At 30.5% G+C, this 57671-nt stretch carries 63 protein-coding genes, 1 tRNA gene and 1 pseudogene (2 of these 65 only partly in view); 51 read left to right on the top strand and 14 right to left on the bottom strand.

Annotation, left to right across the window (positions count from 1 at the left end):
- The 5 genes from ASC41_RS10910 to ASC41_RS10890 form a co-directional block, all read left to right on the top strand.
- Positions 1-135, top strand: the final stretch of a protein-coding gene (locus tag ASC41_RS10910) for an AAA family ATPase (protein ID WP_055436698.1). Its footprint begins 408 nt before the window's first position; 135 of the gene's 543 nt are visible here — the last part of the coding sequence; its start codon lies off the left edge, out of view; the stop codon is at positions 133-135.
- A 6-nt stretch (positions 136-141) separates the two neighbouring features.
- Entirely contained in the window at positions 142-2046 is a 1905-nt protein-coding gene (locus ASC41_RS10905) for a RecQ family ATP-dependent DNA helicase (protein ID WP_055436673.1), read from the top strand.
- A gap of 33 nt (positions 2047-2079) precedes the next feature.
- Positions 2080-3036 carry a methionyl-tRNA formyltransferase gene (fmt, locus tag ASC41_RS10900; protein ID WP_055436672.1) on the top strand — a complete coding sequence of 319 codons (957 nt, stop codon included), beginning with the start codon at positions 2080-2082 and terminating at the stop codon, positions 3034-3036.
- A gap of 194 nt (positions 3037-3230) precedes the next feature.
- Positions 3231-3503 (top strand): HU family DNA-binding protein, encoded by a 273-nt coding sequence (locus tag ASC41_RS10895; protein ID WP_055436671.1) that lies wholly within the window; start codon positions 3231-3233, stop codon positions 3501-3503.
- A 179-nt stretch (positions 3504-3682) separates the two neighbouring features.
- Complete coding sequence (locus tag ASC41_RS10890) at positions 3683-4243, top strand: YqgE/AlgH family protein (protein ID WP_055436670.1); 561 nt, start codon at positions 3683-3685, stop codon at positions 4241-4243.
- A gap of 25 nt (positions 4244-4268) precedes the next feature.
- On the opposite strand, the gene ASC41_RS10885 is transcribed toward ASC41_RS10890, so the two are convergent.
- Together ASC41_RS10885 and ASC41_RS10880 are read right to left on the bottom strand one after the other, a co-directional pair.
- On the bottom strand, positions 4269-5111 hold the full coding sequence (locus tag ASC41_RS10885; protein WP_055436669.1) for an aminotransferase class IV: 843 nt from the start codon (positions 5109-5111) through the stop codon (positions 4269-4271).
- 53 nt (positions 5112-5164) lie between these two features.
- Positions 5165-5551: an START-like domain-containing protein gene (locus tag ASC41_RS10880; protein ID WP_055436668.1), complete on the bottom strand. Its 387-nt coding sequence runs from the start codon at positions 5549-5551 to the stop codon at positions 5165-5167.
- Positions 5552-5692: 141 nt separating this feature from the next.
- Between ASC41_RS10880 and ASC41_RS10875 the strand changes: the two genes are divergently transcribed.
- Positions 5693-5766, top strand: a tRNA-Met gene (locus tag ASC41_RS10875).
- A gap of 130 nt (positions 5767-5896) precedes the next feature.
- Here the strand turns inward: ASC41_RS10875 and ASC41_RS10870 are convergent.
- On the bottom strand, positions 5897-6874 hold the full coding sequence (locus ASC41_RS10870; RefSeq protein WP_055436667.1) for a D-cysteine desulfhydrase family protein: 978 nt from the start codon (positions 6872-6874) through the stop codon (positions 5897-5899).
- Between the two features lie 478 nt (positions 6875-7352).
- On the opposite strand from ASC41_RS10870, the gene ASC41_RS16925 reads away from it, so the two are divergent.
- The 6 genes from ASC41_RS16925 to ASC41_RS10840 all read left to right on the top strand — a co-directional run bounded on the left by ASC41_RS16925 (position 7353) and on the right by ASC41_RS10840 (position 11964).
- The gene (locus tag ASC41_RS16925) at positions 7353-7928 is read left to right on the top strand and encodes a helix-turn-helix domain-containing protein (RefSeq protein WP_160318804.1); all 576 of its coding nucleotides are present in this window, start codon (positions 7353-7355) and stop codon (positions 7926-7928) included.
- Positions 7929-8157: 229 nt separating this feature from the next.
- Positions 8158-8991, top strand: a complete 834-nt coding sequence (locus ASC41_RS10860) for an RteC domain-containing protein (protein ID WP_055436665.1) — start codon at positions 8158-8160, stop codon at positions 8989-8991.
- A gap of 276 nt (positions 8992-9267) precedes the next feature.
- On the top strand, positions 9268-9549 hold the full coding sequence (locus tag ASC41_RS10855) for a helix-turn-helix domain-containing protein (RefSeq protein WP_055436664.1): 282 nt from the start codon (positions 9268-9270) through the stop codon (positions 9547-9549).
- A gap of 90 nt (positions 9550-9639) precedes the next feature.
- A complete protein-coding gene (locus tag ASC41_RS10850; protein WP_338034476.1) occupies positions 9640-10206 on the top strand; it encodes a hypothetical protein in 567 nt (188 codons plus the stop codon).
- Positions 10190-10846, top strand: coding sequence for a P-loop NTPase family protein (locus ASC41_RS10845; protein ID WP_055436663.1), 657 nt, complete (start codon positions 10190-10192; stop codon positions 10844-10846). The genes ASC41_RS10850 and ASC41_RS10845 overlap by 17 nt, the downstream gene beginning before the upstream one ends.
- Positions 10847-10848: 2 nt before the next feature.
- A complete protein-coding gene (locus ASC41_RS10840) occupies positions 10849-11964 on the top strand; it encodes an exonuclease/endonuclease/phosphatase family protein (protein WP_055436662.1) in 1116 nt (371 codons plus the stop codon).
- On the opposite strand, the pseudogene ASC41_RS17160 reads toward ASC41_RS10840, so the two are convergent.
- The 4 genes and pseudogenes from ASC41_RS17160 to ASC41_RS10815 form a co-directional block, all read right to left on the bottom strand.
- Positions 11957-12688: pseudogene (locus ASC41_RS17160) on the bottom strand (AbiV family abortive infection protein). The gene ASC41_RS10840 and the pseudogene ASC41_RS17160 sit on opposite strands and share 8 nt — an antisense overlap.
- Before the next feature lie 38 nt (positions 12689-12726).
- Entirely contained in the window at positions 12727-13422 is a 696-nt protein-coding gene (locus tag ASC41_RS10825) for a hypothetical protein (RefSeq protein ID WP_055436659.1), read from the bottom strand.
- A complete protein-coding gene (locus ASC41_RS10820) occupies positions 13376-19834 on the bottom strand; it encodes an NACHT domain-containing protein (RefSeq protein ID WP_055436658.1) in 6459 nt (2152 codons plus the stop codon). The genes ASC41_RS10825 and ASC41_RS10820 overlap by 47 nt, the downstream gene beginning before the upstream one ends.
- Before the next feature lie 165 nt (positions 19835-19999).
- Positions 20000-20653 carry an N-acetylmuramoyl-L-alanine amidase family protein gene (locus ASC41_RS10815; RefSeq protein ID WP_055436657.1) on the bottom strand — a complete coding sequence of 218 codons (654 nt, stop codon included), beginning with the start codon at positions 20651-20653 and terminating at the stop codon, positions 20000-20002.
- Between the two features lie 175 nt (positions 20654-20828).
- Here ASC41_RS10815 and ASC41_RS10810 point away from each other — a divergent pair, with 175 nt between their 5' ends.
- Genes ASC41_RS10810 through ASC41_RS10770 form a run of 9 tightly spaced genes read left to right on the top strand, consistent with a single transcriptional unit; the run spans position 20829 to position 28054 of the window.
- Positions 20829-21116: a hypothetical protein gene (locus ASC41_RS10810; RefSeq protein ID WP_055436656.1), complete on the top strand. Its 288-nt coding sequence runs from the start codon at positions 20829-20831 to the stop codon at positions 21114-21116.
- Between the two features lie 35 nt (positions 21117-21151).
- Complete coding sequence (locus ASC41_RS10805) at positions 21152-21430, top strand: hypothetical protein (protein ID WP_055436655.1); 279 nt, start codon at positions 21152-21154, stop codon at positions 21428-21430.
- Positions 21423-23819, top strand: coding sequence for a TraG family conjugative transposon ATPase (locus tag ASC41_RS10800; RefSeq protein ID WP_055436654.1), 2397 nt, complete (start codon positions 21423-21425; stop codon positions 23817-23819). Before ASC41_RS10805 ends, ASC41_RS10800 begins: the two co-directional genes overlap by 8 nt.
- A 13-nt stretch (positions 23820-23832) precedes the next feature.
- Entirely contained in the window at positions 23833-24414 is a 582-nt protein-coding gene (locus ASC41_RS10795) for a TrbJ/VirB5 family protein (RefSeq protein ID WP_055436653.1), read from the top strand.
- A gap of 2 nt (positions 24415-24416) precedes the next feature.
- Positions 24417-25259: a hypothetical protein gene (locus ASC41_RS10790; RefSeq protein ID WP_055436652.1), complete on the top strand. Its 843-nt coding sequence runs from the start codon at positions 24417-24419 to the stop codon at positions 25257-25259.
- 15 nt (positions 25260-25274) lie between these two features.
- Positions 25275-25898, top strand: coding sequence for a hypothetical protein (locus ASC41_RS10785; RefSeq protein WP_055436651.1), 624 nt, complete (start codon positions 25275-25277; stop codon positions 25896-25898).
- Between the two features lie 23 nt (positions 25899-25921).
- On the top strand, positions 25922-26851 hold the full coding sequence (gene traM / locus ASC41_RS10780) for a conjugative transposon protein TraM (RefSeq protein WP_055436650.1): 930 nt from the start codon (positions 25922-25924) through the stop codon (positions 26849-26851).
- A complete protein-coding gene (locus ASC41_RS10775) occupies positions 26848-27678 on the top strand; it encodes a DUF4138 domain-containing protein (RefSeq protein WP_055436649.1) in 831 nt (276 codons plus the stop codon). Before traM ends, ASC41_RS10775 begins: the two co-directional genes overlap by 4 nt.
- A gap of 31 nt (positions 27679-27709) precedes the next feature.
- Positions 27710-28054, top strand: a complete 345-nt coding sequence (locus ASC41_RS10770) for a DUF4878 domain-containing protein (RefSeq protein ID WP_055436648.1) — start codon at positions 27710-27712, stop codon at positions 28052-28054.
- Between the two features lie 122 nt (positions 28055-28176).
- Here the strand turns inward: ASC41_RS10770 and ASC41_RS10765 are convergent, their stop codons facing one another.
- The 7 genes from ASC41_RS10765 to ASC41_RS10735 all read right to left on the bottom strand — a co-directional run bounded on the left by ASC41_RS10765 (position 28177) and on the right by ASC41_RS10735 (position 33877).
- Positions 28177-29631 (bottom strand): type IV secretory system conjugative DNA transfer family protein, encoded by a 1455-nt coding sequence (locus tag ASC41_RS10765; RefSeq protein ID WP_420835926.1) that lies wholly within the window; start codon positions 29629-29631, stop codon positions 28177-28179.
- A 142-nt stretch (positions 29632-29773) separates the two neighbouring features.
- On the bottom strand, positions 29774-30802 hold the full coding sequence (gene mobB, locus ASC41_RS10760; protein WP_055436646.1) for a MobB family relaxase: 1029 nt from the start codon (positions 30800-30802) through the stop codon (positions 29774-29776).
- Positions 30803-30813: 11 nt separating this feature from the next.
- Positions 30814-31212 carry a BfmA/BtgA family mobilization protein gene (locus ASC41_RS10755; protein ID WP_193786897.1) on the bottom strand — a complete coding sequence of 133 codons (399 nt, stop codon included), beginning with the start codon at positions 31210-31212 and terminating at the stop codon, positions 30814-30816.
- Between the two features lie 389 nt (positions 31213-31601).
- Positions 31602-31799, bottom strand: coding sequence for a hypothetical protein (locus ASC41_RS10750; protein WP_055436645.1), 198 nt, complete (start codon positions 31797-31799; stop codon positions 31602-31604).
- Positions 31800-31810: 11 nt separating this feature from the next.
- Positions 31811-32191 (bottom strand): DUF6876 family protein, encoded by a 381-nt coding sequence (locus tag ASC41_RS10745; RefSeq protein ID WP_055436644.1) that lies wholly within the window; start codon positions 32189-32191, stop codon positions 31811-31813.
- 78 nt (positions 32192-32269) lie between these two features.
- Positions 32270-32623 (bottom strand): single-stranded DNA-binding protein, encoded by a 354-nt coding sequence (locus tag ASC41_RS10740; RefSeq protein WP_055436643.1) that lies wholly within the window; start codon positions 32621-32623, stop codon positions 32270-32272.
- An 876-nt stretch (positions 32624-33499) separates the two neighbouring features.
- Positions 33500-33877, bottom strand: coding sequence for a hypothetical protein (locus tag ASC41_RS10735; RefSeq protein ID WP_055436642.1), 378 nt, complete (start codon positions 33875-33877; stop codon positions 33500-33502).
- Between the two features lie 93 nt (positions 33878-33970).
- Here ASC41_RS10735 and xerA point away from each other — a divergent pair, with 93 nt between their 5' ends.
- The 30 genes from xerA to ASC41_RS10585 form a co-directional block, all read left to right on the top strand.
- Positions 33971-35101 carry a site-specific tyrosine recombinase/integron integrase gene (xerA, locus tag ASC41_RS10730; RefSeq protein WP_055436641.1) on the top strand — a complete coding sequence of 377 codons (1131 nt, stop codon included), beginning with the start codon at positions 33971-33973 and terminating at the stop codon, positions 35099-35101.
- A 118-nt stretch (positions 35102-35219) separates the two neighbouring features.
- The gene (locus tag ASC41_RS10725; protein WP_055436640.1) at positions 35220-35573 is read left to right on the top strand and encodes a hypothetical protein; all 354 of its coding nucleotides are present in this window, start codon (positions 35220-35222) and stop codon (positions 35571-35573) included.
- Positions 35574-35578: 5 nt separating this feature from the next.
- A complete protein-coding gene (locus ASC41_RS10720; RefSeq protein WP_055436639.1) occupies positions 35579-35779 on the top strand; it encodes a hypothetical protein in 201 nt (66 codons plus the stop codon).
- 162 nt (positions 35780-35941) lie between these two features.
- On the top strand, positions 35942-36709 hold the full coding sequence (locus tag ASC41_RS10715) for a hypothetical protein (protein WP_055436638.1): 768 nt from the start codon (positions 35942-35944) through the stop codon (positions 36707-36709).
- Between the two features lie 164 nt (positions 36710-36873).
- A complete protein-coding gene (locus tag ASC41_RS10710; RefSeq protein WP_055436637.1) occupies positions 36874-37581 on the top strand; it encodes a hypothetical protein in 708 nt (235 codons plus the stop codon).
- 199 nt (positions 37582-37780) lie between these two features.
- Complete coding sequence (locus tag ASC41_RS10705; RefSeq protein WP_152971458.1) at positions 37781-38575, top strand: hypothetical protein; 795 nt, start codon at positions 37781-37783, stop codon at positions 38573-38575.
- Positions 38576-38724: 149 nt separating this feature from the next.
- Positions 38725-39300, top strand: coding sequence for a hypothetical protein (locus ASC41_RS10700; protein WP_055436635.1), 576 nt, complete (start codon positions 38725-38727; stop codon positions 39298-39300).
- Positions 39301-39441: 141 nt separating this feature from the next.
- Positions 39442-40299: a hypothetical protein gene (locus ASC41_RS10695; RefSeq protein WP_055436634.1), complete on the top strand. Its 858-nt coding sequence runs from the start codon at positions 39442-39444 to the stop codon at positions 40297-40299.
- A gap of 222 nt (positions 40300-40521) precedes the next feature.
- A complete protein-coding gene (locus tag ASC41_RS10690; protein WP_055436633.1) occupies positions 40522-41097 on the top strand; it encodes a hypothetical protein in 576 nt (191 codons plus the stop codon).
- 140 nt (positions 41098-41237) lie between these two features.
- Positions 41238-42035 (top strand): SH3 domain-containing protein, encoded by a 798-nt coding sequence (locus ASC41_RS10685; RefSeq protein ID WP_055436632.1) that lies wholly within the window; start codon positions 41238-41240, stop codon positions 42033-42035.
- A gap of 211 nt (positions 42036-42246) precedes the next feature.
- Positions 42247-42582, top strand: coding sequence for a hypothetical protein (locus tag ASC41_RS10680; protein ID WP_241489655.1), 336 nt, complete (start codon positions 42247-42249; stop codon positions 42580-42582).
- Positions 42582-43166, top strand: coding sequence for a hypothetical protein (locus ASC41_RS10675; protein WP_055436630.1), 585 nt, complete (start codon positions 42582-42584; stop codon positions 43164-43166). The genes ASC41_RS10680 and ASC41_RS10675 overlap by 1 nt, the downstream gene beginning before the upstream one ends.
- Before the next feature lie 225 nt (positions 43167-43391).
- Entirely contained in the window at positions 43392-43730 is a 339-nt protein-coding gene (locus ASC41_RS10670; RefSeq protein WP_055436629.1) for a helix-turn-helix domain-containing protein, read from the top strand.
- Between the two features lies 1 nt (position 43731).
- On the top strand, positions 43732-44769 hold the full coding sequence (locus ASC41_RS10665; RefSeq protein WP_055436628.1) for a DNA cytosine methyltransferase: 1038 nt from the start codon (positions 43732-43734) through the stop codon (positions 44767-44769).
- Positions 44766-46202, top strand: a complete 1437-nt coding sequence (locus tag ASC41_RS10660; RefSeq protein ID WP_055436627.1) for a protein NO VEIN domain-containing protein — start codon at positions 44766-44768, stop codon at positions 46200-46202. The genes ASC41_RS10665 and ASC41_RS10660 overlap by 4 nt, the downstream gene beginning before the upstream one ends.
- A complete protein-coding gene (locus ASC41_RS10655) occupies positions 46172-47230 on the top strand; it encodes a DNA cytosine methyltransferase (RefSeq protein WP_055436626.1) in 1059 nt (352 codons plus the stop codon). The genes ASC41_RS10660 and ASC41_RS10655 overlap by 31 nt, the downstream gene beginning before the upstream one ends.
- A 218-nt stretch (positions 47231-47448) precedes the next feature.
- A complete protein-coding gene (locus ASC41_RS10650; RefSeq protein ID WP_055436625.1) occupies positions 47449-48171 on the top strand; it encodes a hypothetical protein in 723 nt (240 codons plus the stop codon).
- Between the two features lie 141 nt (positions 48172-48312).
- Positions 48313-48711, top strand: a complete 399-nt coding sequence (locus tag ASC41_RS10645) for a hypothetical protein (RefSeq protein WP_055436624.1) — start codon at positions 48313-48315, stop codon at positions 48709-48711.
- Between the two features lie 172 nt (positions 48712-48883).
- A complete protein-coding gene (locus ASC41_RS10640) occupies positions 48884-49711 on the top strand; it encodes a tetratricopeptide repeat protein (protein ID WP_055436623.1) in 828 nt (275 codons plus the stop codon).
- A gap of 186 nt (positions 49712-49897) precedes the next feature.
- Entirely contained in the window at positions 49898-50254 is a 357-nt protein-coding gene (locus tag ASC41_RS10635) for a transposase (protein ID WP_083477103.1), read from the top strand.
- 49 nt (positions 50255-50303) lie between these two features.
- Positions 50304-51119 (top strand): IS3 family transposase, encoded by an 816-nt coding sequence (locus ASC41_RS10630; protein WP_160318803.1) that lies wholly within the window; start codon positions 50304-50306, stop codon positions 51117-51119.
- 43 nt (positions 51120-51162) lie between these two features.
- Entirely contained in the window at positions 51163-51741 is a 579-nt protein-coding gene (locus ASC41_RS10625) for a hypothetical protein (RefSeq protein WP_055436622.1), read from the top strand.
- Between the two features lie 189 nt (positions 51742-51930).
- Positions 51931-52479, top strand: coding sequence for a hypothetical protein (locus ASC41_RS10620; protein WP_055436621.1), 549 nt, complete (start codon positions 51931-51933; stop codon positions 52477-52479).
- A gap of 154 nt (positions 52480-52633) precedes the next feature.
- A complete protein-coding gene (locus ASC41_RS10615; RefSeq protein ID WP_055436620.1) occupies positions 52634-53206 on the top strand; it encodes a Crp/Fnr family transcriptional regulator in 573 nt (190 codons plus the stop codon).
- 90 nt (positions 53207-53296) lie between these two features.
- Positions 53297-54445 (top strand): hypothetical protein, encoded by a 1149-nt coding sequence (locus ASC41_RS10610; RefSeq protein ID WP_055436619.1) that lies wholly within the window; start codon positions 53297-53299, stop codon positions 54443-54445.
- 473 nt (positions 54446-54918) lie between these two features.
- Positions 54919-55194 (top strand): hypothetical protein, encoded by a 276-nt coding sequence (locus tag ASC41_RS10605; RefSeq protein WP_055436618.1) that lies wholly within the window; start codon positions 54919-54921, stop codon positions 55192-55194.
- A gap of 51 nt (positions 55195-55245) precedes the next feature.
- Positions 55246-55860 (top strand): hypothetical protein, encoded by a 615-nt coding sequence (locus tag ASC41_RS10600; protein ID WP_055436617.1) that lies wholly within the window; start codon positions 55246-55248, stop codon positions 55858-55860.
- Between the two features lie 260 nt (positions 55861-56120).
- Positions 56121-56600, top strand: a complete 480-nt coding sequence (locus tag ASC41_RS10595; protein WP_055436616.1) for an RDD family protein — start codon at positions 56121-56123, stop codon at positions 56598-56600.
- 159 nt (positions 56601-56759) lie between these two features.
- Entirely contained in the window at positions 56760-57116 is a 357-nt protein-coding gene (locus ASC41_RS10590) for a transposase (protein WP_083477103.1), read from the top strand.
- A gap of 49 nt (positions 57117-57165) precedes the next feature.
- Positions 57166-57671: the 5' portion of an IS3 family transposase gene (locus ASC41_RS10585; RefSeq protein ID WP_160318803.1), read on the top strand. 310 nt of this gene lie beyond the right edge of the window; the window shows 506 of its 816 coding nt (coding positions 1-506); its start codon is at positions 57166-57168; its stop codon lies beyond the right edge, outside the window.

Here is a 57671-nt window from a genome sequence, read left to right as displayed (position 1 = left end):
TTCGATCAAGCATTAGAAATACACGAAAAACTTTTAGATACCTATACAGAAAGCGGTTACGATTTAAGAGACGTACCATTTGGCTCTATTGAAGCCAGAGCAGATTATATTATAGACGTTGTTAAAGCATTATAGCATCATTTGAATCATCCTATTAACATATTAGAACGTTATTGGAAATTCACCTCATTTAGACCGTTACAAGAAGAAATTATTAACTCGGTTTTAGAAGGTGAGGACACCTTTGCCTTATTACCAACAGGCGGAGGAAAATCGGTTTGCTTTCAAGTACCTGCTTTAGTAAAAGAAGGTATTTGTATTGTAGTGTCTCCACTAGTTGCCTTGATGAAAGATCAAGTACAATCCCTACAAAATAAAGGTATTAAGGCCATGGCTTTAACTAGCGGAATATCTTATAAAGAGTTAGACACAAAATTAGATAATTGTATTTATGGCAATTACAAATTTCTATACCTTTCGCCAGAGCGTTTACAACAAGATATTGTACAAGATCGCATAAGGTTAATGAATGTAAACCTTATTGCAGTAGACGAAGCACATTGCATTAGCCAATGGGGAAACGACTTTAGACCAAGCTATAAAAACATTGTTAAATTAAGAGAGTTACAACCTACCGTAAATGTAATTGCTTTAACAGCAAGTGCAACTCCAGAAGTAGTAGAAGACACTATAAAAGAGCTCGATTTTATTAGCCCAAAAGTATTTAGGCAATCGTTTTCAAGGTCTAATTTGGCTTATATGACGTTTACCGAAGAAGATAAACTCTACAGACTTAAAACCATACTAACAAAAAACAGAGCATCATCCATAGTTTATGTGCGTAATAGAAAAGCGACTCAAGATATTTCAAGTTTTCTAGAAAGCAATGGGTTTTCTGCTACGTTCTATCATGGCGGATTAACAAATATAGAAAAAGATAAGGCTTTGGAAAGCTGGATGAATAACAAAAAACTAGTTATGGTTGCCACCAATGCTTTTGGAATGGGAATAGACAAACCAGATGTTAAATCGGTTATTCACTTAAATTTACCAGAAAGTTTAGAAAGTTATTTTCAAGAAGCTGGCCGTGCTGGTAGAGATGGAAACAAAGCTTTTGCTGTTATTTTAAAAAATAAGAGTGACGAATTACTAGTAAGGAATCAGTTTTTAAAAGTATTACCACAAGTCGATTTTATAAAAAAAGTATACAGAAAATTAAGTAGTTATTTTCAAGTCCCTTATGGAGAAGGACAAGACGAAACTTTCGATTTTAATTTTAATAGGTTTTGTAAAACCTACGGGTTTAACACACTTCTAGCCTACAATGCAATACTTATATTAGACAGAACAAGTATCATTACCTTAACTAAACTGTTTAAAAACAGTACACAAGTACTTTTTAAAGTTAGTAATAATGCTCTCTTTAGTTATTTAGAAACTCATCCTCAAATAAGTATTATAGCAAAATCTATATTACGAACTTACGGAGGCGCTTTTGAACAGGAAACTAAAATTAACACTGCGTTAATGGCAGAAAAGACCTCTACAAGTGAGGACAAAATAATAGAAGCTTTAATGCTACTTGAAAAAGCTGAAATTATTACTTTAAAACATTCTAAAACCGATGCTCAAATCACTTATTTAGTGCCACGAGAAGATGAGAAAACCATCAATAGAATTGCTAAAGTTATTAAACAACAAAATGCCTTAAAAGAAAAGCAGGTACTATCTGTTTTAAATTATTCTAATAATGATGACATTTGTAAAAGTGTACAACTCCTCTCCTATTTTGAAGAAACCCAAGTTAAAGACTGCGGAATTTGTTCAGTTTGTATTACTAGAAAGTCATTAAAAAAAGCAGTTCCTACAGATATAAAAAAAGAAATCATTAAGGCATTAGAGCATGGTGAACTCTCTTCGAGAGCTTTGTTCGAGAGTCTTAGTTTTTCTGAAGAAAACATTAACAAGCAATTGAAAGAATTGTTAGAGTACAATATTATTAGCATTACAAAAACAAATACCTATACCCTTTCTCATTTAAATTAATAAGAAAGAGTATTACAAACTAGCACATATATAATGAGTAAAAAAAGAGATTTAAGAATAGTATTTATGGGAACACCAGGATTTGCGGTGACCATTTTAGATACCTTATTAGAAAACGATATTAATGTAGTAGGTGTTATTACTGCACCAGACAAGCCTGCTGGACGTGGTAGAAAATTAAATAAAAGTGCCGTAAAAGAATATGCAGAAACCAAAGGTTTAAATATTTTACAGCCTACAAATTTAAAAAGTGAAGACTTTCTAGAAGAGTTAAAAAGCTTAAACGCTAATTTACAAATTGTAGTTGCCTTTAGAATGCTACCAAAAGCAGTTTGGCAAATGCCAGAATTTGGAACGTTTAACCTTCATGCTTCTCTATTACCAAATTACCGTGGAGCTGCACCTATTAATTGGGCTATTATAAATGGAGAAACAAAAACTGGTGTTTCTACCTTTTTTATAGACGAAAAGATAGATACCGGCGAAATGATTTTACAAGAAACAATAAACATAGATGCAAACGAGAATGCAGGAAGCCTTCACGACAAACTAATGCATATTGGAAGCGATCTTGTTTTAAAAACGGTAGAACATATTGCTGTTGGTGATGTAAAAACTACTCCACAACCTGAAGATGCTATCTCTAGAACGGCTTACAAATTAAATAAAGACAATTGCAAAATAGATTGGACACAGAGTATAGACACTATACATAATAAAATTCGTGGGTTAAGTCCATATCCTGCTGCTAGGTGTCAACTTATTAATGATGAAGAGACTCTAGATATAAAAATATATACTGTAGAAAAAGAAATTATAGAGCACGACTACAAAGCAGGATCTATTATTTCTAGCAAGAAAGAATTAAAAGTTGCAGTAAAAGAAGGTTTTATTAACATACTAGATATTAAACTTCCTGGAAAGCGTACATTAGATATTAAATCTCTTTTAAACGGTTATACTTTTAAAACAGACGCAAAAATGCTCTAAGCCCTTATGGTTGCTATAAAAGTTGAAAACATCAAAAAAACAGTCATCTTTATTAACAAATGTTTGAAGTTATTAACAAAATGGAGTATTTCCCTTGCTATTACTTGCGTAGTAGCATAATCCGTATAAATTTGTAGGAGGATAACAAAAAAATATTGTTTACCAACTATTTATTAATAATTAAAATTTACATTATGAACAAAACAGATTTAATCGATGCTATGGCAGAACACGCAGGAATTACTAAAGCAGCTTCAAAGAAAGCTTTAGAATGTGCGTTAATTGAAATTGAAGGAGCCTTACAAAAAGGTGACAGAGTTTCATTAGTAGGATTTGGATCTTGGTCAGTTTCTAAAAGAGCTGCAAGAGATGGAAGAAATCCTCAAACTGGAAAAACTATCAAAATCAAAGCTAAAAACGTTGTTAAGTTTAAAGCTGGATCTGATTTAGCTGGTGCAGTAAACTAAGTTTTGCTACATTATAACTTTCAAAAAGCCTTCCACATGGAAGGCTTTTTTTTTGTTTAAAACACTGACGCACAGTTTTATTTTATATAAACTTTAACAAAAAATAACATAAACCTTAAAAAATATTGCTTATTAAATAAATATAGTTTACATTTATTTTATAAATTTCTCTTTTAATTATGATATTAACCAAACCAACGAAAGGAGATTTGTTAGTCGCAGAACCATCTATAATAGGTGATTTATCTTTTAATCGCTCTATTGTATTATTAACAGATCATTCTACAGAAGGCTCTATAGGTTTTATACTTAATAAACCTTTAGAATTCACTATTAGCGACTTAATACCTGAAATCGAAATACCTTTTAAGGTATACAATGGAGGTCCTGTAGAACAAGACAACCTATATTTTATACATAAAGTACCAGACTTAATACCAAATAGTATAGAAATATCTTTAGGTATTTTTTGGGGAGGTGATTTTAGTGAGGTTTCAAAACTAATTATCGATGGCAAAATAAGTGAAAAAGATATTAAATTCTTTTTAGGCTATTCTGGATGGGAAATCAATCAATTAGAACAAGAATTAAAATCTAATGCTTGGGTGATTACTAAAAACGTCCATAAAAAGGCTATTATAGAAAAAGACTACGAGTTTTTCTGGAAAGAAAAAATGGTAGAACTTGGTGGAGAATACAGTATATGGTCTAATGCACCTGAAAACCCAAGTTACAACTAACACCTATTTAATCTATTATATAAACTTAGCCCAATCTAATTTTTACATTTATTTTTTGAAGTAACATTTTACTCACTTCATTTATAAACACCTTTTTCCTATATTTTGTAATTGGCTGTATACCTTTTATAACGTTTGTTACAAACAACTCGTCTGCTTTTTGAAGTTCGAAAGGAGAAATAGATTCTTCTACTAAAGTGTAATCTGGTAATAATTCTAATACATTTATAATTTGCTGCCTCATTACTCCTTTTAAACAACCATCTGCTAAAGGCGGTGTTTTAATAGTGTTTCCTTTTACAAGAAATAAATTTCCATTTAAAGCCTCCACTACACTCTTATTGGTATTTAATAACAAGCAGTTATCTAAATCATTCTCCTTAGCATAAATGCTTCCTACAACGTTTATAGCTTTGTTATTTGTCTTTAAAGTAGATAGCAATCCAGGAGCAACATAAAAATCTTTAAATAAATCAACTTCATAAGCTTCTTCATTTAATAAGTAGAAGTCTGCATCTAACGCTTTCGCGGAAATAATAAACGTTATTTCTTTATTAGTAGGAAGATATAATCCTCCAGCATTTCTATGCACCTGAATCTTCACTCTCGCTGATGAGCTCAATAATTCGTTTTTTTCTATGGTCTTTAAAATTTCGGCTTCCATAAACTCCATTGTAAAAGTCATAGGTATTTCCATACGCATAATACGCATAGAAGCCATTAACCTAAAATAATGATCCTCAAGAAACAGTATTTTACTATTAGAAACCTTTATAGTTTCAAATAGTGCATCACCGTAACTATAGCCACGATTTTCTGGTGTTAATATTTGGTTGTTATCGCTAAAATTTCCGTTAATGTTTATCATAAAAAAAGTGCCGAATTTCTTCGGCACAAATATAAGTTTAAAATATGTATTTCTTAAGCCGAGCCTAATACTTGTTTTAAATCTGAAATCTGATTTTCCCAAAGCATTTTTCCTTCTTCTACTTCATCTTCTTCGGCAAAATCTGTAATCATTATAGATACATCCTTAGTAATTTCGTCTACTTGTATTCTAATCTCAAAGAAATAAGACTCTCCTTCATCTTCTAACCAGCGAAATTTAATACGTTCTCCACTTTTTTTAGTTAGCAGTTTAGCTTGCTCCTCTGCTCCATCCCAAATGAATTTAAAGATCTCTCCTCTAGAATTTACGTTATCGGCATACCATTCAGACAAACCAGAAGGCGTCGATATGTACTGATAAAGTAATGCAGGTGAGGCATGTATAGGGAATTCTAATTCGTATTTAACTTTTTCGTCCATGTAATAATTATATAAAAATATTATGTCTCCAATATATACATTAATTAGTCAGTTATTAAAAAAAAATTAAAAAATTATTTTATTTTGCTTTTATGTTTGTCAGCTTTAAATTTGTTTATATATTTGCACTCTCAAAATAATGGCGAGGTAGCTCAGCTGGTTAGAGCGTCGGATTCATAACTCGGAGGTCATGGGATCGTGCCCCATTCTCGCTACAAGTATATTGAGGAAAGTCAGAACTTAGGTTCTGACTTTTTTATTTAGGTACAACATAGGTACAACAAATGGGTGTTTTTTGATTAGCCATAATTAATCAATGCAAATGACATCAAATGCTATCGACTACTACATTATGTCTTTAGAATAATAAAAATTAGCAGGCAATCCACCTGTATGCCAAAACAAAACATTACTATTCTTTTCTATTTTATTATGCTTTAAATGGTCTAACATTCCATAAAATGCTCTTCCGGAGTAGACAGGATCTAATAATATACCTTCAGTTTTCGCTAATTCTTTTATGGCTATTCTCTCATTTTCGGTAATTACTCCGTAACCAGAGCTATTATAACCTGTTAGAAGTTTAGCATCTTCAATATCATAATCCTTTTCAATCCTAAGAGTTTTTTTCCCTTCAAATAAAAGCTCCAAAACGACTTCATCTAAAGTCTTACCTTCTATTCCTAATTTATCAATACTTATTGGCATTAATTTTATGTCAAGTCCATAATAGTCGATTCCAAGCTTAAGCCCTGCTTGAGTACCACCAGAACTCGACGCAAAAAAAATATAATCAATTTTCAAACTCATTTCGTTTAATTGTTCCTTTAATTCTCTAACCGCATCAACAAATCCATAAGCTCCTAATAAGTTAGAACCTCCATAAGGGATTGCATAAACATTTTTTCCATTTGATTCTAGCTCTTCTTTTATAGATTCTAAATCCTCTCCTTTTCTATGGCCTCCTGTAAAGTGAATATTAGCTCCAAATAAATGAGAAAGCAACAAATTACCATTATATACATCTGGCTTATTTCCGCCCAGTAATAAATGACATTCTAATCCCGCTTTTGCACAAGCTGCTGCTGTTTGCCTACAATGGTTTGATTGCTGTGCTCCGGCTGTAATGATGGTATCAAAGCCTTTGTCCAACGCTTCATAAACAAAATATTGCAATTTCCGTACTTTATTTCCACCAGAAGCTAATCCTGAATTATCATCTCTTTTAATAAATAAATTATAATCAGGATATTTTTTTGACAAATTATCCATCGCTTCAAGCGGTGTTGGAAAGAATCCTAGATTTGTTTTTTTTTTGAGCATTTCTATATTATTTTATAATAACACTAATATATAGTATCTTTAACTATAATGAAATACAATCACAACATTTTGTTATTCAGATAATTACACACTAATCCTAATGCAAAAATATCATTATACTCCGAATTATGAATATTCTTCTTCAATGCATTGGATTGTTCTGTTTATGTGTATTGTTATAAGTTTAATAATCATTTTTCAATTAAATAGAATATTCTTTAGCAAGCAGAAAACCAACAAAGCCTCATATCAATATCTGATTTTAGCAATAATATTCTTACTATACAACGTATTTAATGGACTACTGCCAAATCATTCGTTACCAGGACCATTATTTCTTCAATACGTTATAACCTACGTCATTTCCATAATGATGTGTATCTACTTAGTGTGGTATTTATACAAACAATTCAATATTATAACACCTAATCGTTTATTTAAAATAAAAAACTTGATAGTAATTCTATCAATATGCTTAGTGCTATTTTTTATAATTCCATATTATTATTCAGAATCTATAGATTTTGCTAGAAGTCTTTTTCTTATTTTTCCAACAATTTTATCCATCATATTTTTAGTCTATTTCTTCTCAATAATAAAGCAGGAAGTAAAAAGACAACGTTACTTTAAAATTCAGACTTATTTAGGCTTAAGCTCTATCTTATCAATAATTATTTTACCACTACTTACCTATTTTGGAGATTTCCAACCTATAACTCAACCTTTGGTAACGATGGCATTTTTTCTAGTAACATCAATGGAAATAAACAGCTATTTATATCGTCTAAAGAATACTTATGTCCTTAAAAGAAACATTGGGAAAGAATACCATTTCACAAATAGGGAAAACGAAATAGCACTTCAAATTATAAGAGGTGATGACTATAAAAGCATAGCTGAGAATATGTTCATTTCTTACGGAACAGTAAGGAAACATGCCTCTAATATTTTTATTAAATCTAATACTAACAATAAAGAAGATTTCGTTACTAAATTTAGTAAGCAAATAAGTGTTAGTAAAAGCTATTCCGTTGATTCCAATATTTGTGAATAAAATTCACAATCCAAATACGCAAAAACTACACACCTTTTTTTTTGATTATATACTAATATTATACATATTAGAAAGAAAAGAAATAGGAAGTGAAAATTTTAGATTTATAGCAACCCAATAGACTATCTAAATCTTAAGCTGATTGTTAAATTTGACAACTCTAACCATATCATCCTTCTAAAATAAACACACTTCATTGTAAACACTATTTCTGCAACCTTTATTAGATATGGATTTTGAATTACAAAACAAGAAGCTTCTAGATGATTTATATTCTATAAAACATAATACCAAGACTATTATAGAGCGTAGTAATCAAACTATTCTTTCTTGTCGAAATCTTCTCCATTCATTTAAAAAAGAAATTGTGAAAAATGGTTTCAAATCGGTAAACGACGAAATAATATTTTTCAAAGTTGTAAAGCAAATTCCGTTAATTCATCTCATATATTTCTCTGAAGTTCGTTCCTTCGAAATTCAATTCCCAAAAGGAGATACTCAATTACAACAGAAACATATTAAAAAGAAGCTTGGTAAACTCAATCGTTTTTTCTTGTACAATATAGATTTTGGGCAATATATTCAATCTAACCAAATACATTTAGATCAACAATACTTCACAAGAGACTACTTTGATAATCTTCCAATAACATCTTCAAAATTTTATTTTCAAGACCCAGATTTCTGCACACCTTATGACATGCTATTGGGAAAACTAAAGGCCAACTACCAATTAATAGATTATTTACAAAATAGACTAGTAACCACAAAACAGATCAATGGTAATTCAATTAATACAACAGATCAAGTTGAATTACAATGGACATCATCTAAAACAGCGCTAACAGAATTGATATACGCTTTATATCACGGTAGAGCTATTAATAATGGTAAAACAGATATTAAAGTCATTGCCTCTACTCTAGAAAAAGTCTTACATTTTGATGTTGGAGATTTCTATAAAACATTTTCAGATATAAAATCGCGAAAAATCAGTCGTACAAAATTTTTGGATGACCTTTCTACTGGACTCCTTTCCCACATGAATAACTCTGAAGAATAACATTTCTAAAAAAGACGTTACTCGGTCTACCTACGGTTATTGCAATTCAACATCATAAATTGAGTGATTTTTATCTAAAAACAATCTTTCACCTCTTCAAAATCGAACAAATTCTAACATTTATCAAGATGTTAAATTTTAACCATACTCGGTTTAACTTGTGAATAAAACCCATCAATACTACTCAAATTTGTAGAACAAAAGTCAAATCAAGTCAGACACTCTCATTCTAAAATTAAAGTAGAATGCTCGTTTCTTTCTACAAACAATTCTACTATGCCAACAAGTATTATTACAACAGACGATCTTCGAGATTTCAAACTAGACTTACTCGATGACATAAAAAAACTATTAAGCAAACAAGCACAAGGAAAGTTAAAGAAGTATCTAAAATCTTCTGAAGTTATGGATTTACTACAAATTAGTCCAGGCACACTACAAAACCTTCGAGTAAATGGAACACTTCCGTACACAAAAGTTGGTGGTATCATTTTTTACGATTCCGAAGAGATTCAAAAAGTAATGGATGATAATCGAGTGCATCATAAAATCGATTAATGATGTATGAATTATATAAAACATCTCAATGCTGTCTTTCAGAAATTCTTGACAGACTCCAGTTTAAATCCGCCCCATATAAGCCTTTATATGGCACTATTTCAACTTTGGAATTTAAATCGATTTCCAGAAGTGTTATACATAAACCGTCAAGAAATAATGAGGCTCTCAAAAATAGGCTCAAAAGCGACATACCATCGTTGCTTAAGGCAATTAAACGACTTAGAATACATCATTTATTTACCGTCACATAACCCATACAAAGGCAGTCAAGTTAAGATGCTCAAATTTGATACAAGTTATAATACAACTACTAGTACAAGTAATGAACAAGTTGTGAGACAAGCCTTAGTACCTAATATAAACAGTAATAAACAAATAGAAAACATAAATAAAACTAAGCTACCAAAAAATAAAAATAGTGTTATTGATTTTTTTAAAATGAATAAATGGCCAAATAACGAAGCTTTAAAATTCTACAATCATTATCAAGGAATTGGCTGGAAAATTGGTGGGAAAATAAAAATTGAAGATTGGCATGCCACAGCAGATAATTGGATGCTTAAAGCAAACGAATTTGAACCTGTAAACACAGTGTCTCAAATCAAGGACAACTTACGAACTAGTAAAAATAAAGATTATGATCAACCCTTGTAAAATAACCGAAGGTGGTAATATCTATTCATTAGGGGAATTTGATGGTAAAAACGTTGAATATAGTTTTCCTAAAATTCTAATCTATCTCAATGTTAAAGGAAAATTACTCTTTGGTAATCATTTTAAAATTTATGAAGAAGATCACGAAATCCTTTTAAAGTTATGCAATTATATTATTAGGGATGAAGCGAGTTGTAAGCATGATGGTATAGACATAAACAAAGGCATTCTGCTTTCTGGTCCTGTTGGTTGTGGTAAAACAAGCATCATGCGCTTATTAAAATTCATTGTTCCATTTCAACGACCATATATTTTAACACCCTCTAGAAATATTGTTTTTGGCTTTAATCACATTGGCTATAAAACCATCGAAGATTATGGTTGTAGACAGTTTTTCTGCTTCGATGATCTAGGCATAGAGCCAAAAGGAAGACACTACGGAAAGGACTGTAATGTAATGGGAGAAATACTCCTCTCTCGCTACGAACTATTCTTGAAACACAAAATAAAAACGCACGCTACAACCAACCTTAATGCTCAAGAACTAGAAGATGTATATGGCAATAGAGTAAGAAGTCGTATGCGTCAATTGTTTAACCTCATTGCTTTCGATAAAAATGCAACTGATAAACGTAAATAATTATGAAAATCGCAACATTTAATATTCAAAACCTCTTCCATAGAGATAAAAGCTTAATAGATAAGCCTTTTGGTAAAATGCTTTCAGACTGGATTAAAGAACTCGACACACTTATGCGAAAATCTAACAATTCTATTTTAGAGCAAGACCGCATTAGAGAATTATCGTTTCTTATTGGGTTCGAAAAATCGAGTCCAAAACCATACGCAGTACTCCGCAGAAAATCAGGATTTCTCTATATGAAAGGCTTACACCACTCCACAGAAACCAAAGCAAGTAATTTAACAGACTGGAATGGTTGGATAGAATTGCAAACACTGCCTATAAAACCAAGTGCGACAGATAATAAGGCAAAAGTTATTGCTGATGTAAATTCAGACATCTTGCTATTACATGAAGTGGAGGACAGAGCTTCGTTAGAAGAATTTAATCAAGAAATACTGCCAAAGTTTAATTGTAAACCATATGCTCAAAGTTTCGTTATACAAAGCAATGACATTAAAGGCTTAGAAACCGCTATTCTACTTCGTGAAGGCTACACCCTTAAAACTATAAAAACACATCTTATTGGTGGTTATAGTGACCAATTTCAACATCTTTTGGAATATGAAATCACCACACCTACATCTAAAAACTTATGGGTATTAGCAATATATTTAACCAACCATAATACGGATGAAAAAACCAACGTTGTAATACGTAAAAGCCAAATGATTAATATTGCTAAAATATATGAAGTACTTATTGCTGAAGGCAAAACCAATGTTATAATTACAGGAACATTTAATGCGCCATCGTATTGCGATTCGCTATCTCCATTAATTCAAGGAACCAATACAAAAGACATTACAAAACATCTTTCTTTTGAAGTCGATATTGATAAAGGAAACGATGCTAACTATTTCAGATTAGGAGCCTACAGAATGGGAGTAAATATCAAGCAGAAAGATTATATGTTGTTATCTCCAGCTCTATTTGATAAAATGAAAGATAGTGGCTTAAATCGTAAAGCGATGTGGCCAGAAAAACGTCCACAATGGACAACTTATAAATCTGTTACTAATAAAAATGTTGCTGCTAGTGAGCATCCTTTGGTTTGGGGAAATTTATTTACTTGATTTTATTTATCTCTTTAAAAGAAAAGTCTTTTAATGTATCATTTATAAAAACATGCAAACCATTTTTTATTTCCTCAATCTTATCATTTGACAAATGCTTTGCAATTGAGGGATGAAATAAAATTCTTAATTGTTTATAAAAAATAATCAGTCGATTGGAAGTTTCCAAAATAGAGTTGTAGCTTTCTTTTACCACAATTTTTTGAGGAATTAATATTTCATTCTTGTAATCTACATAAAACCCTGCATTTTTTAAATCATTAAATTTTTTAATGCCTTCAATCCTATTCATTGCATTACTAACATTTGATAACACAAATGCTGCATCAGATAAAAATTGTAATGTATTATTAAGCCATTTCTTTTTGGTGTTCGGAATTTGCTTTTTGATTTTTCTATTTTCCCACTTATCAATTGTTTCAAATAGAGACATCCCTGTTTCAATAAGCATTTAAAGTGAATGCCTTATTTCGTGGTTTTTAAAAAAGCCTTTAGCATCTTTAAGCAAATAAACTCTATATCCAATAGTATGTAATAATACCAGTATAGCTTTAATTATTTCTTCTGAACTCAAAATAAGTAATGAACTTGCGCTACTATATGATTTATTTATATCTGCTAATATTGAAGAATCAAACTTTAACTGTTTTGCATTTTCAAAAATATTAAGATGCAAACCTTTTGATTTTTCTTTGGATAAATTAATGAAGGTAATCTCTTGCATCGATTCAATTTATGTTTTATTTAAAAGGCTATATTCTATTATCCTTTCTTTTTTAAATTATTAAATACTTGCATTTTTAATCTCAACAATTCTTCTTTTTGTTCATCTAGTTGTTCCTCTAACTCATTAAACAACTTTTTTATTTTCTCTTTTTCCGTAACCTCTACTTCTTGACCGTCGTGAAAAGAAATTGTAATTTCCCTTATTGAATCTAAATATTCTACTACGCTTTTTTCGTCATCAGATAAAAAATCGCCATTTTCTTTAATCCAATCTTTATCTTTTTCTAAAAGCTCTTCACTTATCATTGCAATCAATGATTTACGATATATTCTTTCAGAATTGTTTTTTACTATTTCCAAAAAGCTAAGCCAACTTGAATTACTGTTCTTTAATCCTTTTTTTTTATCAAAAAACCTATGACGAATAAATGGGTGTTCATTTTTTTTGAGTAATGAAATAACATCGATTATTGGTTTTAACTTCTCAGTTGGTTTTTCAATTGGTAGCCCTTCTCTTTTTTTCCATATTTCTAATATTATATCGCAACATTCTTTCTGTAGTTTGCTTTTCTCTTCTTTGGACTCACACTTATCAATAGTATTGATTAATTCAGCTAGATAATGAGTCATCCATCTTGATAGCGTATTTACGGTATAAACTAATTCTAATTCTTTAATTAGTTTTTTACCTAACTTTAAAATTTGTTCCTCTGAGTGTTTTGACTGTTCCATTCGCTTTTAATAAATAAATTTTAGTATGCTCCCAAGGCTGTTTCCTATTGTCGCTCCTATATTGACTTTCCTTAAGTTGTTTGGTTATTTGACACTTTATAATCATATTCAAATTTATCTTTTTTAAAATTTTTAATATGAAATCAATATCAACTTTAAATATTTCTCCAGAACTTTCAATGTTTTTAATATCTCGATATCTACTATCACTTGTTTCATCCCAAAAATCTAATGAAGATACTTTATTATCATCTAGCTGAGCCATCTTTAAATCATCACTAAATTCAATTTGGAAAGCCTCTTGAATGTTTGTTCCAAAAGTAATAATACTTTTACCTGTTCTTTTCGCTAGAGAATCATGTTTGTCTAAACCATCATATATTGTGTCATTGACTTTCAACCAGCTTTTAAAGATGAAATCGTTATTCTTAACCTCAAAGCGCTCTCCATCGTTTTCTATCGGAAACGCATAATCATGTTGGTCTTCTGCACTCTGAAAAGCTCTTAATAATGCTTCAGAACCTTTGACTGAAACTAGAGCTGAACGAACATAGACCGTTTCACTATTATCTCCAATATGACGTGTAAAACCAGCGTGAGGAATAACAAACCGTTCATTATAAAATTCTGAAAAGCCTATTTCTTTATCGAATTTATCTTCGTGTATTGTATCTCTCCATTCTTTGTCAAATTTATCATATTCATTTTTCCAAAACTTATCTATTAATGGTAATGCGTCTCGTAAATCTGATGCCCAAAAATCATTCCAAGTGATAGTTTTAGATTTAAGCCAATAGTCCCAAGAATCATAATCATCATCGTCATCATAATATTTCACTAATTGAGGTTCTTTTTCCAACAACTCGTGCGCAGCACAAAACATAGCATGGTATTCAAAATAAGTATCTAAACTTTCAACTTGTGGATTGCTTCCATGTCTTTTATCCCTTAATCCCCAATCATAATTTCGTGTGTAATCATCTTTATTTATATCTCCAGTATATCCCCATTTTTCTACTATATACTTATCGGCTATATCTGCAACATCATATTCAGATAAATTAAAAATATCCCCAAGATTACTATACCAGTATGGTAAGACATCCATACCATCAAAATTAAATCTCCAACTTTTATCTGAAGTTGAGTTATATCTTCTTTGTTTTCTTGAATATGATTCTTCCTTTACTTTTTCAAATTTACTTACTAAAGCATTTTCAATTATTTCTTGTTCATCCTTATTGTAAATCTTATCATTATATTTTAATAAGTTCTGACAGGCTCTTTTAATAAAGAAGTTAATTAACACATGTGGTAATTCATCATTTTGAAGTTCTTTTATAAATTCCTTTTTTAAGTCAACAAGTTTTTCAGGTGCTTCTGCACTTATTCTGTCTATTGCAATCCAAAGATATAATTTGGCAGAAATCCAATAAAAAATGTATTCCTCATTCTGAAATGGACTACAATTGGTTTCATTTTGAGCTTTAATTAGATGTTTAAGAATACTTTTATTTCCAAGATTAACTAGATTCCTTATACTATGAATTGCTTCCCATCTTAGTTCTTTATCTGGCAAACCTAAATACAATCTTAAGACATTTGCAATAGCTTCATCTGTATTTGAAGGTGGTAGCAACTTATCATTCCATAAGCCATCTCTAAAATCAAACTTTATGTTTTTATTCCATCTGGCTAAAGCCCAACTAAAAATTTTGGTGTTATCATATTTAGTGAGTCTATGTTTAATTAAGAAAAATACGCTGTAAATAGACTCATCAGTTAATGCTTCTATTTTTTCTGGTAAAATTTTAAGAATGATTTCTCCTAACTGAATTTCATCAAAATCAAACATTTTAGCAAACTCTAACAATTTACCGATGCTAAGAGAATTTCCATAATCAAAATTCTCAAACCAGGTTAGAATAACATATCTAAACTTCTCTTTTTTCCATTGCTTTAAAGAGGAATAATAACTCCATTCTTCTAGTCGTTCTCTAATAGCATCTTCAAATGAATAGAAGCTCAAAAGCTCTGAGTCTATGTCCACAATTGCATCTAATTGTTTGATATAATCCTTAGGTTGGCAATTACTTTTTATATCTGATATAAAATTATCTATTTTCCATCTGTTAGAATAACTGTCGTTATTTTCGATTATAGTGCTAATAGCTTTTTCTAAATCTCTTGTAGAACTTACATCAATATCACTAAGGTCTATTTCATGAACAAATTTTTCTTTATCGAAATCATTTGAATATGTACTCTCTTTTTCATTTTCAATTGTTTTTCTAAAATTTAAGTATAATTCTATTTTTTGCACTATCTGCTTTTCAACAAATGCTCCTGACTTTATCGCATTGTAGATATGGTTTAATGTGCTTTTGTTTTTATGCAACAAGCAATCTCTATAAACGATTTCAACGAATTTAGTTTTACCAATTAAATCTCTTGATTCATCATATTTGGTTAAGATCATATCATAGAGTTCTATCGATTCCTCAGTATAATATTTATACTGATACATTGGAATTAATGAACCTGCAACAATATGATCAATCTTACCTTTCTTTAAAGAAAATTTTAAAATAGCTACAATATACTTAGACAAATTAATTACACCTCTATGATGCCATCTAGATGCTACTGTAAACATTGAATTAAAATTGATATCTGCAATTCCAAATAAGGCATTCTTGTAAGGAAAATGCTTTTTATCATAACCATCAAGCATGTAATCGCTGTATTCTGTAAACCTGGCATATTCATGGGCAAGATTAGGATCTGTTTTTTCAAAACCTATTTTTGCTAAATCTGACAAACAACTGATTTTTGAGAATGCTTCAAAATCAATTTCTTCTGTTGCTTGTATTGCTTCATTGAAGTAATACTTACCAGAATTAAAGTCTATTTTTCGGCTTAATAAAGCACATTTTATATAACTTTCTATTCTTTGTGATGAAGGGTTTGAACCAGTTTTAATCAATTCATCAATTTCACTTAGTATTTTGAGATTTCTATTTAGGAAAGCTTTTACGTGAATTGTTTCTTCAACAATCCAAAATCTCATTGCAATTTTGCTAGCGTTTCCATCGAAGGATGTAACAAGAAAATCTATTAAATCATTATTGCTAATTTTTACCGCAAAGTTGGATAGAAGACTAGCAAAATAATTTACTTTCTCTTTATAACTATGTCCGTTTTCGTACCTAAAATTATAATCTCCAGAAAAAGACTCGCAAATATTCCTAAACGTATTAGTCGCCTTTTCAACTGTAATTTTTTTAGATACAAAATCTATATTCAATTTAAAGATGGGTAGAATATGATTATAGAAGCTAATTAACTCTTTTTTCTGTCTTTCTAACGAGTTTTTCTTTTCATAATCCTCAATCTTATCTAGGTCATTAAATTTATCTGGAAGTAAACTATCGACCGATAATAACTCATCATCAAGAAAGGCATTTAAAGTTTTGATTTTTAAAAATAGATTTATTTTGTCTGCATCATCATCACTACCGTGTCTTCGATAAAAGCTAGGAATGTATTTTGGCAACTCATATTTAATATGTTTTAGAATACTACTTACCAATGATTTATCAATTTCATTAGATATTAATATCTCACAGAAATCAACTAATATTTGTCTAAATTTAATATTAAACTTAATTGTTTTTCGTGATAGAACTTTTTCAATTTCACTAGCTATAATATTTAGTTCAAAATGTTGATACATCCCATATTTATAGGACTTAGTAATAACAAATATCTTGGCATCAATCCTTAATGGTTCTATTTTAAACCATTTATTAATTTCTGTTTTATTACTGAAGAAAAATATGCTCTCAATTAAATAATTCCCTCCAGATAATCTAACCTCTCTAGGTGTCCAACTATTAATTGAGCTCAATGCTTCGTCAACACCTACTAATCTCAAAACTGCTTCTGTGTAATAAGCTATATCCTTACTAGAAATAGGATATTTATGTAATTCATTTTTTTTAACAGAATTACTTCTCCAGTTAAGCCATTCTTTAGCTGTTTTTAAATGTTTCAAAGCAACATTATGATTCTTTATCTCTCTTGAATACACACCTGCTAATTTCATGTGAAATGAGCCAGCCCATGATTTTTCATCTGAATTAAGTTTCAGTTTATTAAGCGAAGTATCATCTCCAAATTCAGACACCAAATCAGGATAATCAATTAATAATGCAGTTAAGGCTTTCTCCTTTTTAGCTTCTTCGGCAGCTATAAATATGAGTTTAAAATAAGTTAAATTATCATCAACACCATTAGCCACTTTCATTGCCAATCTCGTTCTACTTATATAAGTTGCTCTATTTTTTATTGGGTCCTCTGGAAGTAATAAAAACTTTCTTTCTAGAACTATATCCTTTAATAATTGATTTTGTTTTGACTGAAATAGTAAGTTGCCCAAATTAACGGAAGCATAACTATCATTATCTGCCTTTTCAAGAAAAATTTCAGTTATTTGAGTTAACCTTTGTTGACTTAATGAATAATTATCTCGAATATAATTTTCAAAATCTTCATCTCGGAATTCAAAACTATTATTTTCATATATAAGACCAGTCCAGACTTCAGATGATATATCTAATAGAAAACTTTGACTAACATTTAATATGTCTGACAAATAGTTAATTGGAACAGGTCTTGGCAATCCAATCAAAAGACTAAAAAAATCATCAATAATTATTTTCTCTTTATTGGACACCTTTTTTTTGGCTTCTTTTATTTTATCAAGAATGAGTAACTCTACTGTTTTTCCGTTTGGCTTTAAAAAATTTATTACTTCTTTTATACCTTTCTTCTTCAAATCGATTGAATAAAATTGAGCTCTTGGTATGCCATAAGTGTATTTATGAAATTCTATAATTTCTTTGTCTGAAATATCTTGGAAGTATATTTTTATAAATTGAGTTGTTTCTTCTAGACTAAATGGCTCTAACTCAATATCGATATAATCTTCAGGTAAGTTAAGTGACTCTTTTCGATGTGTCCTGGTAGTCACAATTAAATTACACCCAGAAGGTATATCCATATTTAGAATATCTTGCACAAAGCTTTTTTCTCCATTATTGCTAGCTGCCGTTATACTATTATCTGCTGCATCGATAATAATAGTAAGTGTAGCATTAACATCTCTTTGCTTTAGAATTTCTACAGCGTGTACAATTCTTTTTTTGAATTCTTTTACATAAACATCACTCTGTAAGGGGAAATGTGCTATCAAAAAATCTGTTCCTATTCTTTTTGCAATATCGTTTGATATATGAGTTAAGGCATTCTTGTGTAAATGTCTATTATCTTCAGCATTTTGATATGAACCAGAACCATAGCAATCAAAGGTTATACATTCATTTTTATCTGATAGGTTTTTTTGTATTTGTTGAATTATAGTGGATTTTCCAATCCCAGCACCACCATGAATGCAGATTGGAAGAAAATTCGTATTTGCAGCTATCTTAGAATATATTGATTCTAATTGCTCTCTCAAAATACTATTCTTATTATTCTCCAAACTTTGGGAAACAGGAAATAAATTTTCGATACTACCATCGTTAAATCCTAAATTTGCGATAACATCAATTAGCGTAATTTTTCTCCTACTTCTAGCTTCTGGCATCATTTTATCAAAAACTAAATCTCGCAATTGATTGTATTGGATTTTCGAATTATATCTTGTTCTAGGAATATCTTTATATAGTTGAATTTTCAGATTAAGTCTTGAATCTACACCACAATCATCTAAATCAAGCACCCTTACAAAATCAGTAAACTCTGTTGCTTTTAATCTGGAAGCTAAAAATAATTTTTTTAATGAATCACTATTTTCGGGATTATCCTTAAGTACCGCATTAAAGCTTACTTTACCCTTCTTTTTAAGAAGATAAGTTTTAATAGTATTAATCGATTTAAGGTGATTAGGGTTAAATTTTCTATTAGAGACTAACTTTATATGTACTTTTTTCAAAACTGACTCTCTGCCGAATTCATCAAAATAAATCTTGAATATATCGGCTAACCTATGAATTAATGAACTTTCAGTAGATTTACTTTTCTTGCCTATATATAATTCGCCAATTGTGTAATTCTTATTTCTTCTAAGTGTACTATATTTTAGTTGTGAGATAACAACCTTTTCTGCTTCAATATAATTATCTGCACCATAATATTCACTTAAATCAACTCCTAGTAAATTTTTACCAGTTGGATCCAACTGTACTGATTCAGACAATTCAACTCCTTCAATGTTGATTGCTTTTATTCCTAAATCGTCAAAATTTAATAATTCTAAAGATTTCTTTATTGTCCAAAGAATATGAAAATCATCTCCAGCACTTGATAAATCTGCATCTGGCACCTGTTTAATATGTCCTTTACCCATTTAATCTTTTAAATAATTGATTAAAATAAGATATTTTAATAGTATTCTAAGGTTAAATCTAATTAAAATAAGATATTTTTTAAATCTTACATTTCTGAAATATTTCACTAAATAAAAATTTAATTATTTCCTTCAGACTTTTCACTATAGCAATCATTAACTCACTCATAACCCTAAATATTTGAAAGTAGATTGCAATATCACAAGCGCAATAGCCTCATGAGATTTCTCCTTAGACAAGTATATAGCTTCATCTGTTTGAGACAAAAACCCAAGTTCTAACAAAACCGTTGCACTTCCTTTACGACTATCACGTAACACCTGAAAATCAACATATTTCAAACCGCGATTTTTAATACCCAATAGGTCTGCTAATCCTTTTTGAATGGTAAACCCTAAATAAGCAGACTCTTCTGCTTGCACTTCACTTTTAGGGTGAATATAGACTTCTGTTCCTGCTGCATTTCGGTTAATTGCTTGGTTGCAATGTATGGAGATAAACACATCTGCTTTTAGTTTCTTAGCGAGTTTTGTTCTATCTCCTAGAGAAACCAAAGTATCTGTATATCGCGTAAGATATAACTCCAACGGGTTCTTTAAAACTGTATTATTGAGTACTAGTATTTTTGAGGCAATACTTAGAACAATGTCTTTTTCTTTTGTGTTATTTATTGAAACTGCTCCAGAATCTATTCCTCCATGACCTGGATCAATAATTACAATTCTGTTTTTGCTTTCATTTAAGCCTTTTTGAGCAATAGAAGTGTTCAAAAATGTAATGCTTATAAATAGCGTTAAAATGTGGTGTACTGTTTTCATAATTAAAATTTTAGTTTACACAAAATGCAACGATTTCATTCTTTCCATAAGAATCTTCCAAAATTTAACACTGCACTACGTTAAATTTTAAAGTATGTCAATCATAAACATCCAATCATAATAGATTTCGTAAAGTTTTAATAACAAATGCCTTAACAGGCTAAATCGAATCCTTATGAAAAAATCAATTCTTATGCTCATCGCATTACTATTTGTAACCGCTTCTAGCTTTGCTCAAATTGGAGGTATTGAAGACTCCGTAGATGATGTTTCTGACACCATTAGAGCCATCTTCCCAATTATATTGGGTGTTATCTTCTTAATTGGGTTTCTATTTAATGCTGGACACTTCTTTGGAGAAAACGCAGATCTTAAAAAAGGAATTACTCGTGTTTTAGTCTTTGTGCTTATTGCTGGTGCAGTAGTCGGAATCTTTACTTACTTAATCTCAATCGTAGTATAATGAACCCTTAAGGAAGGTCTTATTAAAAGCACATTATGAAGAAGTTCGAAATTTATAAAAACATACGAAAACGGGCAATGATTTTTGGATTGCCTGTTTCGTTATTTGCCTTAATGATGATTGCTGTTATAGCATCCCTTTTGGTTATTATTTTCTCGTTTGGCTTCATTACTATCATTGGCATATTTGTTTTTAATGCAGTGTTATATGTTGGCTTATCAAAGTTTACTCATAACCCGCAACTACTTCAGTTTTCAAAAGTATTCCCAAAAATAATTAGTAACAAAAAAACATCTGCACTCCATTATGAATAAGATAAATCTAGCGTCCTATCATCCTATTGTGGACATTCAAGACAATGTTATATTTGCTAATAATGGCAATGTAGTGCTATGTTATAAAGGTGTGTTACCAGAAATCTATTCATTATCTGAAAAGGATTTTGAAGACATGCACGCTGCTTGGTTTCAAGCTATAAAATCCTTACCTACTGGTTGCGTTGTACATAAACAAGACATCTACCTCAAGCAGAATTATTCGTCAAATGATTTACCAAATACTACCTTTTTAGAAAAGGCAACACACGAACATTTTAAAGGTCGTGAGTTTATAGAGCATCGAAGTTACCTCTTCTTCATTTTAACTAAAAACAATGCGCTTAATAATAGTAAGTTTACTAACCCATTTCGGAAAATATCAAAAAGTATTTTACGAGAAATGGATGAGACTGTAAATAGTTTTATTGGTTCGGTAAGTGATTCGGTTTCTTTTATAAATAACAGTCGTAAAATAGAATTTATTCCGCTTGAAGCGAAAGAAATACAACAGCTTACTAATAACTATTTTAATGGTTTTAATGAAGGCTTTGATACTGATATTGTATTAGATAAATCGAACGCTAATATAGGTGAGCATTATTTTGATGCTTTAGCAGTAAATAGTGAATTGTGTTTTGGAGAAAGTGTACAAACCAGTAAAACCAATGAACGTTTTACGTCAGACGATTTTGTGTTTCATCAAGGATTTATTGATGGCATTGGCTTAACACTCAACAAGAATCATATCGTTAATCAAATCATTTACCTAGATGATAAACAGAAGTGGCGCAAACAACTAGATAAAAAGGTAGAAGAACTTAATAAGAGTTCAAATTTTGGTTCACAAAATAAAGTAGTATTAAAAAAGATTGAGCATATTCTAGCTAAGATTAATGCTGATGACCATGCTCGTGTCATTCGTGGACACCTCAACATTATCTTTTGGGATAAAAAAGCTAAAAATCTAGAACGCATTGCTTCTAAAATTAAAACAGAATTTAAAGAGATTGATATTATTCCCTACTATCCAAGAGGTGAAGAACGCAAAAATTATATCTTAAATAGTTATTGCTGCTTTGCTTCCAATTTTTCTAATGAAGATTTGTATGTAACTGATTTAAAACATGCCTTATGTCTGTTAATAAATAACAGTAATTACAAATCTGATGCTACTGGAATTATATTTAATGATCGTGAACATAACATTCCTGTTCTCAAAGATGTTTGGGATGATAAAAAGAAACGTATTAAGGCACGAAACTTTGCCATTTTCGCACCTACAGGTGAAGGTAAATCCTTTTTAGCTAATAATATTTTACGTCAGTATTTTGAAAGTGGTGTTCGTTTGGTCATTATCGATTTGGGAGGTTCTTACACTAAATTTGCTAAACTCTATCCAGAACAATATACCGTTTTACGGTATGAAAGTGGAAAGAATTTAGGCATCAATCCTTTTTATATTAGTGATGTAAATGATTTAACTCCTGAACGACTTGAAGATTTATCGGTTTTCTTGTTCGAATTATTCACTTCAGATATTAAAGTCACTAAAGCTGAATCCGTTTCTGTAAAAAAAATTCTACATTATTACTATACTGAAGTTTCATCAAACCATTCACTAAACAGTTTTTACGCGTTTATTGAATTTAAACAAGACACACTTTTAAAAGAATTAAAGATTCATCCAGACTATTTTAATATTACAAATTTTCTACACATTATGTCTGAATATGTTGGTAGCGGCTTATATAGTTTTTTATTCGAAGTCAGCGAAGACCAAACCTACAAAATAGAAGACAAACGATTAATCGTTTTTGAACTTGATGAAGTAAAGGATAATAAGGAGATATTGTCTGTAATGCTTAAACTTATTAAGTCTGCAATTCAAAGAACTATTTGGAAAAATCGTGCTGAAAAAGGCATCATTCTATTTGACGAGTTTGCAAAGCAATTAAAGTTTGATAATGTACTAGAAAGCGTAGAATTCTATTACCAAGCCATCAGAAAACAAAATGGTGCCATTGGTATTATTCTACAGTCGATTAATCAGTTGCCTGACAATTCTACCTCAGCAAGTATCCTAGAAAACACACAGGTTATTTATAGCTTAAACAACGAAAAAGGTTATGATGAGCTGCAGAAACGTTTAAACCTCTCTAGTCACGATTTAAATCAGTTAAAATCTATCAAAAACAATCTAACAGGACCTAAAAAATACACCGAAATGTTTATAAAAATTGGTAAAGAGAGTAACATCTTTCGTTTGGAAGTTCCGAAGAAAGTATTTGCAGCTTACCTAACCGATGGTACTGAAAACGAAGAAATAATGAAGCTTTACGAGAAGTATCAAAATATGGAAAAAGCAATCACTGAATATTCATCTTAAAACAAAAAATATTATGAAACGCAAAATCAAAATTCTAGTAATGGCAATTGCCTTAGTATTAATGATACCTAGTCAAGCAAAAGCACAAGGCATGCCTGTTTATGACAACACTAACTTTGTTAGTCTTGTGAAATCACTTATTGAGTCTGCAAAGCAGACATCCCAACTTGTAAAATCTGTTAAGTTTTTAAAAGAAGCCAAGGAAAGTATTGAGAAAGTAAATAATGTAATACAGCAGTTAAAAGCTGTGGAACATATAGGACAAAATCACGCCGAACTTTTTAGTGTGATGCAATCGGACTTAAACAATATTCTCAGTTCTCCTTACATCAAAGTTGAAGAGGTAGATCAGATTACAAACTCGTTTAATGCAATTGTCGAAAACTCTTTGGATACAGTTGACTTTATAAGTGAAATACTATCTAGCGACAATCTTAAAATGACAGATGGAGAACGCGCAAAAGTGCTAAAAGACAAAGAACAAGAATCTGCTCAAATGGTCTCAGATATTAATAGAAAAACAAAGCGTTATCGTGGTATTATTTCTTTCAGAAAAATGCAAGACAAAATTAATAATCGCGAAACAGACTATTAAAAATGACCACAACTTTCCTTTTAGGTTTTGGGCTAGAATATATTGATGCTGTTTTTCAGACAATACAAGCTAGCGACTTCTCGCAATACACCATTGCAGGAATGAAAACACTTGCGGTACTGTTTTTTCTTATTAATATTCTTAAAAAATATAATGAAGGTATTGCGGACAAAGATGGTTATACTTGGGGATTGAGTCCGGGAGAACTCGCAAAGAATTTCGCTATCGTTCTCCTGGTTATCTTCTCAACACAAATACTCAGTTTTTTTGATGGTATTCTACTTGCAATTGAAAGTCAATATCGTAATACTGCTCCTGCCCTATTACCATTACAAATGCAAGACATACCAATAGATGAGGATATTGGTTTTTTAGAGGCTGCACAAGCTGCTATGGCTTTATTATATGAAGCATTAATAACACCTTTGTATGGATGGAATATTCTTGCTTTTATAGTGAGTCTATTTCTATGGATTTTAGACTTGTTTATTTATCCTTTATTTCTAGCAGAACGCTATTTCTTATTAGGAATAATGCAAGCATTTTTCCCTTTGGTTTTGAGCCTTGCAGTATTTGAGAAGTTTAGGTCTATGGCTTATAATTTCTTCAAACTCTATGCTGCTGTTTATATGTTAGTACCTGCATTCTTTTTAGTGAATGTATTTGTCAATGCCATTTACACCGAAATAAACACCAGCTTTTGGGTAGACCTATTTGGTACAGATGTAGGTAGTGACTTTTTTGCTCCTGTGGTGCAATTAGGTTCTGTGATATTTATAGTCTTTCTAAAGTTCAAACTCTATAAACGAGCAACCACATTTACTTTCAAACTATTCACAGGCTAAGCCAAATTTCATGTTATGAAAACATCTTACAAAAACATATATACCGTTTTAAAAATCAATCGATTCATTGTACTCGCAGTTGTTATCTGCTCATTAGGCACAAGCGCCTTTAGTGGTTGGATTGTTTACGACACACATAAAAAAGCACTAAACAGCTCCTTTGCAATAAATACTGATGGTACTGTAATTCCCCTAAAGTGGGTAGTTCAAAAAGAGAATTTTAAAATTGAAGCTTTAGCTCATTTAGAGCTGTTTCATTCCCATTTCTATAACATAGATGCAAGTAACTACGAAAAGAACTTAGAGAAATCATTATGGCTTGGTAACAGCTCTGTAGATAACTTGTATCGTCAGAAAAAGGCAGATGGTGTGTATAACAGATTACTTCAATACTCTCTTGTTCAGAAAGTACTTAGCATAGAATCAGAATTAAATATTCAAGGCGAAAACTATGCCTTTAAAACAATAACCGTTTTTGAAATTAATCGTGGTACTATAGTCGATACTTATGAACTTGTTTCATCAGGAAACCTAATTGTTGTAGACCGCAACTATCCTAAAAACACACACGGACTTTTAATTACAAACTATTTTGAAAATACCTTAAAGAAAATCAATTATGAAAATCAAAACCCATAATGGACATTTAAAAAATCATTCTTATGAAAATTAAAAAAAACAAACTCGTATTTGCTACTGTACTTGGTGTAGTGGTCATTTTCATTATCTCATACAGTATACTCATACTAGGCGGAGACGATACCGAAGCCGATAACCTAAAGCAGACATTAGTGCCAGAACTACAACAGGAACAAGAGGATTATTCCTCGAAGCTCGATGCTATTAATGACTTAAAAGAAGTACGCGAAACCAATGCACCTAGTATCTATGATGAGAAACTATTGGACTCTCTAGGCTTCTATGATATTGACAACCTTACAAAAGAGAAAAAACGCATTGTAGATAGCATCTATAAAAACGGCAAAATTGATTACTCACAAAACACCTATCGTAATCCTAAATCATTTGTAAAAAAGAAGTCCTTAAAACCTAAGATTGACTCACTACTACCCGTACAAAGTTCAGAAATCACTGCAAAAGAAATGGGTTTAGAGCATCAATTGTTTTTTGCTGCAAACCCGAAAATCAATCCTAATAATGAGTCCTTAAAAACAGATGCAATAATTCAAGTTGCTGTAGATGGAAATCAAACAGTCAAAGCAAATTATCGTTTACGAATGCGTTTAACAAAAGATGCACTTATAAATAATCGAGTCATTGCTAAGAATACTTTGGTTTTCGGTTTTATAAGTTTTCAAGCCAATAGAGCCACTATTGATATTGAGAACATTATGCATCAAACTATAAGTCTAAAAGCTTATGATCTGCAGGATGGTAGCGAAGGTATCTACATAGAAAACAGCTTTAGAGCAGAAGCCAAACGTGAGGTTGTTGAAGACCTTGTAGATGACGTAAATATTACAGGAGTTCCACAAGTAGGTGGGATTCAAAAAATATTTCAACGTAGTAATCGTAGCGTAAAAGTGACAGTAGTAAACAATTATAAATTAATTTTAAAACCAGAGTTATGAAATCTTATCTATTAATTACAATGTTAGTCTTTGTTTCCGTTTTCTCTGAAGCTCAAGAAAAAGAAATCTTAGATACCATATATGCTAATGATCAAAAGAATGTAGCTTTATTTTTTTCAAACCCAATTCGTCAAGGCGTTACTGGTGCAGACCACTTTATATTCACGTATAATAGAGAGAAAGAACAATACTTTGGATTACTACAAGCGCAACCTGGAAAAGAAAGTAATTTACTGATAATCAACAATAATGGTTCGGTTTTTTCGTATATTGTAAGATATAAGGAAGCGCTTTCTAAGCTAAATTATTTTATTCCTTTGTCTAACGCTATTGGTAACGAAAAACCAATTAAAGATAAACTAACTACAACCAAAACAGAAGAATGGAGCTTTAACGCATCTCTCTATTATGAGCGATTCTGTTCGTATCTCGTTAAGAGAAAACAAAATATAGGAAGACTCAAAAATAGAAACGATGGTATTGTATTAACTGTTGAGAATATTGTTTTTGATAAAGAGGAACTGTACTTCGTTATTCAAATAGAAAACAGATCTTCCTTAGACTATGATGTAAACTTTTTGAACCTCTCTATTGATACACGTAAAAAAGGAAAAAAGAAGTCGTTACAAAGTTTGTATCAAGAACCGGTTTATAAACACATGCTTCCAACAAAAATTAGTAAGAAGCAAACAGTGCGATTAGTTTACGTAGTACCAAAATTCTCAATAAGCAATGAACGCTCAGTAGTACTAGAACTGAATGAAAATAATGGAGAACGAAACGTGAAGTTAAAAATCTCTAACGATTATATAAATAATCCAAATTAGTAATACTATGAAAAATACAATCCTAATTTTAATGCTGCTAGCCTTAGTCGCCTGCAGTCAGACCCAATTATCCCACACAGATACTGCTAAAGTTGTTGTGGAAAGTTTTTATAGTAAAGATGATGCTAAGTTAAAAAAGCACACTACCACAGACAGCTATGCTTCCTTTATGTCTATTCAAAATATTGTTACATCTATTGAACCAGAAACTAAAATATCAAAATTCAAAGTTTTGAATGAAACGATAGATGGCGATATTGCTTGGGTAAAATTCACAACTACGTATCAAAAGAAACCAGAAACATTTAAATTGACAAAGTCAGATGGAGCTTGGAAAGTGATGCGGAAAGAGGTTCGAGAGAAAGCACCTTTTTAGTTTACAGTTTATCTTCATAAAAAAGAGATAATATAAATTTTTAATAATTTAATTGAATCTGAAATGAGAAAACTCACTTTCACTTAACTTTTCATTCTCATAAAACTGTGGGAGAAATAAAATTAATCTTCAAACATCTGACTAATCTCCCGATAAATCCGCTCAAAATTGGCTTCCAAATCTGCCTCAGTAAAAGACTGCTTTCTATTCGGCAATCGCCTCTCAATATTAGGCAATTTAAACTGTACTTTCTTATCCTCACCATCTGCAAACGTGACAAACTCACCTTGCTTTAATCTAAAAAAAACATCGGCTCTAATTTTGGCAACCTCACGTTCTCCAGTAGTAATTCGTGTATCAAAATTCAGATTATAACCTCTATTCACACTTGTAGTTTCATTCTTGACAATTTCAAAAAAACGTTCATAATATTTCGCAGTATCTGGGTCATTCACTTTACCAAAAAATTGATAGGATAGGTTACTTAATATTGCTTTACTTGCTTTATCTCCATACATCATATCATTCTGTATTTTGTCTTGCATAACATAAATAGTTGCAATATCATAACTCCTCAGTGTAGCAGGAATACGATGCATATTTAGCAAGCGTATAGTAGGTGCTTCTTCCATTAATAAAAAAGAATGCTGTGTATTTCGCACGCTCATTTGTTTTGTAATTGTATGAATTATTGTTGCTATAATTGGAGAATAAGCAGTCTCATATTTAGGATTATTGACTACTGAAATTATAGACGGTTGCTCCTGGCTATTAATATCTAAAGAGACATCGTCTGCCGAGAGTACCATAAAAATACGTTGTGTACTTATTTTTTTTAACGCATTTGCCAGCGTACTCTTCACTCCTGCTGTTTGCCTATCTGAATCTTTACCACTAATAAAAGCATCTGCCATAGCTCTGCTAGTTGTATTTGTACTTAAAAAAGTAATAAGACTGTCTGTGTCCAGAAACTGATAAATAGCGATAAGATGTGGTAATGTGCAGTACTTAGGATAATCAGAACGCAGTTTCCAAATTAATGCACCTATTAAACCTTCAGCCGCATCATTAAAAAACTTGCTTGCTCCTGTAGTTCCAGATTCCTTTTGCTCTAAAAGATTTTCAATTAATACTCTTGCAACTTCATTTACACTTTCTTCATTTTGCATATATCTTGGTGCAATTGGATTCACACGATCATAAATATCATCAAAGGAAATTACTCTAAAATCGATAGCATTCTTTTCGAATAAAGGGTATGCCATTTCGGTAATTTCAAAACGTTTATAATCGTGTATAACTCCACAGAATTGATACTTACTAAAATGCGACAAGAAATTAAAAACCACACTCTCCGTTTTTCCACTTCCTGCAGAACCAATTACAGATGCACCGCGTTTAATATTATCGACTTTAAAGCGTCCTCGTTGCACTTTAAAATGCACTTGATATCTATTGTTAGTATCTAGCGTTTCGTTCTCCTTGTGTAGAAAAACATACAGTATCGTATTGATTAAAAGTAATGGGCAGCCTATGTATAATATCTGTTCAACCCATTGCTTTAAATATGTATTCATTTTTAGAAGTGTGACTAAACAAATGCTAATTAAGATAAAATTTATAGCAAAAGCATATCGAGTCATTTTGAATAGACTTGAAAACACCAAGCCCATTCCAAATAATAATCCTATTACAAAAGTAATTTCTTGTAGCTCCATTTTATATTCCTATTGAACCTGATTTAATGGCTATATCAACACCACGTTTTAAATAGCGTATGGTCTTTAATGCGAGTTGTACTTGACTGGTTGGTATGCTCATCATAGGCACTCCCGCTTTTCCTAAAATTTTAAAAGCGATTGCTTTCTCACTCGCAGGTAAACCAAGCAAGACAGAGAAATACAGTTTTGGATTTTTGATAAAATCCTTTTTCGATTTATAAGATTCTGCATAGTTGCGTTTGTATTTAAAAGTGGAATCAAAAGTCTTTTCCGCTTTCGCGAAAAACGAATCTCTATCGAACCCACGCTTTACCAATTTTCCATTCATCATTACCTCTGAAGCTTTGTACTTACTTCCTGGAGAAAGACTCACAGAATTAGACATATCCTTTCTGCTTACGATGATATGTATGTGACTTTGATTGCCTGCTTTTTGCATGCCTTGCACAATACGTTTTCCATTTTGTTGGTGTGGCGCTTGTGCTTCTAGTTTTGAAATTCTAGCCTTTAGTTGTTTTATGTTTCCTTCGAGATTTCCTTGTTCCACTTTTCGGACTTCATTTTTTAATTCAAGGATCTTGGTCGCAAAAGGTTGATTTTCTCTCACCTGCTTATCTGTTCCCTTATAGGTTCTTTGGTGTTCTATTTTAGCATAGTATTTAATATCATCTACAGTTATAGGTTTACCATTAATTTCTCGGTTAAAAGAAGCTGCATAATCCTTCATTATTGCTCTAGTATATTGCTTTAATTCTTGTCTGTTATTTTGTAATTGTCTCAATTCGTATTTGCTAGGACTCACAGTTATGGAATAAAATTTTGGTTCTCCTTTTTTAAGCTTTGCTGTATTTTCGTCAATTTCTATTACAACTTCTGTCGCATTAATCTCATCACCATATTGATTAAAAAAGTGTTCTATTTCTCCTTGTTCTAAACTTTCATTTTCTTTCTCTAGATAATCTACAAAATCTCCTGAGCTTTGCGAATAATTACTTCCTAGTTTTTGCGCTGTAATGGTGATATACATTTCTATAATTTTTATAATTCGTTATCTGTTTCTCGCTTTTCTCGAAAACGTACTGGATTCTTTTGCTCTGGTGTTTTCTTCTCTAAAATCAATTTCTTTATTGGTGGTTCAATCTCCTTAAAAAGAGATTGCATCATGGCTACAGTCGGTTTAGTTTGGTTCTTTTCTATGTCTTTCATTATGGCAATAACACCATTGATTCGTTTCTTAATTAAAGCCTCTAGCGTCTGCATTTTTGGACCTATGGATTCGTGTGGTGAAATTCCATTTTCTTCAAAAAAAGCAATCATAACTAATAACGTCATAGATTTCGACAGTGACATTTTTCTACAAAATCCATTGAATTTTTTAGCTACCGAAGTTTTAATACTTAAGCTATCAAATCGTTCTTTTTCATATCCTTTATCCATTTTTCCTTGAAAAATTTATTGTTTTTATTGGGCTGACAGCATTTTTCCGTGAAAAACGATGCTTAAATTTCAAAAACCAAAACAATAAATCGCTGTTAAGCATTAATTTTACTAGTGTTTTTGATAAAATAAAAACTGAAACATCGCGTCAGCGTGTTACCCTCTTGCTATTCCTTTTCGTCCAGCGCGCTGGACAAAAAAAATACCATTCCATCCAAAAATGTAATGGCTTTTTTACCGTTAATAATTGTAATTCGATTTTTTAAGAGTTTAATTATAGAAGTTTAAAAGTATCTTTAAAGAATAACTCATTTTGTTGCAGAATATAAAATGAGAGTGTAAAAAAAGACCTCTAAAAAATTAAAGGTCCTGAGGTTAATAAGTGTTGTTTAAATACTAAATACAAAGTCGTAAGAATATAGATTTCTTATTGCTTCTTCTTCCAAAAGAGTATCATATTCTAAATGATGTTCTTCTGCATATCGCTTCAAATCATTTCCAAATTTATGTTCAACATCTTTTTTGGAAACCGAAACCAAACGTTGTTGTGTTTCGTTATCGAGGTTTGTGTAATTGAGATATACCATAACCAAAAAAGTTAATATTCACTCGGAAGCATTAGCGTATTATTCACAAAAAATAAACGCAATTCATCCAATGGAAAATCGGTTACATTATAACGATGTGTTTCAAAAATTTTATCGTTTCCATCGCTATATTTAATGATGGCTTCACATTGCTTTTCAAACTGTTCTTTTTCAGAAAGTCGCTTAAAATCTACCGTTATAAATTCACTTCTATTCAATAGACTTTTTGCAATTACAGATGCATCTGTAATTAACCAAAAGCATTGTGCTTCGTTTGCTAAATATTTTAATCCGTCTGTAAACCGAGTTCCAATTAATGGAATTTTAAAGAACATTTCTGTACCGCAAAAATGTTGTAAATCGGCTTTAATTTTATTACCTTTATCATTCATTGTTTTTCTATTTAATACGATTAATAATGAAAAAAGAGAGCGCACTTTTCGACAGGAACGCTCTCTTTTAATTTTTAGTTATTCTGTAGCGTTATCGCCTTTAATTCCTAAAAGCAAGATTTCATCTACGACTACTTCTGTAACGTATCTTTTTTCTCCCTCTTTGGTTTCATACGAGCGTGAGGTCAATTTTCCCTCTAACGCAACTTCTTTTCCTTTGCCTACATATTTTTCAACGATTTCGGCAATCTTTCCCCAAGCCACAATATTGTGCCATTGGGTGTTTGTCACTTTTTCGCCATTAGAATCTTTGTAAGACTCATTGGTAGCGATTGAAAATTTCGCAACTTTCTTTCCACTTTCAAGGTTTGTGATTTCTGGCTCGTTTCCTACGTTGCCAATTAACTGTACTTTGTTTCTTAGAGTACTCATAATTAAAAAATTTAAAGATTAATATTTACCTATTTGAACTATTCAAAAAGGCTTTGAAATTGATTTACTTATTATATCCCGAGCGTTTTCCTTATTTTGTTTTTTTAACTTTTGTTCCGCTTCCTTTTTATTGATTTTGTAAGATTTCATAAGATTCATTTTAGATTTACTTCCCATAGAGCCACCGCTGTTACCTTTTTTTGTTGCTTAGTGCTTTCGATATTCAGCTTTGTTTAGACATATAAAAAGTGCGAGGTACGAGCCTGGTTATGTTGTCGTTCAAAGCTGAATGTTGTTGTTTTGCCGTCAAAAAAAGGGTATATCAGTTGTGGCTTAGGATGTGAACCTAAATTCTTTGTGAAATACAGAATCATAGGAAGTGGAACAAAACGCAAATAAATTTTTATTCCTATTAAGCGGACTTGATTCACGCTTTTTACTTGGAATAGAGTGTTCCTTTCCAGAGCAGCGGAAAGGGTTAACGAAATGGAAAGTCAAAAGGTTGGATAATGTCCAAGACCTTTGCTAAAGAAGCTCTTTTTCTGGAATGTAGTTTTTACGAAATGGAAGGAAATGTGCTGATTGGCTTTATTGTCAACTTTATAATAATCCAGCAATAATCTTATATGAATTATGAATAGTGGCTATTTATAGTGTAGACATACTTTCTTTCTGTTGGTTAAACCTTTTATCTACTAAAACTTTTTGTTCTTTCCCAAAATCCAGAATGGAAATAGTGAAATTAACACAATAAATTATCAAGTAAATTTCGTTAATAAAGATACCGAAGATTCTTTACCCAAGGGTTTTAAATTTTAATAGAACTATACGAATTATTTAAATTAACAATTAGCTTTAATATAAAACTCAGTAATTTTAAGACATATAATCTTGCCAAATGACTAACAGGTATTTCTCTTTATTATTTTCGTTTAATTTAAAAAAGCCGAATTCGTAAACAAATAAATAAACCTCACCTCTTTTATTTTTCCAATAGTGAGTGAAAAAATTAGGATTAAATCCTCTTTTATTTAAAACTTCAGTTCGCACTGTTACCTTGCCACCTTTATTATATTCTTTGAGAATTTTACGGTTAAGTTTTAATTGGTTGTCCACTTTATTATAAAAACGTTCAGGCTCCTTTTTTGCTCGTTGATATTGATAGGCGCTTTTACATTGTGAATCACAAAATTTTTTATCAGTCCTACCTGTTAATTCACTATCACATTGTAAGCAAGTTTTATTAAATCTCATATCCCTGATGTTAAACGCATATTATACGTATCCTATTCGTATAAGATACACTTAAATCATTTACATCCATTACTTTGCATGAAATAGCAATTTATGGAAAAAGGTAGAAACGTGACTTTAAAGCATCTTTTAATTAGAAACGAGCGGTATATCGGTCTTCAATTCAATACCGATAAAGTTATTCATGCTCTTGTTAAACAATTACCTGATGTAAAATGGAGCAATGAATTTAATATGGCTTACATTTTAAATTCTAAAGAAAACCTTGATACAGTTTTCAAAACCCTTAGTGGTGTAGTTTGGGTAAATTGCAATTATTTTTTTGATAAAAAACCGATAAATAAAAATAGTGAACCAATTGATATCACTTGGTTTAGAAAAAGGATCGTGCCAGAAAATTTCCGCCTTTGTCCTACTCAATATTTAGACAAACTAGAATTAAAAAAATACGCAAACAATACTGTAAAAGCATATATTCTTGCCTTTGAAGCATTCATAAACTATTATCACTCAAAGAAACTTATTGAAATAAATGAAAATGATATTAGAAATTATATACTGAAACTAATTCAAGAAAATAAATCTGACTCTTACATCAATATAGCCATAAATAGTATAAAATTTTATTATGAATCTGTCCTAGGTATGCCAAACAGATTTTATCAGATAGAAAGACCTAGAAAAGAAAAGAAATTACCAAAGGTTATCTCAAAGGATGATGTTCTGAAAATTATAGCAAACACCAATAATTTGAAACATAAATGCATTGTTAGTCTTCTCTATTCCTCAGGAATTCGAAGAAACGAGTTAGTTAATTTAAAATTATCTGATATTGAAAGTAAAAGAATGCTCATTCGTATTGAAGCTGCGAAAGGTAAAAAAGATCGCTACACTATACTTTCATATACCTTATTAACAGATTTACGAAACTATTACAAACAATGGAAACCAAGTTTTTATGTTTTTGAAGGAATGAATGGAGGAAAATATTCTGGACAAAGCGTTGGGAAAGTAGTAACTAATGCTGCAAAAAAAGCTAAAATACAAACTACTGTAACACCGCACATGTTAAGACACAGTTTTGCAACTCATCTTTTCGAAGGAGGTACCGATATAAGACAAATTCAGGTATTATTAGGTCACAGCTCAACCAAAACAACAGAAATTTACACACACGTTGCTATGACTACTTTTAAACAAATCAAGAATCCACTAGATAGTTAGCAACATAAAAGATATATACAACATATGTTATATATATCTTATATTTGAGTGTAAAAGAACATATGTTCTATATACAATTGTTGCCAACAAGTTAAACGAAGAACTAAAAATTGAAAATATGAGTAAAGATGAATATACTAAATCTATGAGATATGAAATGCTCGTTAGAAACGCATATAACTGTCAAAGAGGAATGAGAAATGGAGCTGACTTGTGCTTTATGCAGAATGCAATGACAATGGAACGTGGTGAAACTTTTGCGAAACATTTAGGTTCATTTGAAAAACAATTTGAAAAAGTAAAAACTTATATTTCAAAAGCACTTTTGAAAGCTTCAAAAACGAAACCATTTTCAAACGAATCTGATTTTTTTGCAAGTTTAAATAGTGAGCTTGAAAATTTAAGTACAACTGCTGAATTAATGAATATTGTAAATTTAGGACTTGATAAAATAGTAGATTTAAAAAAATAATTATTATGGGAAAATATAAAATTGGAGACATAAGTGTCGGAGATGAAGTTTACTTTAAATTAGATTATCAACCAAATTACGATTTATATTGGACAGTAATATCAATAGATGACCCAAGATTGTATATTGAAATTGATGAAATGGGACAAAATGACCGAATTTCAATCCATATAAATGATGTTTACAGTCATATTAAAAAAACATAGGAAAGAAAAACCAGTTGGCAACACCGTGTATAATTTATTGCTGGTAATCGCTTACTTACGAAAGTCCTTTGGGACTTTCTTGGTTAGTGTTTTATTTACTAAATTTACTACTTAACCACGCAACAAACCATACACAACAACGTTATAGCCAATTAAAGAAAAATGAACGAAACTATCGAAAATTCAATTCCAAAAGGAAAAATATTTAAGGACAAAACTTTTTGGGTTGGAACATTTTTAGGAGGTCCTTTAGTCGCAGGATATTTACTTTCTGAAAACTTCAAAACAATTGGTCAGCCTGAAAAAGTAAAGCCAACTTGGATAATTACAATTATTGTGACAATTATAATTTTTGGTGGAATTTTTTTAATACCTGAAAATATAAATATTCCTAATCAAATTATACCAATTGTATATTCTGCAATTGCTTATGGTTTATTTAAAAAATACCAAGAAGTTGAATCTAATGAACATATAAGTTCAGGTGGTTTAATACATAGTTGGTGGAGAGTAATTGGAATTTCAATAATCGGACTATTAATTACAATATTACCGATTTTCGCCATTGCTTATACTTCAGACACAATTGAACAAGCAAATATCTCAACAAAAACTTACGGATTGAATGTTAAACACGAAATCGCTTTTAATGAAGAAAATATATCTGAAAAGGAAATTGATAGGATTGCCGAGGGTTTTAGAGAAACTGGATTTTTTGACTTATCAGTAGCCAAATATGTTTACGCAGAAAAAAATGAGAATAAGTACGAAATATCAATTTCTGTAATTGAAGGAATGGCAAATGATAATAGCCAACTTCAACCTTTCATTGATTTGAGAACTCAAATGGATGAATATTTCCCGAATAACATTGTTGAATTTAAACTTACTGTGGATTATTTAGACAATGTAGTTAAAGTTTTGAAATAGAAAAACTGGCTATAACACCGTGTATAATTAATTGCTGGTTTTAGCCAATTTACGAAAGTCCTCGCGGACTTTCTATCTGTGATTTATTTACTAACTTTAGTGCTTAAAACACGCAACTAATCATACACAACAACGTTAGCGCCAAGTAAAAAATAAATCCAGCAATGAAATACTGCATACTGATACTTTTTTTGTTTTTTACTGTTAGTTTACAAAGTCAAATCTCTGACAAAAAGTTTAAATTTTATTCAGATTCTCTAAATTTTGCACAGGCAAAAAAAAAGGCTAATGAAGATTTGAAAAAAGGAATTTATAGAGCTTACCTCTTTAGACAAGGAAAAGGTTATTCTAAAACATTCCAAAAAATATTAGAAAAAGATTTTGGAATTATAGTTCTTCTTTTTCAATCTTGTTTAAAGAATAATGAACCTAGCTTTATTGATTACTATAACAATATTTCAATTCCAATAATTATGGAAAAATTTGGGGACAATATTTTTGAAAAAACAAGATTAAAAGCCGAAAAATTAGACAAATTGGGAAAAGGAGAAAGAAATTCTAATTATCCAAATGGTCATAGAGAATTAATGAAATTTATTTATTGTCAACTAGACAATGAAATCCTGAAAAAGCACAAATCAAAAAAGGACTACCCTACTCCAACAGTAACCCTATATATTTCTAAAGAGGGAAAGGCTTATAACCAGAAAATTGAATTTTGTAAAGATGAAAACGTCATTAAGGAAATAAAAAGAATAGTAAAACTAATACCTACATTTGAATATGCTACAAAAAATGGTAAACCTGTAGAATCCGTAACATATTTCCCTATTCACTTCCATAAAAAATGGAAAATAAAAACCTGTCGCTAACAACACCTATAATTAATACGGGTTTTAGTGTTTAATCCAAAAGTTAGTGTATATTTACTAAGTCCGCCAAATCATTTTGATTTGTCTTTTGACAGAAAAAATAAAAACAAACAAAATGCTTTGGCTAAGTGCTAAATTGAAAGTCCCTGACTTTCTATTCCCGCACTAACCATAGCTAAACGTTACCTACAATTAAAAAATGAAGAAAACACTATCATTATTAACTTTCATTTTAGTTTTTAACTATTCTTTTTCACAAAAAACTGAATTAGTTAAGGAATGGATAATGATGGATACTTTATTCATTTCTCAAGTAACTAGAGCTCATAACATTTCAACTGACAAATTATTAGAAGTCTTGGATGTAACTAATGAAAACCGAGATAACTTGGGTTTTAATTACGAATTAAAAGAAGCCAGTAATGGAAAAGGATATATGTCCTTTTGGTACAAAATATTATACTATAAAAATCAAGTTATAGCATACGAATTAACAGCTGGTATTCCGAATAAATCAAAAAAAGTAAAGAATTTATATAAAGAAAAATTATCTCATTTATTCGAAATAAGTGATGAATTTAAAATAACACCGTTAACATTTGGAAAGAAAAGAGCATCTGAACCAATTATATTTCAAGATTTAAAATCTACTAAAGAACTTGAAATTGCAATGAATCCATTTACAGGAGTTATATATGGAAATTACTGTGGATATGGAAGCTCATTATTGACAAATAGAGAAGCTTTTGACAAAATAATAAATCCTTCAAATTGTGAATTTTTGATGTATAGTAAAAACCCTGCAACAAGAATTATGGCAATTGAATATTTCTACTGTAATATATCAGATTTTAACTCAATAAAAATTAATGAGATTGAAAAAAGAATAGAAGAGATTAAAAAATATTCACCTCTGACTAAAACTTGTGGAGGATGTATAATTGGAAGAGATAGAACAAAGAGTATAATAAATAAATTAAAAAACTGTAGGTAACACCGTATAAACTTTATTGCTGGTAATCGCTCACTTGGGAAATTCCTTCGGAATTTCGCCGTTCGTGTTTTATTTAGTAAATTCACTGCTTAAACAACGCAACAAAGCTTATACATCAACGTTCTACGCAATTTGACCAAACCAAGAAAATGATAGTAAAATATAAAAATTCCGTAATTGAAATAACAAATGAATCTGATTTGGATTTAGCGGAATATGGTCAGAAATTTAAAATACAATATCCAGCCGATTTAGGACAAAAATTGGAATATCAAGCTTCATCAAAACACGGAATTCGAATAACAGAAAACGGAATTGAAAAGTGTAGCGCATTATTATTGGAATCTGGAGGAGCAACTGGAATTTCTAAAAATTCGTTTTTAATTAAAAATGACCGACTTTATATTTGCTGTTCTGACCAAATATATTCTCTGAATTTAACGGATTTATCAGCTAATTGGAAAAATCAATATGACGTTGCAACTTGTTTCGGAATTTATGAATTTGACGATGACTTTATTGTACACGGAGAAATTCAAATAAGCCGAATTGATAAAAATGGAGAAACTAAATGGAATTTTAGTGCGAGAGATATTTTTGTAAATCCAGACGGAAAAACGGAATTTAAAATTGTCGAAAACAGAATTGAATTGATAGATTGGGAAGGTTATAAATATGAACTGAATGCTGAAGGAAAAATATTATCGGAAATAAAAACTGCGTAGAACACCGTGTATAATTAATTGCTGGTTTTAGCTCACTTGGGAAATTCCTTCGGAATTTCGCCGTTCGTGCTTTATTTAGTAAATTCACTGTTTAAACAACGCAACTAATCATACACAACAACGTTACCACACATTTGAAAAATGAACAAATATTTAATAATCATATTATCTCTTTTTGTAGTTAGTTGCTCTAATAAAAAATCAGATACAAAAGAGTTAACTACTCAGAAAATAGACACATTGAAATATTCCTCTAAAGGGTTTAATAGTGGATTTTATCTTTTACTACTTAGTAATAACAAGTTTGAATTTGTCGATTATGTTTATGGTTGTACTGGTGGAGGACGAAATAAAAAAGTAATAGGCAAATATGAAATTGATAATACTAATTTGACATTAATACCTGAAAAAGTTAAACTTAGAATCGAGCCTTTTGAATTTGATGGTGAAATACAAAATATAGAAACCAATTACGGAGCAGATTCTTTAAAAATTAAAACCAAATATGATTTATTAAGTTGGAGTAATTACAAATATTTATTATCAGAAGAATTTTCAATAATCGGAGAAGAACAAATAAATGATTATCACAGGTTTTCCAAAAACTACAATTCAGGATATGAACCAAAAAATAGTGGACAATATTTAAAAATGGTATCTAAAGAAATAGACACAGTTGTAAAAGAATTAAATTTAAGCAGTTTACCTCTCAAATGGAGAGATTTATTCCTATCTGAACCAATTATAAGTCAAGTAAATAGAATAACTATAACGACTTCCAAAAGAGATAATGAATTAAAAATATGGGAAATAGAAATTAATAAAGGTAGTAAAGATAATGTTCAGAAAGGAATGGATTTTATTGATGAATCTGCGGATTTTTCAGTAAAAATTGATTCTATTGGAGAAAAAAACAGTTTTGGATTAGCTTATGTCTATGATTTTGAAGATGGTATTAGCATAAAAAAAGGAAGTCAGTTAAGAACTAAATGGAAATAAAAAACGTGTGGTAACAATGTATATAAAAAATAGGGCTTTTGTGCTAACTTCAAAGTTATGTCTTTATTTACAAAGTCCGCTAAATATAAAATTTGGCTTTTAAACGAAAATTAAAAACAAAATATTTATATTTAGCTAAGTTATAAACCGAAAGTAAGTGCTTATTAACTGCCCTACTTTTCATATACTAAACGTTCTACGCAATTTGACCAAACCAACAAAATGAAAGTAAAATATAAAAATTCCGTAATTGAAATAACTAATGAATCTGATTTGGATTCAACGGAATTTGGTCAGAGATTTGAGAAACAATATCCAGCCGATTTAGGAATTGAATTGGAATATCAACCTTCCTCAAAACACGGAATTAGAATAACACAAAACGGAATTGAAAAGTGTAGCGCATTATTATTGGGAGCTGGAGGAGCAACTGGAATTTCTGAAAATTCATTTCTAATCAAAAATGACCGAATTTATATTTGCTGTTCTGACCAAATTTACTCTCTGAATTTAACGGATTTATCTGCTAATTGGAGAAATCAATATGACATCGCAACTTGTTTCGGAATTTATGAATTTGACGAGGATTTTATTGTTCACGGAGAAATTCAAATAAGTCGAATTGATAAAAATGGAGAAACTAAATGGAATTTTAGTGCGAGAGATATTTTTGTAAATCCAGACGGAAAAACGGAATTTAAAATTGTCGAAAACAGAATTGAATTAATAGATTGGGAAGGTAATAAATATGAACTGAATGCTGAAGGAAAAATATTAACGGAAATAAAAACTGCGTAGAACACCGTGTATAATTAATTGCTGGTTTTAGCTCACTTGGGAAATTCCTTCGGAATTTCGCCGTTCGTGCTTTATTTAGTAAATTCACTGCTTGAAACACGCAACTAATCATACACAACAACGTTGGCAAACATTAAAGAATGAAAAAATTAACATTATTATTTCTTTTAATAACAAGCTTTTCTTTTAGTCAAGAAATAAAATATCATAATCCGAATTTTGACTTTAAAAGCGGAGAACATTATTATTTATTTGGAAATGATGTCAAATTCAGGAAACTTCCAAATTTAACATCTGAAGTGATTGATTTACTTAAAATTGGAACAGAAATACTAATACTTGAAAAAACTGAAAACAAGTTAAATTATAACGGAATTGAATCACCTTTTTATAAAGTTAAATACAATAATAAAGTTGGTTATTTACTTGGTGGATTAATTTCGTTAGAAAAAAAGGAATTTAAAAACTCAAAATACTTTTTTACTTATAAAAAAATAGAAGATAATTACTCAATTATCATACGTCATTTGAATGAAAAATCTGAACTAACCGAAAATATTTCTATTTTAGAAACTTATGAATTTTCAATTGACATTTTTGATAATAAAGGAATTGATAATTTAGAGAATATTTTGTTTGTGAATTATTTATCAGAAGCTTGTGGAATCGATGGTGGAGGAATTTACTTCTTCAAAACAGAGTCTGAGTTGAAAAAAGTCTTGGAAATATCTCAAGTTTCAGATGCTGGAATTTATTGGTTAGAAGAAAAATTAATTTTCCCTAAAGATAAAGATGGAATAAAAGGAAAAATAGTTTATCAAAAGGAAATCGGAAATTATGAAGATGAAGAAACTAATTGGATAGAAATCAAGAAAACGAGTAGAGAATTAGAATGGAAAAATAATGATTTATTTCCAAAGTTAGAAAAGGAAAAATAAAAAACGATTTGCCAACACCGTATAAACTTTATTGCTGGTTTTAGCTCACTTGGGAAATTCCTCCGGAATTTCGCCGTTCGTGTTTTATTTACTAAATTCACTGCTTAAACAACGCAACAAAGCTTATACAACAACGTTGTGTGTAATTTAAGAAATGAGACAAACGATAACCAAAAGTGACAAAAATTTAAGAATTCTGAACAAGTTAATTGTGAACGGATTCTATAATGGATATGTCGGAACTGAAAAGTTTGAATTAATGCGAAATCGTTTCCCAAACAATCACAGACTAATCGGAACTGTGAATGACACAGGAAATTACGATTTGAAATTTGTCTTTAAGTCACCAATGAATATTTTAGCGAAAGTTTTACTCGTACTCGGAATTCTGATTTCAATAATTTCGCTGATTAAAGGGAATTGGATTTTGCCGATTGTGTTTATTATTTTCGGAGTGATTATGTTTGCCGATTTTAAGCTAAAAGAAAAAAAAGAAATAAACCTTTTTACGGATAAACTATTGGAATTCCATAAAACTGATAATTAATGCAGAGAACAGAAATTATAGATGAAAATCAACTTTTTGAACTGATTGAACACATTCTTTCTGACTCAAAAACTGAACTTTATGAATCTTACTCTGAAATGGAAAAAGAATTAGTTCGGATAAACAATTACTCTGAATTTAAAGACTATTTCCATCACTCGATTTCTGAAAACAAAAAACAATTTGGATTTGGAATTTATCTTCCTGAAAGTAAAGGCAAGTTCTCAATAACGAAATTAAAACTCGACCCAAAATATTGCGAAGGAAAAACATACCGAAATCGAATTGATGGTTGGGGAATAATATTCGTGCATCTAAATTTACTAAATAATGAAAAAGAAATTGAATGCCGAATTTCTGTGAACTCTAAAAAAAGAACTGAAAACTGGAAAAACACAAATCCTGAATTTGGAAATCCTGAATTGTGGGAATGGAAAATAATTGAAAGTAACGCAAGGAAAATAATAAAACAATTAAAAAACTACACACAACACCGTATAAACTTTATTGCTGGTTTTAGCTCACTTGGGAAATTCCTCCGGAATTTCGCCGTTCGTGTTTTATTTACTAAATTCACTGCTTAAACAACACAACAAAGCTTATACAACAACGTTACCTGCAAGCTAAAAGCCAACGCGCAGTCAAGCACATTTTATTTTTATCGTACCTCAAAAAATAAAAAGAGCTTGCCTTTTTCCACCGCTCATTCAAAATAAAATAACCTAAATAAATTCTTATAATTAAAAATATTATCATAAATTTGGACAATTATTGTCCTGAAAATATTATCAAGAAAAAAAGACAACAAAATGAATACTAAGCAGTCATTTGGAGAATACATACGAAAATTGAGAGAAGGACAGAATCTTCCAATACGTAAAGTTGCATCAAAACTTGACATTGACCCTTCTACTCTAGGAAAGATTGAACGTGGAGAAAGAAGTGCTAATAAGGAAATGATACCAATACTTGCAACCTTATTTGGAATTGAGGAAAAAAATTTAGGTCTAATTCTTTTTAGCGATAAAGTAGCATATCAAATTATTGGAGAAGAAAACACCAACGAAATCTTAAAAGTTGCTGAAAAAAAAATTCAGTATTTAAAAAATCTAAACCTTAAACAAGGGAAAATAAATTTTAAAAATTAGAATGAAAGAAAAACATACAGTTATTGACCTTTTTTGCGGATGTGGTGGACTTTCTTCTGGTTTTAATAAAGCAGATTACGACATTACACTTGGTATAGACTATTGGAAAGACGCAATATCAACTTTTAATCACAATCACGACAAACCTGTTGGAATTGTTGCTGACTTATTTAAAGAAACTCCAAAAACTATAAGTGAAAAAACAGGAGTACTGAAAGCAGATGTTATTATTGGCGGTCCTCCTTGTCAAGGGTTTTCTATAGCTGGTAAAAGAGTAATAGATGACGAGAGGAATCAACTATATAAATCTTTTGTTTCATTTGTTGAATTTTACAAACCAAAAGTATTTTTAATGGAAAACGTTCCAAACATAATTTCAATGGGAGGAGGAATAGTTAAAGACACAATAATTGAAGATTTTGAGCAACTAGGATATAATGTAGTATATAAGATTTTATTGGCTTCTGACTATGGTGTTCCACAAAATAGAAGAAGAGCCTTTTTTGTTGGAACAAAAAATAATACAGATTTTATTTTCCCAAAACCGACATTTGAAAAACATATTGTTTCACAAGAAGCTATTTCCGATTTACCTGAACAATCTTTGGTTGACGGAACTAAATACCCTATGAAACCAAAATCTGATTATCAAAAGTTTGTTAGAAATGATTCAAAAGGAATTCACAATCACGAAATTACAAATCACAAAGAACAAACTGTTGAAATAATTGCAATGGTTCCTGATGGCGGTAATTACAAAAGTTTACCAAAAGAACTACACAAAACCAGAAAAGTAAATATTGCTTGGACAAGACTTAACAGTCAGAAACCAAGTTTTACAATTGATACAGGTCACAGACATCACTTTCATTATAAATTCAATAGAGTTCCAACAGTTAGAGAAAGTGCAAGAATTCAATCTTTTCCTGACAATTTCATTTTTCAATGTAGTAAGACAAGTCAATATAAGCAAGTTGGAAACGCAGTTCCTCCTGTTTTAGCTAAAGTATTAGCAGAATCAATTAAAAATTATTTATGAGTAATGTAAAAACATATCAAATTCCTGATGAATATTTTTTTAGACTTCATCACGTAAGACCACGCTTTAAAAATGATGTTGAGGAAGTATTACTTTATGTTTCGACTTCTATTTCTGAAATGGAAACTTTGCCAAAAAAAGAGTTCAGGAAAGAGTTAAACCAAGTTTTATTTGGATTTAAGAAAAATGCTTCTTCTGCTCAAAAAACGATTGATAATTGGAGAACAGAAATTTCTGCACTATTCGCTTTTATTCAGGAAAAAGACAAATTAACAAAACCAAGTTTAAGTGCTATACGATTATCAAATAATCAATATTTAGATGAATTTTTTAACTATTTTTTATATTCATTTCAATACCCAGGTGGTCATATAAAATCTCAAAATGTAATTAAACAAATTGAGGCTAAAGTAAAATTTAAACCTTGTAATTTCATTTTACAACTTTTAATAGAAGGTGAAAAACTAATAGGTAAACCATTTAGTTTTACAGCAGAAGAATTAACGCAATGTGCATATTTTGATTTACGAGTTACAAGAGATGGTAAACATCCAAAAGAAGTTGCTAAAACAATTATTAAAAATAGAACAGAAAAAGTAGCTTATAATCATAAATACGAACAACTAAAGAACCCAAAAACTAAAAAATACCAAGGGCGACAAGACGTATATAGATATGCTGGAGATATTTTAGATTATATGGTTTTAGCAAATCTACTAAACGACAAAGGAACAGGATATTATTATTATCTAAATGATGAAAATAAAGACACAATTGATTATCATTTAAGTAATTCAAATTGGTATTCAGGATATGATAAGTTCTATAATAAAAAAGAAATTACAAATCCAGAAGTAGCTAAATTAGAACAAGATTGGTTTTCTTATGTAAATAGCTTTGATAAAATTGAAGCTTTTGCACCTACATTAAGTGCTTCTGAATCAGAAAGTATTTCCAGCATAATTCAAGAATATTATTCTCGTATTAAAGGGGACAGAAAAGTTCCTACAAAAATTATTGGAGATTATGGAGAAAGTTTAATACTCGCCCACGAATATTTAAGAACAAAAGAAACAAAACGACAACACTTAATAAATAAAATCCCTACTCCATTAGGAGTTGGTTATGATATTCAAAGTGTTGAAATCGAAAAAAGAAAAAGATATATTGAAGTTAAAACAACAAAATCACGTAAGGCTTTAAAAAATAATAGATTTAAATTAACACCCAACGAATGGGATACAGCAGACACGATAGGCGATAATTATTTTATTTACTATTTAGTTGCAAATGATGGAGGAAAGAATGTTTTTATAATTCAAAACCCAGTTGAACAGTATAACCAAGGGAATATTAAAGTAGACAAAAATTTAGTCGTAGAATTTTCACAAAAAGCAGGACAATGGCAAACATTACTAGAAATACAAAACTAAAAGCTATATCTTTATTTAGTGGTTGTGGTGGTATGGATTTAGGTATTCAAGGAAATTTTAAATTTCTCAATAAAACCTATAAATCTTTGCCTTTTGAAGTTGTTTATGCTTTAGATAACGACCCATACGCTACAAAAATATACAATGACAACTTTAAGCATCAATGCGAAACTAAAGATGTCCGAGATATGGAAATTGAAAAGCTGCCAGAGCACGACATTCTTTTAGGCGGTTTCCCTTGCCAGTCTTTTTCTATTAGTGCCCAAAACCCTCCTAGACTTGGCTTTAAAGATGATAGAGGGAAATTGTTTTTTGAAATGGTAAAAGTATTAAAAGAAAAACAGCCAAGGTTTTTTATTGCAGAGAATGTTAAAGGTTTACTTTCTGCAAATAAGAAAAAAGCTTTCCCAATGATTCTAAAAGAATTTGAAAAAGCAGGCTATTATGTTAAGCATCAATTATTCAATTCATCCGAATATGGAATACCGCAAAAGCGAGAACGTGTATTTATAATTGGATTTAAAAACTACGAAGATTTTTCTTATTTTAAATTCCCTTTACCTACAACTTTAAATGGTTCTAAAGTTAAGTTAAAAGAAGTTATTGATTTAAAAGCTAACAAAGATGATAAATGGTTCTTTAGTGAAAGAGCTGTACAAGGAATGATGAGAGTTAGAGAGAAAATGAATAAAGGACGTGACCAAGATCCGGAAAAGCCCTGTAACACAATTAGTTCACACCTTGCAAAAGTTAGTTTAAATAGTACCGACCCAGTATTGAAAATAGATGGAAGATACAGAAGGTTTACTCCTAGAGAAGCTTCAAATATACAATCATTTCCTGAAAATTTTGTTTTAGATTCTGTTTCGGATAATCGAAAATATAGAGCAATTGGAAACGCTGTACCACCAGTTTTAATGTGGCACATTTCTAATTCATTAAATGAGTTATTGAAACTTAATACTAATGCTAAAAAAGCCAACGCTAAAAGCCATACACATTTGCAATTCGCTTCAGCCACCACATAAACCAAAAATTGCAAAAGAGTATGTCTTTGCCAACGCTAGCAAGTTTGTGGGAAGAAAAGCCAGACAGGTAACACCGTATATAATTTATTGCTGGCTTCTCGCCTACTTACGAAAGTCCTCGCGGACTTTCTTGGTCGGTAATTATTAACTAAATTAGTTGCTTGAAACACGCAACAAACCATATACAACAACGTTAGCTGTAATTTGAACAAATCTTTATGGTAGAAAAAAAAGACATCGAAAAATTAATTATTCAGAACAAAAAAAGTACTCTGAAAAATCATTGGAACGATGCGTTTTTTTACAACACAACAAAATACAGCGGAGAAATAAAACCGAATGAACTTCTGATTTGGAGGTCTGCACATTTTTTAAGAGGAGCATATCCAATATTTCACATTTCGTTTGACCAAAATGGAAAACTGAACGGAATTAAAAAAGAGAAAAATCCGTATCACAAACTTCTGAATAAAATATCAATCGGATTTTTTAGTGTACTTGCTTTGGTTTTGTTATTTACGACTGAATTTAAGACTGCCATTATTGGGATAATCGGAATTTCTGTAATTGGAACTTTATTGCATTTAGTAATGTCAAAAGCAAAAAAGTACGAAACAAACATTTTGACTGACGAACTGAAAGAGGCCATAGAAAATATAGAACGTGAAAATAATCCTGAACTTATAAACAAACCGAAAACGGAATTAAAGAAAGAAAAGGTTAAAGAATGGACGTTTACAAAGATTTTGACAAGGCTTATCCTCTATCCATTCTGTTTATTTATCCTTTATTTATTTATTCAAATGATTTTAAATCCTGACCCAAATCACTTAAGACAAAGACCATTAGGAATTATAGGTATCATAATTGTTGGAGGATATTTAATAGTTGACATAACAATTATTGTGAAAAATTTAATGAAAAATAAAAACTACAGCTAACACCGTGTATAATTAATTGCTTTGGCAAGTGCTTATTTGGAAAATTCCTTCGGAATTTTCTCGGGTTCGTATTTGTTTACTAAATTAGTTGCTTAACCACGCAACTAACCATACACAAACACGTTGTGTGTAATTTGAGAAATGACAGAAACTATTTCAAATACCAAGAAATCATTAAACGTCCTGAATAAATTAATTCAGAACGGACATTACAACGGATTCATTGAATCAGGAAAATTTGAATTAACTCGAAATAATTTCCCAAACAACTATAAACTTATAGGTACTTTAAATGACAACGGAAAATTTGAACTCAAATCAACTCTCAAAATTGTAATGCTTACAAGTGGAAAAATATTAGCAATTATCGGAATTATTCTCTCAATGACATCTTTCATACTTATGAATAAATACTGGGTTGTTTTTACTATTATTTTGGTATTTACTATTGCTGTCTATTTAGGAACGAGATTCAAAGGACAAAAAGAAATTAAACTTCTGACTTCAAAGTTTTTGGAATTATATAAATCGGAAATATGAAACGTAATAAAAACTACACACAACACCGTGTATAATTAATTGCTTTATTGAGCTTACTTGCGAATATTCCTGCGGAATATTCACGGGTTCGTAAATGTTTACTAACTTAGTCGCTAAACCACGCAACTAACCATACACAAACACGTTATGTGCAAGCTGAAAAAACCATCGAATGAAAAATAAAATAATTGGAATTTTAATAACATTAGGGCTTCTATCATCTTGTAAGAATAGAGTCGAAAACGAAAATAAGTCCGAATCAGATAATAATGTGAGAATAGAATTTACAGATGAGCAAGGAAACAAAATATCAAAAGAAGATTTAGAAAATTCTACTGGAACTTTCAATTACGAAATTTACGGTATCGAAGGAGTTTCTGATTTAGCAAAATCTTTACATAGTCAGGCAAGACAATTTGGACAGACTGGTAATTATCAAAAAGCAATTGAAAATTTAGAGCAAGCGAATAAAGAAGCACCAAATTGGGCTTATCCACTTTATGATTTAGCATATACATATCTACTTCAAGATGATTATGACAACGCTTTGAAATATTACAAATTAACAGATGAAGTTGCACCAAAAGGATTTTACACTTCAAAAACAGCGTTACATACTTTGGAAAAAGAAAATGCAGGTAGTTTACAGAAAGGTCTTTATAAATCCTATCTTTCTCTTGAGTGGATTGACAATCAAACCGAAAAACAGGAAATGATTAAATTATTAGTTGAGAAATTCCCTTCTTTTGCGCCAGCTTGGAAAGATTACTCAAGTTTATTAGAAGGTCAAGAAAGGCTAAATGCGATAGAAAAAGGACTTGAAAAAAATCCTGATATTGAAACAAAAGGTATGTTACTAATAAATAAAGCTCTCGTAATAAATGAAAATGGAGATTATAAAAAAGCGTCTGAAATTCTGACAAATGTAATATTTGACACAAATTCAACTTTTGGAAATATCGAAATGGCAAAGTTCATATTGAACAACATTTCGGAATAAAGCCTGCACATAACACCGTGTATAATTAATTGCTTGTTTTAAGCCTACTTACGAACATTCCTGCGGAATATTCTATCTGTGATTTATTTGCTAACTTAGTGCCTAAATCACGCAACTAACCATACACAATCACGTTGGCAATAATTATGACCCGTCCTGAAATAAGGCTACATAATTTTAAACATTATGTATAGAAATGACAAAGTAATTAGACGTTACAGTGAACCTTTTAAATTAAAAATCTTAGCCGAACTTACAATCGGAAAACACACAAAGAGTGAACTTTGTAAACTCTACTCTATTGCACCTACAACAGTAAATGTGTGGATTAAAAAGTATAATCGTAAAGACTTAATGAACACCAGAGTAAAAGTGGAAACAAAAGACGAAATATCTAGAATTAAAGCACTTCAAAAAGAGGTTGAACAACTTAAAAAACTACTACTTAAAAAGGATCTCGATGCTATGGTCCAGGATTGTTATCTGGAAGTAGCTGCTGAAGATCTTGGCTATAAATCAGTTAATGAACTAAAAAAAAGCTAAGTATAAAGCCTTAAGTAAAGCCAAAAAGATATCTAAGGGATTTGCTACTTTGACAACTATAACCCATTGTTTTGGACTTAAACGTAATGCTTATTACAAGCATAAAAACAGAGCTGATAAGCGTTTAAACCTAGAACTACAGATTATTAATATCGTTAGAAAAAGACGCAAATCCCTTCCTAGAGAAGGCGTGAGAAAACTTGTAAAATCATTAAATGCAGATTTTAATAAAGCCAATATTAAAGTTGGTAGAGATACTTTATTTAATGTGCTTAGAAAAAATCAAATGCTGACACTTAGAAGGAAAACCAGTGCTAGAACTACGAACTCTTATCATCGTTTTTATAAATATAATAACATCATAAAAGACTTAGAAGTTACTAGAGCTAACCAAGTTTGGGTATCTGATATCACATACATTAGAACCATAAAGGGTTTTTGCTACCTGGCTTTAATAACAGATATGCATTCCAGGAAAATAGTTGGTTATGATATTAGTGATAGCTTGGAACTTAAAGGATGTGTGAGAGCGCTAAATAAGGCCATTTATCAAGCTAAAAGCATTAAACAACTTATTCATCATTCGGACAGAGGAATACAGTATTGTAGCAATGTATACACACAAATACTCAAAAGAAAAAAGATAGATATTAGTATGACCGAAGAAAATCATTGTTACGAAAATGCAATGGCAGAACGTGTAAATGGAATTTTAAAAGATGAATTTTATTTAGACCAGACCTTTGATAACGTGAGTCACGCTAAGAGAGCTGCAAAAAATGCGATTAATTTATACAATGAAGTAAGATTACATTTATCTTTAGATTATAAAACACCTAATATGGTATATAAATTATCAGCTTAATTCAATTTTAACCTGTAGCCATATTTCAGGACAAGACATTAAAATGAACATCGAGAATTTTATCACAAATAGAAAATCAATTGAAAAATTGACATCGGAAATGACCGAAATAGAAAGTGACGGATGGGAAACTAAATATATTGACAAAAGAGACAAATCGGAATGGTTAAAAATTCAACTTGATTCGGAATATCACGGAGGCGGAAATCCAATATTATTTAAGTTTCCAAAACCAACTCAATCTGAATTAATTAAAATTCTGACTAAATCAACCGACTTGAATCAAATTTCTGCTATTTCTTGTCTATTAAAAGAATTTGAATTTGACGAATCTGACAATCACCACGAATATCGTGAGGAACTAATAATCGAATTGGAAAGTATCATAAATGAAAACAATTTTAAGTTCAACGGATTTGAAAAAAAACGATTGATGACAATTATTCACGATAGCGATTTGAATTTTATAAATAACCAAAGAGAGAGTTTAGGGAAAAAATATAGTGAGGTTGAAAATGATTATCAATATTATAAAAACATTGCTGAAAGAGCAGAAAAAATAATCACGCTTTTGAATAAAAATAATTCAATATGGAAAAGAATGAAAACATTGTTTAATTAGTAAAACAAAGAACGGAATTACAAATTGAAAATAAATAACTATTGCCAACACCGTGTATAATTTATTGCTGGTAATCGCTTACTTACGAAAGTCCTCTCGGACTTTCTTGGTTCGTGTTTTATTTACTAAATTTACTGCTTAACCACGCAACAAACCATACACAACAACGTTGTGCAACATTTAAAAAAAATGAAAATCCGAATATTATTTTTACTATTTTTATTAGCATTAGTCTATTCTTGCCAAGAGAAATCGGACTATATCTCTGATTGTGAATGTGCGAAAATAGATTTAAAAAAGGGAATTGAAGTTACAGACAATCTTGACAGGTTTCGAGTTACATTTCCGAATGAAAATTGGGAGCCTGATATTCACACGGACGAATTAGGAAATGGAATTGTTGGAGCTGTCCTAGATGGAAATAGTTTTAAATCATTTGGAGTTACGGAATTGACTAAAGCTGAAAACTGGATGAATAAAAAAGAACAACAAACTGATATAGAGTCTAAATACAATGTTGTCGAATCTGGCTTAGCTAAAATAAACGGAAAAGAATCATTATGGAATTTGGTAGACTTTAAAAATGATTCGATTCCTTCTTTAACTTTGTATATTACGACTGAACATCCGACAGAAAATTTATTTTATACTCTAAATTTATCTGTAAGTAAAGACAAATACGGAAAAAAGGAACTTTGTGAATTAGAAAATATAATGCAAACCTTCCGAACGAATTAAAAAACGTTGCACAACACCGTGTATAATTAATTGCTGGTTTTAGCTCACTTGGGAAATTCCTTCGGAATTTCGCCGTTCGTGCTTTATTTAGTAAATTCACTGCTTGAAACACGCAACTAATCATACACAACAACGTTGGCAGTAATTAAAAAAAATGAAAAACCTTATAAAATATGCTATTAAATACGGTCTATCAGAAGATTTAATTCAAGAGATAAATTTGAATGGTAAACAAATTGAAATCAAAAAAAACGAAAATATTCTTAATGTTGGAGAACATAGTAAATATATCTATATAGTAATCAAAGGTGGATTTATAAGTCAGTATTTTGATGATAATAAATCAAAATTTAGAACAACTTCGTTCCATATTGACAATTATCATCCATTTATGACGCAACCAGAAAGTTATTTTTCAAAGAAACCTTCTGATACGCAAATAAAAGCATTTAAAAATTCCCAAGTAATTGAATTTCATAGAAATACAATAGAAAAATTAAGTTTGAAACATAAATCTTTTGATAAATTTTGTAATACGCATATTATAGAAGCTCTCATTTTTATAAATCAAATAAAGTCTAAATTAATAGGTCTTCCCAAAGATAAATTATACGATTACCTCCTAGAAGAACACGGTCCAATTACTAAAAATGTTCCCTCAAAGTATATAGCAGAATTTATGGGAGTTACACCCCAATGGTTAAGTAAAATAAAACGTACTAGTTGAAACATGAAATTAGTTTCATCAAACTCAAATAAATTACATTTATTTTTGTGCTTTACAAAAACTATAGATCACAATTTAACTCAAATTAAAATGAAAAATAAAATCAGCCTTACACTTATAACACTTCTTTTTTCTACTTTTTTATTCAGTCAGAACTTAGCAAAAATTAGCAATGACTATAACAAAAGAAACTTAATAGAAGGTAATATTCCTGAAAAATGGGAAGACGGAATGAGAACATCCGGAGATAAAGGAAGCTATGAATGGTGGTATTTTGATGCTCATTTGCATGATGGGAGTACTGTTGTAATGACGTTTTACACCAAGTTCATGACCGACATAAAAAAACCTTTTAATCCATACTTGACGGTTAGTATAGATAAAGCTGATGGTAGTAAAATATCAGAAAAAATTTACTGTGACCCAGAAGATTTTTTCGCTTCAAAAGATTCGTGTAATGTTAAGATGGGTAATAGTTATGCAGAAGGAAACCTAAAGGAATACAAAATTCATATTGAAAATGAAGATATAAACTTAACAGCCGTAATAAAAAGAACTACGCAAAGCTGGAGACCAAAAACAGGACATATGGTATTTGGTGCTGACGAAAGCAAAGAATTCAATTGGGTAGTACCTGTACCTCAAGGTGAAATGGAAATTGAATATGATTACAAAGGTGTAACAACAAAAACAGTTGGTTCTGCCTACCATGACCATAATTGGGGAAATTTCTCTATGATGAAAATTTTTAACCATTGGTATTGGTCAAGAGCTGAAATTGGTCCTTATAACGTAATTGCTTCAGAAATGATATCAGAAAAAGAATTTAATAATGACAATATAATTACTTTTAATATTTCTAAGGATGGCGAAACAGTTGTTGATGATGGTGAATTAGTAACTCTATATAGAACTTATGGTAAGGAGCATCCAACATTAAAAAAAGATGTAAGTGACGATTTAATTTTTGTTTATAATGATCCTCAAACTGAATACAGGTATGAATATTCACTTTTTAGAGAAAAAACTATTGTTGAAGTAGATTTAATTTCGGCATCAGTCGGTAATGGGCTTAAATTCAAACTTGCAAAAATGCTTACTAGTATTGATCCTGCATATTTTAGATTTACTGGAAAAGCAGAAATAAGAGTTTACAAATCAGGTAAATTAATAGAGAAGCACACCAGTAACAAAGCGGTTTGGGAATTAATGTATTTTGGGGATCCTGTAGGTAAATAAAACTACTGCCAACAATGTATATAAAAAATAGGGCTTTTGTGCTAACTCCAAAGTTCTGTGTTTATTTACAAAGTCCGCTAAATATAAAATTTGGAATTTAAACGAAAATTAAAAACAAAATATTTATATTTAGCTAAGTGTTAAACCCGAAATATAGTGCTTATTTTATGCCCTACTTTTCATATACTAACCGTTGCCAGTAATTTACCAAAACAGCGTAAACCCATTTTAAATTGAACGAATAGCAACAAGTTAACACCAATTAAATTAAAATACGGAAATAGAATTTTAACGAAAAAATGACTTTAAAGAATAAGATATTACTCAACAAATTCCTTTTACCTATAATATTATTATTAATTCTAATAATCTATGTTTTAAGACAAAACTCTTTAGAATTCGGATTCATAATTTATTACCTAATCTTGTGGTTAATAGTTTCTATATTCATCATTTATAAATCGAAAAACCATTTGATTGAATATAATACTGAACCGAATCAATTAAAAATCAAGTATTACGCAGGAATAAATAAAACTGCTGAAAAGATTATCCAAATAGATAAAATAGTAAGCGACAAATTAGAAACGAGAATGTTTGATTTTGGATTTGATGTATTATCAATAAAATATGTGGATGAACAGGATTTATATAATCTTATAGATTTAAGAGTCAGCAAAAAAGAAGATTGGATTGATATTTTATCATCTATCAAAAACGAAACCAACATAAATAGGTCAGCTGAATAAAAACTACTGGCAACAACGTGTATAAAAAATTGCTACATTAGTACTTAAATAATGGTCGTTGCACTTTTGTTACGTCTGATTTTCCTTCGGAAAATCCTCGCTCACAAAAACGCAACTTTCCATACACAAAACCGTTACCACACATTAGAACAAATGAACCGCAAAAAACTGATTAAATATATATTACTAATTGGATTTTTAATCTTGATTGGATATGTTTTTATTCGTGTTCAATATGGTTCAATAGATTATAGCGGAACTCTAAGTACGAAGTATCAGAAAATCGAGAATTCAACTGACCAAATTATTGAAACTGATTTTTTTGAACTAAAAACACCTGAAAACTGGACTCACCTATTCGGAGGTTATGGTACTGAAGGAGATCCATATGGTAATTTTCAGACGAGAAAAGGAGTAATTCATTATGAATATGGACATTGGGCACCAAATTATAGTGAAGATGATGATATTTATGAATACAAAGTTGAAAAGAAAACAATAAATCGATTCCAAGTTAATATTGCCAAGAATAAAAAGGGAGAAATTGGAATTTGTATACCGAAACAAAACGAAATGCAGACTTCTCTTACTTTTTATCTGGACGAATCTGTTGCAAACAATTTCGACGAAATAATTGAAGGAATACGTGAGATCAAATTCAAGTAAAAAAACGTGTGGTAACACCGTGTATAATTAATTGCTTGGTCACTGCCGACTTACGAACATTCCTGCGGAATATTCTATCTGTGATTTATTTGCTAAATTAGTTGCTTAACCACGCAACTAACCATACACATCAACGTTGTGTGTAAGCTAAACTAACCAACGAAAATCGAGCTTCAATTCAAATTCCCAGTAATTTAACACAGGAAAAACGGAATAAAAAGCGGAGATTTTTTTGAGAATTTTAAAAGAAAAAGTGCAGAATGACAGATATTACGATTGAAAAACAAACTGAAATCGAAAACAATGAATTTGAAATTGCAAAAAAACGATATCGTATTGGAGCATTTCTGATTGACTTTTTTATCTTTTGGTTAATAGCGATGGTTTTAGGATTCTTCTTTGGAGAACCACTTGAAAATGAAGTCGGATTTCATATGACTGGATTACCCGCTTTTGGAATGATGCTTTTTGGAATTCTTTTATGGCCAATGAGCGAGGGAATTTGGGGACAAACTATTGGAAAACGTATTTTGGACATAAAAGTAGTAACTAACGAATTTAAACCAATTGGAATCGGACAAGCTTTCGGTCGATTTTTTCTCGGATTTATAGATTATATATTTGTAATTGGATTGATAATTGCGTCAACTAATAAACAAAACAAACGAATCGGAGATATGGTTGCGAATACAATAGTTATACGAACGAAAAAGCCTACACACAACACCGTGTATAATTAATTGCTTTGGCAAGTGATTATTTGGAAAATTCCTTCGGAATTTTCTCGGGTTCGCATTTGTTTACTAAATTAGTTGCTTAACCACGCAACTAACCATACACGCACACGTTGTGTACAATGGTGACCCGTCCTGAAATAAGGCTACATAATTTTAAACATTATGTATAGAAATGACAAAGTAATTAGACGTTACAGTGAACCTTTTAAATTAAAAATCTTAGCCGAACTTACAATCGGAAAACACACAAAGAGTGAACTTTGTAAACTCTACTCTATTGCACCTACAACAGTAAATGTGTGGATTAAAAAGTATAATCGTAAAGACTTAATGAACACCAGAGTAAAAGTGGAAACAAAAGACGAAATATCTAGAATTAAAGCACTTCAAAAAGAGGTTGAACAACTTAAAAAACTACTACTTAAAAAGGATCTCGATGCTATGGTCCAGGATTGTTATCTGGAAGTAGCTGCTGAAGATCTTGGCTATAAATCAGTTAATGAACTAAAAAAAAGCTAAGTATAAAGCCTTAAGTAAAGCCAAAAAGATATCTAAGGGATTTGCTACTTTGACAACTATAACCCATTGTTTTGGACTTAAACGTAATGCTTATTACAAGCATAAAAACAGAGCTGATAAGCGTTTAAACCTAGAACTACAGATTATTAATATCGTTAGAAAAAGACGCAAATCCCTTCCTAGAGAAGGCGTGAGAAAACTTGTAAAATCATTAAATGCAGATTTTAATAAAGCCAATATTAAAGTTGGTAGAGATACTTTATTTAATGTGCTTAGAAAAAATCAAATGCTGACACTTAGAAGGAAAACCAGTGCTAGAACTACGAACTCTTATCATCGTTTTTATAAATATAATAACATCATAAAAGACTTAGAAGTTACTAGAGCTAACCAAGTTTGGGTATCTGATATCACATACATTAGAACCATAAAGGGTTTTTGCTACCTGGCTTTAATAACAGATATGCATTCCAGGAAAATAGTTGGTTATGATATTAGTGATAGCTTGGAACTTAAAGGATGTGTGAGAGCGCTAAATAAGGCCATTTATCAAGC

It is taken from the genome of Lacinutrix algicola (genome assembly GCF_001418085.1).
Lineage (GTDB): Bacteria > Bacteroidota > Bacteroidia > Flavobacteriales > Flavobacteriaceae > Lacinutrix > Lacinutrix algicola.
This window is presented reverse-complemented; position numbering and strand designations above follow the sequence as displayed.

Excerpts from the sequence above, each read along its gene's own strand:
- ASC41_RS10625 (WP_055436622.1), top strand. The coding sequence starts at position 51,163 with ATGAACATCGAGAATTTTATCACAAATAGAAAATCAATTGAAAAATTG.
- ASC41_RS10885 (WP_055436669.1), bottom strand. The coding sequence starts at position 5,111 with ATGATAAACATTAACGGAAATTTTAGCGATAACAACCAAATATTAACA.
- ASC41_RS10690 (WP_055436633.1), top strand. The coding sequence starts at position 40,522 with ATGAAAGTAAAATATAAAAATTCCGTAATTGAAATAACTAATGAATCT.
- ASC41_RS10720 (WP_055436639.1), top strand. The coding sequence starts at position 35,579 with ATGGGAAAATATAAAATTGGAGACATAAGTGTCGGAGATGAAGTTTAC.
- fmt (WP_055436672.1), top strand. The coding sequence starts at position 2,080 with ATGAGTAAAAAAAGAGATTTAAGAATAGTATTTATGGGAACACCAGGA.
- ASC41_RS10650 (WP_055436625.1), top strand. The coding sequence starts at position 47,449 with ATGGTAGAAAAAAAAGACATCGAAAAATTAATTATTCAGAACAAAAAA.
- ASC41_RS10590 (WP_083477103.1), top strand. The coding sequence starts at position 56,760 with ATGTATAGAAATGACAAAGTAATTAGACGTTACAGTGAACCTTTTAAA.
- ASC41_RS10750 (WP_055436645.1), bottom strand. The coding sequence starts at position 31,799 with ATGGTATATCTCAATTACACAAACCTCGATAACGAAACACAACAACGT.
- ASC41_RS10600 (WP_055436617.1), top strand. The coding sequence starts at position 55,246 with ATGGTCGTTGCACTTTTGTTACGTCTGATTTTCCTTCGGAAAATCCTC.
- ASC41_RS10635 (WP_083477103.1), top strand. The coding sequence starts at position 49,898 with ATGTATAGAAATGACAAAGTAATTAGACGTTACAGTGAACCTTTTAAA.
- ASC41_RS10815 (WP_055436657.1), bottom strand. The coding sequence starts at position 20,653 with ATGAAAACAGTACACCACATTTTAACGCTATTTATAAGCATTACATTT.
- xerA (WP_055436641.1), top strand. The coding sequence starts at position 33,971 with ATGGAAAAAGGTAGAAACGTGACTTTAAAGCATCTTTTAATTAGAAAC.
- ASC41_RS10695 (WP_055436634.1), top strand. The coding sequence starts at position 39,442 with ATGAACAAATATTTAATAATCATATTATCTCTTTTTGTAGTTAGTTGC.
- ASC41_RS10860 (WP_055436665.1), top strand. The coding sequence starts at position 8,158 with ATGGATTTTGAATTACAAAACAAGAAGCTTCTAGATGATTTATATTCT.
- ASC41_RS10640 (WP_055436623.1), top strand. The coding sequence starts at position 48,884 with ATGAAAAATAAAATAATTGGAATTTTAATAACATTAGGGCTTCTATCA.
- ASC41_RS10845 (WP_055436663.1), top strand. The coding sequence starts at position 10,190 with ATGATCAACCCTTGTAAAATAACCGAAGGTGGTAATATCTATTCATTA.
- ASC41_RS10800 (WP_055436654.1), top strand. The coding sequence starts at position 21,423 with ATGAATAAGATAAATCTAGCGTCCTATCATCCTATTGTGGACATTCAA.
- traM (WP_055436650.1), top strand. The coding sequence starts at position 25,922 with ATGAAAATTAAAAAAAACAAACTCGTATTTGCTACTGTACTTGGTGTA.
- ASC41_RS10880 (WP_055436668.1), bottom strand. The coding sequence starts at position 5,551 with ATGGACGAAAAAGTTAAATACGAATTAGAATTCCCTATACATGCCTCA.
- mobB (WP_055436646.1), bottom strand. The coding sequence starts at position 30,802 with ATGTATATCACCATTACAGCGCAAAAACTAGGAAGTAATTATTCGCAA.
- ASC41_RS10725 (WP_055436640.1), top strand. The coding sequence starts at position 35,220 with ATGAGTAAAGATGAATATACTAAATCTATGAGATATGAAATGCTCGTT.
- ASC41_RS10715 (WP_055436638.1), top strand. The coding sequence starts at position 35,942 with ATGAACGAAACTATCGAAAATTCAATTCCAAAAGGAAAAATATTTAAG.
- ASC41_RS10840 (WP_055436662.1), top strand. The coding sequence starts at position 10,849 with ATGAAAATCGCAACATTTAATATTCAAAACCTCTTCCATAGAGATAAA.
- ASC41_RS10765 (WP_420835926.1), bottom strand. The coding sequence starts at position 29,631 with ATGAATACATATTTAAAGCAATGGGTTGAACAGATATTATACATAGGC.
- ASC41_RS10870 (WP_055436667.1), bottom strand. The coding sequence starts at position 6,874 with ATGCTCAAAAAAAAAACAAATCTAGGATTCTTTCCAACACCGCTTGAA.
- ASC41_RS10710 (WP_055436637.1), top strand. The coding sequence starts at position 36,874 with ATGAAATACTGCATACTGATACTTTTTTTGTTTTTTACTGTTAGTTTA.
- ASC41_RS10655 (WP_055436626.1), top strand. The coding sequence starts at position 46,172 with ATGGCAAACATTACTAGAAATACAAAACTAAAAGCTATATCTTTATTT.
- ASC41_RS10620 (WP_055436621.1), top strand. The coding sequence starts at position 51,931 with ATGAAAATCCGAATATTATTTTTACTATTTTTATTAGCATTAGTCTAT.
- ASC41_RS10595 (WP_055436616.1), top strand. The coding sequence starts at position 56,121 with ATGACAGATATTACGATTGAAAAACAAACTGAAATCGAAAACAATGAA.
- ASC41_RS10775 (WP_055436649.1), top strand. The coding sequence starts at position 26,848 with ATGAAATCTTATCTATTAATTACAATGTTAGTCTTTGTTTCCGTTTTC.
- ASC41_RS10855 (WP_055436664.1), top strand. The coding sequence starts at position 9,268 with ATGCCAACAAGTATTATTACAACAGACGATCTTCGAGATTTCAAACTA.
- ASC41_RS10850 (WP_338034476.1), top strand. The coding sequence starts at position 9,640 with ATGGCACTATTTCAACTTTGGAATTTAAATCGATTTCCAGAAGTGTTA.
- ASC41_RS10685 (WP_055436632.1), top strand. The coding sequence starts at position 41,238 with ATGAAAAAATTAACATTATTATTTCTTTTAATAACAAGCTTTTCTTTT.
- ASC41_RS10615 (WP_055436620.1), top strand. The coding sequence starts at position 52,634 with ATGAAAAACCTTATAAAATATGCTATTAAATACGGTCTATCAGAAGAT.
- ASC41_RS10770 (WP_055436648.1), top strand. The coding sequence starts at position 27,710 with ATGCTGCTAGCCTTAGTCGCCTGCAGTCAGACCCAATTATCCCACACA.
- ASC41_RS10610 (WP_055436619.1), top strand. The coding sequence starts at position 53,297 with ATGAAAAATAAAATCAGCCTTACACTTATAACACTTCTTTTTTCTACT.
- ASC41_RS10795 (WP_055436653.1), top strand. The coding sequence starts at position 23,833 with ATGAAACGCAAAATCAAAATTCTAGTAATGGCAATTGCCTTAGTATTA.
- ASC41_RS10805 (WP_055436655.1), top strand. The coding sequence starts at position 21,152 with ATGAAGAAGTTCGAAATTTATAAAAACATACGAAAACGGGCAATGATT.
- ASC41_RS10895 (WP_055436671.1), top strand. The coding sequence starts at position 3,231 with ATGAACAAAACAGATTTAATCGATGCTATGGCAGAACACGCAGGAATT.
- ASC41_RS10810 (WP_055436656.1), top strand. The coding sequence starts at position 20,829 with ATGAAAAAATCAATTCTTATGCTCATCGCATTACTATTTGTAACCGCT.
- ASC41_RS10755 (WP_193786897.1), bottom strand. The coding sequence starts at position 31,212 with ATGGATAAAGGATATGAAAAAGAACGATTTGATAGCTTAAGTATTAAA.
- ASC41_RS10785 (WP_055436651.1), top strand. The coding sequence starts at position 25,275 with ATGAAAACATCTTACAAAAACATATATACCGTTTTAAAAATCAATCGA.
- ASC41_RS10670 (WP_055436629.1), top strand. The coding sequence starts at position 43,392 with ATGAATACTAAGCAGTCATTTGGAGAATACATACGAAAATTGAGAGAA.
- ASC41_RS10890 (WP_055436670.1), top strand. The coding sequence starts at position 3,683 with ATGATATTAACCAAACCAACGAAAGGAGATTTGTTAGTCGCAGAACCA.
- ASC41_RS10820 (WP_055436658.1), bottom strand. The coding sequence starts at position 19,834 with ATGGGTAAAGGACATATTAAACAGGTGCCAGATGCAGATTTATCAAGT.
- ASC41_RS10700 (WP_055436635.1), top strand. The coding sequence starts at position 38,725 with ATGATAGTAAAATATAAAAATTCCGTAATTGAAATAACAAATGAATCT.
- ASC41_RS10825 (WP_055436659.1), bottom strand. The coding sequence starts at position 13,422 with ATGGAACAGTCAAAACACTCAGAGGAACAAATTTTAAAGTTAGGTAAA.
- ASC41_RS10790 (WP_055436652.1), top strand. The coding sequence starts at position 24,417 with ATGACCACAACTTTCCTTTTAGGTTTTGGGCTAGAATATATTGATGCT.
- ASC41_RS10740 (WP_055436643.1), bottom strand. The coding sequence starts at position 32,623 with ATGAGTACTCTAAGAAACAAAGTACAGTTAATTGGCAACGTAGGAAAC.
- ASC41_RS10665 (WP_055436628.1), top strand. The coding sequence starts at position 43,732 with ATGAAAGAAAAACATACAGTTATTGACCTTTTTTGCGGATGTGGTGGA.
- ASC41_RS10735 (WP_055436642.1), bottom strand. The coding sequence starts at position 33,877 with ATGAGATTTAATAAAACTTGCTTACAATGTGATAGTGAATTAACAGGT.
- ASC41_RS10675 (WP_055436630.1), top strand. The coding sequence starts at position 42,582 with ATGCAGAGAACAGAAATTATAGATGAAAATCAACTTTTTGAACTGATT.
- ASC41_RS10705 (WP_152971458.1), top strand. The coding sequence starts at position 37,781 with ATGAAGAAAACACTATCATTATTAACTTTCATTTTAGTTTTTAACTAT.
- ASC41_RS10745 (WP_055436644.1), bottom strand. The coding sequence starts at position 32,191 with ATGAATGATAAAGGTAATAAAATTAAAGCCGATTTACAACATTTTTGC.
- ASC41_RS10645 (WP_055436624.1), top strand. The coding sequence starts at position 48,313 with ATGACAGAAACTATTTCAAATACCAAGAAATCATTAAACGTCCTGAAT.
- ASC41_RS10660 (WP_055436627.1), top strand. The coding sequence starts at position 44,766 with ATGAGTAATGTAAAAACATATCAAATTCCTGATGAATATTTTTTTAGA.